55 protein-coding genes are annotated in these 55545 nt (G+C 64.1%); 24 read left to right on the top strand and 31 right to left on the bottom strand.

The window, feature by feature from the left end; genetic code table 11:
* Positions 1 to 11: 11 nt before the first annotated feature.
* Entirely contained in the window at positions 12 to 950 is a 939-nt protein-coding gene (locus ABID26_RS17305; RefSeq protein WP_292373923.1) for a sugar phosphate isomerase/epimerase family protein, read from the top strand.
* Entirely contained in the window at positions 950 to 1216 is a 267-nt protein-coding gene (locus ABID26_RS17300; protein WP_126096763.1) for a hypothetical protein, read from the top strand. Before ABID26_RS17305 ends, ABID26_RS17300 begins: the two co-directional genes overlap by 1 nt.
* Before the next feature lie 58 nt (positions 1217 to 1274).
* Here ABID26_RS17300 and ABID26_RS17295 read toward each other — a convergent pair whose 3' ends face one another.
* The 4 genes from ABID26_RS17295 to ABID26_RS17280 all read right to left on the bottom strand — a co-directional run bounded on the left by ABID26_RS17295 (position 1275) and on the right by ABID26_RS17280 (position 4857).
* A complete protein-coding gene (locus ABID26_RS17295; RefSeq protein ID WP_292373925.1) occupies positions 1275 to 2075 on the bottom strand; it encodes a class I SAM-dependent methyltransferase in 801 nt (266 codons plus the stop codon).
* Between the two features lie 138 nt (positions 2076 to 2213).
* Positions 2214 to 3338: an NAD(P)H-dependent flavin oxidoreductase gene (locus ABID26_RS17290; protein WP_292373926.1), complete on the bottom strand. Its 1125-nt coding sequence runs from the start codon at positions 3336 to 3338 to the stop codon at positions 2214 to 2216.
* 116 nt (positions 3339 to 3454) lie between these two features.
* Positions 3455 to 3742 (bottom strand): type II toxin-antitoxin system TacA family antitoxin, encoded by a 288-nt coding sequence (locus ABID26_RS17285; RefSeq protein ID WP_126096765.1) that lies wholly within the window; start codon positions 3740 to 3742, stop codon positions 3455 to 3457.
* Positions 3739 to 4857, bottom strand: a complete 1119-nt coding sequence (locus ABID26_RS17280; protein ID WP_189521403.1) for a LacI family DNA-binding transcriptional regulator — start codon at positions 4855 to 4857, stop codon at positions 3739 to 3741. Before ABID26_RS17280 ends, ABID26_RS17285 begins: the two co-directional genes overlap by 4 nt.
* A 613-nt stretch (positions 4858 to 5470) precedes the next feature.
* Between ABID26_RS17280 and ABID26_RS17275 the strand changes: the two genes are divergently transcribed.
* From ABID26_RS17275 to ABID26_RS17265, 3 genes are all read left to right on the top strand, one after another.
* Positions 5471 to 6433, top strand: coding sequence for a sugar-binding protein (locus ABID26_RS17275; protein WP_126096766.1), 963 nt, complete (start codon positions 5471 to 5473; stop codon positions 6431 to 6433).
* 138 nt (positions 6434 to 6571) lie between these two features.
* Positions 6572 to 8143, top strand: coding sequence for a sugar ABC transporter ATP-binding protein (locus ABID26_RS17270; protein WP_126102460.1), 1572 nt, complete (start codon positions 6572 to 6574; stop codon positions 8141 to 8143).
* Positions 8140 to 9135, top strand: a complete 996-nt coding sequence (locus ABID26_RS17265; protein ID WP_354416004.1) for an ABC transporter permease — start codon at positions 8140 to 8142, stop codon at positions 9133 to 9135. The genes ABID26_RS17270 and ABID26_RS17265 overlap by 4 nt, the downstream gene beginning before the upstream one ends.
* A gap of 324 nt (positions 9136 to 9459) precedes the next feature.
* Here ABID26_RS17265 and phnN read toward each other — a convergent pair whose 3' ends face one another.
* From phnN to ABID26_RS17220, 9 genes are all read right to left on the bottom strand, one after another.
* Positions 9460 to 10086 (bottom strand): phosphonate metabolism protein/1,5-bisphosphokinase (PRPP-forming) PhnN, encoded by a 627-nt coding sequence (phnN, locus tag ABID26_RS17260; RefSeq protein WP_189521404.1) that lies wholly within the window; start codon positions 10084 to 10086, stop codon positions 9460 to 9462.
* Complete coding sequence (locus tag ABID26_RS17255) at positions 10083 to 11222, bottom strand: alpha-D-ribose 1-methylphosphonate 5-triphosphate diphosphatase (RefSeq protein ID WP_126096768.1); 1140 nt, start codon at positions 11220 to 11222, stop codon at positions 10083 to 10085. The genes phnN and ABID26_RS17255 overlap by 4 nt, the downstream gene beginning before the upstream one ends.
* Positions 11223 to 11278: 56 nt before the next feature.
* A complete protein-coding gene (locus tag ABID26_RS17250) occupies positions 11279 to 11986 on the bottom strand; it encodes a DUF1045 domain-containing protein (RefSeq protein WP_126096769.1) in 708 nt (235 codons plus the stop codon).
* Positions 11987 to 12415: 429 nt separating this feature from the next.
* Positions 12416 to 13228 (bottom strand): 5-deoxy-glucuronate isomerase, encoded by an 813-nt coding sequence (gene iolB, locus ABID26_RS17245; RefSeq protein WP_126096770.1) that lies wholly within the window; start codon positions 13226 to 13228, stop codon positions 12416 to 12418.
* Positions 13229 to 13605: 377 nt separating this feature from the next.
* Positions 13606 to 13818 (bottom strand): DUF3329 domain-containing protein, encoded by a 213-nt coding sequence (locus ABID26_RS17240; protein WP_126096771.1) that lies wholly within the window; start codon positions 13816 to 13818, stop codon positions 13606 to 13608.
* Between the two features lie 64 nt (positions 13819 to 13882).
* On the bottom strand, positions 13883 to 14797 hold the full coding sequence (gene iolE, locus ABID26_RS17235) for a myo-inosose-2 dehydratase (protein ID WP_126096772.1): 915 nt from the start codon (positions 14795 to 14797) through the stop codon (positions 13883 to 13885).
* A gap of 151 nt (positions 14798 to 14948) precedes the next feature.
* Complete coding sequence (gene iolD, locus ABID26_RS17230; protein ID WP_126096773.1) at positions 14949 to 16799, bottom strand: 3D-(3,5/4)-trihydroxycyclohexane-1,2-dione acylhydrolase (decyclizing); 1851 nt, start codon at positions 16797 to 16799, stop codon at positions 14949 to 14951.
* 51 nt (positions 16800 to 16850) lie between these two features.
* On the bottom strand, positions 16851 to 18785 hold the full coding sequence (locus ABID26_RS17225) for a bifunctional 5-dehydro-2-deoxygluconokinase/5-dehydro-2-deoxyphosphogluconate aldolase (RefSeq protein ID WP_126096774.1): 1935 nt from the start codon (positions 18783 to 18785) through the stop codon (positions 16851 to 16853).
* A 154-nt stretch (positions 18786 to 18939) separates the two neighbouring features.
* On the bottom strand, positions 18940 to 19785 hold the full coding sequence (locus ABID26_RS17220) for a MurR/RpiR family transcriptional regulator (protein WP_189521522.1): 846 nt from the start codon (positions 19783 to 19785) through the stop codon (positions 18940 to 18942).
* A 249-nt stretch (positions 19786 to 20034) separates the two neighbouring features.
* Between ABID26_RS17220 and ABID26_RS17215 the strand changes: the two genes are divergently transcribed.
* Positions 20035 to 21144 carry a Gfo/Idh/MocA family protein gene (locus ABID26_RS17215; protein WP_126096776.1) on the top strand — a complete coding sequence of 370 codons (1110 nt, stop codon included), beginning with the start codon at positions 20035 to 20037 and terminating at the stop codon, positions 21142 to 21144.
* Positions 21145 to 21199: 55 nt separating this feature from the next.
* Here the strand turns inward: ABID26_RS17215 and ABID26_RS17210 are convergent, their stop codons facing one another.
* Together ABID26_RS17210 and dapE are read right to left on the bottom strand one after the other, a co-directional pair.
* Positions 21200 to 21805 (bottom strand): transporter, encoded by a 606-nt coding sequence (locus ABID26_RS17210; protein ID WP_126102462.1) that lies wholly within the window; start codon positions 21803 to 21805, stop codon positions 21200 to 21202.
* Positions 21806 to 21807: 2 nt separating this feature from the next.
* Entirely contained in the window at positions 21808 to 23007 is a 1200-nt protein-coding gene (gene dapE / locus ABID26_RS17205) for a succinyl-diaminopimelate desuccinylase (RefSeq protein ID WP_126096777.1), read from the bottom strand.
* A gap of 116 nt (positions 23008 to 23123) precedes the next feature.
* On the opposite strand from dapE, the gene ABID26_RS17200 reads away from it, so the two are divergent.
* On the top strand, positions 23124 to 24158 hold the full coding sequence (locus tag ABID26_RS17200; protein ID WP_126096778.1) for a 2-dehydropantoate 2-reductase: 1035 nt from the start codon (positions 23124 to 23126) through the stop codon (positions 24156 to 24158).
* On the opposite strand, the gene ABID26_RS17195 is transcribed toward ABID26_RS17200, so the two are convergent.
* The 4 genes from ABID26_RS17195 to dapD form a co-directional block, all read right to left on the bottom strand.
* Positions 24133 to 24834: a hypothetical protein gene (locus tag ABID26_RS17195; protein WP_292302998.1), complete on the bottom strand. Its 702-nt coding sequence runs from the start codon at positions 24832 to 24834 to the stop codon at positions 24133 to 24135. The two genes, ABID26_RS17200 and ABID26_RS17195, sit on opposite strands and share 26 nt — an antisense overlap.
* 14 nt (positions 24835 to 24848) lie before the next feature.
* Entirely contained in the window at positions 24849 to 25256 is a 408-nt protein-coding gene (locus ABID26_RS17190; protein WP_435528581.1) for a DUF805 domain-containing protein, read from the bottom strand.
* Positions 25219 to 25581, bottom strand: a complete 363-nt coding sequence (locus tag ABID26_RS17185) for a DUF805 domain-containing protein (protein ID WP_126096781.1) — start codon at positions 25579 to 25581, stop codon at positions 25219 to 25221. Before ABID26_RS17185 ends, ABID26_RS17190 begins: the two co-directional genes overlap by 38 nt.
* 70 nt (positions 25582 to 25651) lie before the next feature.
* A complete protein-coding gene (dapD, locus tag ABID26_RS17180; RefSeq protein ID WP_126096782.1) occupies positions 25652 to 26506 on the bottom strand; it encodes a 2,3,4,5-tetrahydropyridine-2,6-dicarboxylate N-succinyltransferase in 855 nt (284 codons plus the stop codon).
* A 143-nt stretch (positions 26507 to 26649) separates the two neighbouring features.
* Between dapD and ABID26_RS17175 the strand changes: the two genes are divergently transcribed.
* A complete protein-coding gene (locus ABID26_RS17175) occupies positions 26650 to 27489 on the top strand; it encodes an LOG family protein (RefSeq protein WP_126096783.1) in 840 nt (279 codons plus the stop codon).
* Between the two features lie 14 nt (positions 27490 to 27503).
* Here ABID26_RS17175 and ABID26_RS17170 read toward each other — a convergent pair whose 3' ends face one another.
* Together ABID26_RS17170 and ABID26_RS17165 are read right to left on the bottom strand one after the other, a co-directional pair.
* Positions 27504 to 28145 carry a response regulator gene (locus ABID26_RS17170; protein WP_245460159.1) on the bottom strand — a complete coding sequence of 214 codons (642 nt, stop codon included), beginning with the start codon at positions 28143 to 28145 and terminating at the stop codon, positions 27504 to 27506.
* Positions 28146 to 28403: 258 nt separating this feature from the next.
* Positions 28404 to 29084 (bottom strand): sensor histidine kinase, encoded by a 681-nt coding sequence (locus ABID26_RS17165; protein ID WP_292302995.1) that lies wholly within the window; start codon positions 29082 to 29084, stop codon positions 28404 to 28406.
* A gap of 291 nt (positions 29085 to 29375) precedes the next feature.
* On the opposite strand from ABID26_RS17165, the gene ABID26_RS17160 reads away from it, so the two are divergent.
* The 3 genes from ABID26_RS17160 (at position 29376) to ABID26_RS17150 (ending at position 30907) form a co-directional block, all read left to right on the top strand.
* Positions 29376 to 29792: a hypothetical protein gene (locus ABID26_RS17160; protein ID WP_189521406.1), complete on the top strand. Its 417-nt coding sequence runs from the start codon at positions 29376 to 29378 to the stop codon at positions 29790 to 29792.
* Between the two features lie 165 nt (positions 29793 to 29957).
* Complete coding sequence (locus ABID26_RS17155) at positions 29958 to 30410, top strand: hypothetical protein (protein WP_126096785.1); 453 nt, start codon at positions 29958 to 29960, stop codon at positions 30408 to 30410.
* Entirely contained in the window at positions 30410 to 30907 is a 498-nt protein-coding gene (locus tag ABID26_RS17150; RefSeq protein ID WP_292373933.1) for a hypothetical protein, read from the top strand. Before ABID26_RS17155 ends, ABID26_RS17150 begins: the two co-directional genes overlap by 1 nt.
* A gap of 230 nt (positions 30908 to 31137) precedes the next feature.
* Here ABID26_RS17150 and ABID26_RS17145 read toward each other — a convergent pair whose 3' ends face one another.
* Positions 31138 to 31845 carry a pyrimidine 5'-nucleotidase gene (locus tag ABID26_RS17145; RefSeq protein WP_126096787.1) on the bottom strand — a complete coding sequence of 236 codons (708 nt, stop codon included), beginning with the start codon at positions 31843 to 31845 and terminating at the stop codon, positions 31138 to 31140.
* Between the two features lie 150 nt (positions 31846 to 31995).
* Here ABID26_RS17145 and ABID26_RS17140 point away from each other — a divergent pair, with 150 nt between their 5' ends.
* The 3 genes from ABID26_RS17140 (at position 31996) to ABID26_RS17130 (ending at position 34533) form a co-directional block, all read left to right on the top strand.
* Positions 31996 to 32757 (top strand): GGDEF domain-containing protein, encoded by a 762-nt coding sequence (locus tag ABID26_RS17140; RefSeq protein WP_126096788.1) that lies wholly within the window; start codon positions 31996 to 31998, stop codon positions 32755 to 32757.
* Between the two features lie 169 nt (positions 32758 to 32926).
* Entirely contained in the window at positions 32927 to 33097 is a 171-nt protein-coding gene (locus tag ABID26_RS17135) for a hypothetical protein (RefSeq protein ID WP_189521407.1), read from the top strand.
* Positions 33094 to 34533, top strand: coding sequence for a GMC oxidoreductase (locus ABID26_RS17130; protein ID WP_126096789.1), 1440 nt, complete (start codon positions 33094 to 33096; stop codon positions 34531 to 34533). Before ABID26_RS17135 ends, ABID26_RS17130 begins: the two co-directional genes overlap by 4 nt.
* A gap of 243 nt (positions 34534 to 34776) precedes the next feature.
* On the opposite strand, the gene ABID26_RS17125 is transcribed toward ABID26_RS17130, so the two are convergent.
* Positions 34777 to 34944: a hypothetical protein gene (locus tag ABID26_RS17125; protein ID WP_292304224.1), complete on the bottom strand. Its 168-nt coding sequence runs from the start codon at positions 34942 to 34944 to the stop codon at positions 34777 to 34779.
* 97 nt (positions 34945 to 35041) lie between these two features.
* Here ABID26_RS17125 and ABID26_RS17120 point away from each other — a divergent pair, with 97 nt between their 5' ends.
* Positions 35042 to 35524, top strand: coding sequence for a MarR family winged helix-turn-helix transcriptional regulator (locus tag ABID26_RS17120; protein ID WP_126096790.1), 483 nt, complete (start codon positions 35042 to 35044; stop codon positions 35522 to 35524).
* Positions 35525 to 35691: 167 nt separating this feature from the next.
* Here ABID26_RS17120 and phhA read toward each other — a convergent pair whose 3' ends face one another.
* Positions 35692 to 36525, bottom strand: coding sequence for a phenylalanine 4-monooxygenase (gene phhA, locus ABID26_RS17115; RefSeq protein WP_126096791.1), 834 nt, complete (start codon positions 36523 to 36525; stop codon positions 35692 to 35694).
* Positions 36526 to 36663: 138 nt separating this feature from the next.
* Here phhA and ABID26_RS17110 point away from each other — a divergent pair, with 138 nt between their 5' ends.
* Positions 36664 to 37140, top strand: a complete 477-nt coding sequence (locus ABID26_RS17110) for an Lrp/AsnC family transcriptional regulator (protein WP_126096792.1) — start codon at positions 36664 to 36666, stop codon at positions 37138 to 37140.
* 396 nt (positions 37141 to 37536) lie between these two features.
* A complete protein-coding gene (locus ABID26_RS17105; protein ID WP_126096793.1) occupies positions 37537 to 39516 on the top strand; it encodes a putative bifunctional diguanylate cyclase/phosphodiesterase in 1980 nt (659 codons plus the stop codon).
* Between the two features lie 247 nt (positions 39517 to 39763).
* Here the strand turns inward: ABID26_RS17105 and ABID26_RS17100 are convergent, their stop codons facing one another.
* Positions 39764 to 40804 (bottom strand): class I SAM-dependent methyltransferase, encoded by a 1041-nt coding sequence (locus ABID26_RS17100; RefSeq protein WP_126096794.1) that lies wholly within the window; start codon positions 40802 to 40804, stop codon positions 39764 to 39766.
* A 407-nt stretch (positions 40805 to 41211) separates the two neighbouring features.
* Between ABID26_RS17100 and ABID26_RS17095 the strand changes: the two genes are divergently transcribed.
* On the top strand, positions 41212 to 41628 hold the full coding sequence (locus ABID26_RS17095; RefSeq protein WP_126096795.1) for a RidA family protein: 417 nt from the start codon (positions 41212 to 41214) through the stop codon (positions 41626 to 41628).
* A gap of 28 nt (positions 41629 to 41656) precedes the next feature.
* On the opposite strand, the gene argB is transcribed toward ABID26_RS17095, so the two are convergent.
* Both argB and ABID26_RS17085 read right to left on the bottom strand, forming a co-directional pair.
* On the bottom strand, positions 41657 to 42550 hold the full coding sequence (gene argB / locus ABID26_RS17090) for an acetylglutamate kinase (RefSeq protein ID WP_040971090.1): 894 nt from the start codon (positions 42548 to 42550) through the stop codon (positions 41657 to 41659).
* Positions 42551 to 42650: 100 nt separating this feature from the next.
* The gene (locus tag ABID26_RS17085) at positions 42651 to 44147 is read right to left on the bottom strand and encodes an amidase (protein ID WP_126096796.1); all 1497 of its coding nucleotides are present in this window, start codon (positions 44145 to 44147) and stop codon (positions 42651 to 42653) included.
* Positions 44148 to 44291: 144 nt separating this feature from the next.
* Here ABID26_RS17085 and ABID26_RS17080 point away from each other — a divergent pair, with 144 nt between their 5' ends.
* From ABID26_RS17080 to msrB, 4 genes are all read left to right on the top strand, one after another.
* The gene (locus tag ABID26_RS17080; protein ID WP_126096797.1) at positions 44292 to 44831 is read left to right on the top strand and encodes a sigma-70 family RNA polymerase sigma factor; all 540 of its coding nucleotides are present in this window, start codon (positions 44292 to 44294) and stop codon (positions 44829 to 44831) included.
* On the top strand, positions 44828 to 45550 hold the full coding sequence (locus ABID26_RS17075) for an anti-sigma factor (RefSeq protein WP_126096798.1): 723 nt from the start codon (positions 44828 to 44830) through the stop codon (positions 45548 to 45550). The genes ABID26_RS17080 and ABID26_RS17075 overlap by 4 nt, the downstream gene beginning before the upstream one ends.
* Positions 45551 to 45745: 195 nt before the next feature.
* Entirely contained in the window at positions 45746 to 46303 is a 558-nt protein-coding gene (locus ABID26_RS17070; protein ID WP_126096799.1) for a fasciclin domain-containing protein, read from the top strand.
* A 209-nt stretch (positions 46304 to 46512) separates the two neighbouring features.
* Positions 46513 to 47016 (top strand): peptide-methionine (R)-S-oxide reductase MsrB, encoded by a 504-nt coding sequence (gene msrB, locus ABID26_RS17065; protein WP_126096800.1) that lies wholly within the window; start codon positions 46513 to 46515, stop codon positions 47014 to 47016.
* Between the two features lie 99 nt (positions 47017 to 47115).
* Here the strand turns inward: msrB and ABID26_RS17060 are convergent, their stop codons facing one another.
* Positions 47116 to 48690: a DHA2 family efflux MFS transporter permease subunit gene (locus tag ABID26_RS17060; RefSeq protein ID WP_245460300.1), complete on the bottom strand. Its 1575-nt coding sequence runs from the start codon at positions 48688 to 48690 to the stop codon at positions 47116 to 47118.
* A gap of 101 nt (positions 48691 to 48791) precedes the next feature.
* Positions 48792 to 49976, bottom strand: coding sequence for an HlyD family secretion protein (locus tag ABID26_RS17055; protein WP_126096802.1), 1185 nt, complete (start codon positions 49974 to 49976; stop codon positions 48792 to 48794).
* 135 nt (positions 49977 to 50111) lie between these two features.
* Between ABID26_RS17055 and ABID26_RS17050 the strand changes: the two genes are divergently transcribed.
* Together ABID26_RS17050 and ABID26_RS17045 are read left to right on the top strand one after the other, a co-directional pair.
* Complete coding sequence (locus ABID26_RS17050; RefSeq protein WP_126096803.1) at positions 50112 to 50810, top strand: TetR/AcrR family transcriptional regulator; 699 nt, start codon at positions 50112 to 50114, stop codon at positions 50808 to 50810.
* Between the two features lie 349 nt (positions 50811 to 51159).
* Positions 51160 to 53610, top strand: a complete 2451-nt coding sequence (locus ABID26_RS17045) for a DNA translocase FtsK (protein ID WP_354416003.1) — start codon at positions 51160 to 51162, stop codon at positions 53608 to 53610.
* Positions 53611 to 53893: 283 nt separating this feature from the next.
* On the opposite strand, the gene yihA is transcribed toward ABID26_RS17045, so the two are convergent.
* Both yihA and ABID26_RS17035 read right to left on the bottom strand, forming a co-directional pair.
* Complete coding sequence (gene yihA / locus ABID26_RS17040; protein WP_292373937.1) at positions 53894 to 54565, bottom strand: ribosome biogenesis GTP-binding protein YihA/YsxC; 672 nt, start codon at positions 54563 to 54565, stop codon at positions 53894 to 53896.
* Positions 54562 to 55200 (bottom strand): CatB-related O-acetyltransferase, encoded by a 639-nt coding sequence (locus ABID26_RS17035; protein WP_126096806.1) that lies wholly within the window; start codon positions 55198 to 55200, stop codon positions 54562 to 54564. Before ABID26_RS17035 ends, yihA begins: the two co-directional genes overlap by 4 nt.
* Between the last annotated feature and the right edge of the window lie 345 nt (positions 55201 to 55545).

Here is a 55545-nt window from a genome sequence, read left to right as displayed (position 1 = left end):
GGAGTCCCGAGATGAAGATTGGCATGATCACCGACAGCCTGGGCAATCTTTCCTTTGACGAGATGCTTCGCGCCTCGGCCGAACTCGGGCTGGAGACGCTGGAGTTCGCCTGCGGCAACTGGTCGTCCGCGCCGCACATCGATCTTCCAGCCATGCTGGACAGTGCCGCGACGCGCGCCGAATTCGTCGCCAAGGTCCGCGACCACGGGCTGACGATCGCGGCGCTCAACTGCTCGGGCAACCCGCTGCATCCGGGACCGCAGGGCAAGAAGCACCATCAGGTGACCGAGGACACGATCCGGCTGGCAAGCCTGATGGGGATCGATCGCGTGGTGATGATGTCTGGATTGCCCGGCGGTCCTGGCGATGCCAACCCCAACTGGATCATCACCGACTGGCCGCCCGAATGCGCCGACATCCTGCGCTACCAGTGGGACGATTGCATCATTCCCTACTGGCGCGATCTGGTGAAGTTCGCGAACAATCTTGGCATCGGAAAACTCTGCCTGGAACTGCACGGCCATCAGGCCGTCTACAACGTCCAGACGCTGTTGCGGCTGCGTGACGCAGTCGGCGAGACGGTCGGCGCGAACTATGATCCGAGCCACCCGCTCTGGATGGGCGCCGATCCCATCGCTGCCGTGCGCAGGCTGGGCTCTGCGATCTACTATGTACATGCGAAGGATACTCGCATCGAACCGATACCGGCGGCCATCGACGGCGTGCTCGACGCGCGTCCGCCAGACCACTATGCCGATCGGGCCTGGAATTACATCACGCTGGGCTACGGTCACGGTGAGACCTGGTGGCGGCAGTTCTGCGTCGCGCTGAAACAGGTCGGCTACGACGACGTGCTCTCCATCGAGCACGAGGACATGATGCTGTCGCCGATGGAAGGCATGCGCAAATCCGTGGCGTTGCTGCGCAACGTCGCCATCAACCTGGCTTGATGCGGGCGGATCGGCCCGGAAGGCCGGCTCCGCCGCCGGGCCTGGTCGCGGCGCTGGGGTGCGAGCCGAAGCTGGTCGCCAAGCATCCGCCACTCGGCGATTTCCTGCGCGGCCGATGGGCCGACGCCGCTTTCATGACGGCGGCCGGCATGGCCGAGGCGACCGGCCTGCCCACCACGACGCTGATCAGGCTGCTTGCGCTGCTCGGATTCCTCAGCTTCCGCAGCTTTCGCGATGCGGTGCGCGCTCAACTTAGATCGCGGTAAGTGTTTGTTTTCCGCAATTCCGGACGGAAAACCGCTTCACACTTTTCCTGGAATTGCTTTAGGGCACGATGCCCCGACATGCCCAGGCGACATTCGCGAACGACCTCGGACCATCAGGACGTCCGGCTTCATAAGCGTCGCGAACCGCAGCCTCGACGCGCGTGCGCTCGGCCCCATCGAGCGTGGTCATGTATTTGCCGAGCGGGCCTTCGCCGGCACCGATCGGCGCCCAGTAGTCATCGAAATTCTCATAATCCATCCGGATCATCAGCTCGGTCTCGGTGACATCGGCCAAGCCCTGTTCGACGAAGGTCCGCTTCATTTCGCCGGGTTGCATCATCGGCTGGAAACAATAGCGATTGCGCATCTGGCGGCCGCCTTCGCTGAGCGCGGCAACCGTGTCGATCATCATGCGCATGCCGGGCATGCCGCCGAGATGATCCCACACCACGGCCGAGACTACGCCGCCCGGCCGCACGACGCGGCGCATCTCGGCCACCGCCTTGCCGGCCTCAGGCACGAAGTGCAGCACGAGCAGCGCCAGCGCACGGTCGAACGCATCGTCCGCGAAAGGCAGCGCGGTGGCGTCCGCTTGGCTGATGGTGATGCGCGGATCGGTGTTTCTCTCCTTGGCCGCCGCGACGAAGACGGCTGAGAAGTCGATGGCCTGGATCTCGGCGAGAGCGGCGGATTTCGCCAGCTCGAAGGTCAGGCTGCCGGTGCCGCAGCCGACATCGAGGATTTTTTCGCCGCCGCCCACGCCGGCGAAGTCTACGAACTTGGGCGCGAGCCTGCGGCTCCAGCGTCCCATGAGCTGCTCATAGCCGGACGCTGCATGAACGGTGAAACTTGAGGTCATCGGAGGCGCTCCCCACTTTATGAGCCCAAGCTAAACCTCGACGGCGTTGCTGCCAAGGCGCGAAGCAATCGTTACGGCAAGGATAGCGGCGCAGGTGGGGGCGCTTATGTGGGCGACTTCACGATCGCCACCTATTCGCTATCGCGGATCCTCCGGTTTTTTATGGGGTTCGCACGAACGCACTTCATCGCGCCGACGCGCCGAAAGCGTATCGAATATCCCCCTCGCCTCGGCGACAAGCGTGCGCATTAGCTGTCCCGCCGGAAGCTCCCTGTTCAAGGCGGCCGCCTGCCCGTAGAGATGAAAGGCGAAATCTCCTTTCGTGTCGGCGTTGCCGAGCGGGGCGCTGAGCACGAACATTTGCGGGAAGTCCGGGAGACGCGTTCGGTTCTCCTCCATCTCCAGCGCGTAGCGTGTTCGTTTCGCCCGCGCAGCGCGGCCCGAGAAGGCATCGGTGACTATCGTGTCCATGTCCGTGGCGGAGCGGATCAGGGCGCGGCGCGGTCCGTCGGTGCCGGCTTCGTCGCAGGACAGGAAGCCGGTGCCGATCTGCACGCCGCTGGCGCCAAGAGCAAACGCAGCGGCGATGCCTCGGCCGTCGGCAATGCCTCCCGCGGCGATGACCGGGAGCTTGACGGCATCGACGACCTGGGGAACCAGCGCCATCGTGCCCACGCCATCGCCGGAGCTGTTGGGGGCATGCGAACCCCGGTGGCCTCCCGCCTCCCACCCCTGGGCTATGACCGCATCGGCTCCACTGTCGGCAAGCTTGCGCGCCTCAGCGACATTCGTCGCGGTGCTGAGGATTACGATTGCTGCCTGCTTCAGCCTGCCGACGGCAGCCGCATCCGGCATGCCGAAGTGAAAGCTCACGACCGGCGGCTGGATCTCGAGCACCAGATCAAGTCTGGCCTCGTCGAAACCTGGCCCCATCGGCGGAAGCCTCGCCGGCGGTTCCCCGAGCGCCAGTTCCTCGTAATAGGGCCGCAGCCTTTCGATGGCCCGCGCCAGGACGGCATCGCTGGTGCTCGCTTGCGGGCAGACGAAGAAATTGAGGTTGAACGGACGCTCGGTCGAGGCGCGCATCTGGCGCACAACGTAGCGCAGGCCGTCCGGCAGCATCGATGCGCAGCCGAGAGACCCCAATCCGCCGGCATTGCTCACCGCCGCGGCGAGTTCCGGCGTCGCCGAGCCGGCCATCGGAGCCTGGATGATGGGATGCTCGATCTTCAGCAGGTCGCACAGACGGCGGTTCGGCCACATGAGCGTCTTTCCTGTGTCGAGGAAGGAACATACGCCCGCTCAGCATAGGCCTGTGTCAGGCCCAGGTCACCGCAATTGTGCGGGCACGCTCGCCACGGTTGCCCCTACCAGCGGCATCAGCGCCCCCAGACGGGCATGCGGGCCATACGCGCGCGAAGTTCTTCGGCCGGCTTATTCGGGGCATCAAGCAGATCAAGAAATTTTTCATGCGCGTCGGTATCGAGAAAGAAGATGCGCTGATCGAGAATGGTTTCCTCGGCCTGCCTGCGGGCGCTGTCCAGCACGAACTCCGACAGTTTCTGCCCGCGCAAAGTCGCGGCGCGGCTAAGCATAGCCTTCGTCCCCGCCGGTGCCCGAATCTGAATCACATCATCCTTTCGCGCCGCATCCTTACGGGGTCTCATCCTGCTGCCGCTCCCTTCACGCTCGCCACGCTCTCCCTTTCCACCAGCGGGCATTCCAGCTTGGTGATGGGATAGCGCCCGCGCCCTGGCGTCGGCGGCGTCTCCAGCTGCTCGATCGCCCATTGGCCCATGGCCAGATGCGGCAGGATCGATGTCGTCAGCGGCGGGAACAGGTGGCGGGCGATCTCCTCGTCGTCATAGCCGACCACGGAAATGTCCTGCGGAATATGCAGGCCGGCTTCCTTCAGCGCCTCGTAGCAGCCGATCGCCGTGCGGTCGTTCTGGCAGAAGATCGCCGTCGGGCGGTCCTTGAGCGCGAGCAACCTGACGGTTGCCGCGTAGCCGGCGCTGGCCGACCAGTCGCCCTCGACCACCAGCTCCGGGTCGAAAGGGATGTCGGCGGTGGCCAAAGCGCGGCGATAGCCTTTCAGCCGATCCTGCGCGGCCTGCATCCACGGCTCGCCGGTGATGGTGGCGATGCGGCGGTGGCCGTGGCTGATCAGGTGCCGGGTGGAGCTCTGGCCGCCGGCGATCTCGGAGGGCACCACGGCCGGGAAGGCGTAATCGGCGGTGTAGCAGTTGAGCAGGATGACCGGGATGTCGAGGCTGTAGAGGAACTCGGGCGCGGTGATCTCGCGGGTGAAGATGGTCATGTAGATCAGCGCCGAGATGCCGCGCCGCGTCAGCGCTGAAACAGCGCGCGGCTCCATCACCGCATCGCCCATGGTCTGCGCCACCAGGAGCACGTTGCCGGCGTTCCATGATGCCTGGCGCGCGCCCTCGATGGCGACCACCGCTTCGGGGCTGGTGGCGAGCTGGTCGACTGCAAAGCCGATGACGCCGTCCAGCCCCTCGAAGGGCGTGACGGGCGGGCGGAGCGCCGAAAAGACCGGCGGCGAGTAACCCAGCAATCGCGCGGCCTCGATCACCCGGTCGCGCGTCTGCTGCGACAGCCTGATGCCCGGCGAATTGTTGAGCACGAAGGAGACCGTCGCCTGCGAGCAGCCGGCAGCCCTCGCGATGTCGGTCATGGTGACTCGACCTTTTGGCTTGGCCGATGGCTTGCGGCGCCTCGAGGCTTCCGGGGGATCGCGCAGTTCCGTCGGTTCGCTCATGGTCGTTTCCCAAACCCGGCCAGTGGTTTAGCAAAGGCCGGAGCAACGGCAAGATGGTTTTCGTCCGGCGCATTTATCGAAAACGCGCTTTGATTATAACTATTAGCACATACGGCATAGTTCGTACCAGCCGCACCGCATACCGACGAAACGACCGGGGAAGGGTCAGCAAAGCTGACGAATTGCGCGAAATTTCCCGGGATGGCGGATTCTCACCGCCGCTGCTTCCTTCCTCCCGACACTGCCGTAGGCTACGCTCTCCTCCGCCGCAGATGCGTCCATTCAGCTCGATAACTAATACTATTTACTAATAGCCGTAAGCGTCCTACTGTCAACTCGTCGTGACCGGCCAGAGCTCGGAGCGGTGGCGGCAAGACGCATCGTGCGGCGCGCATTCGAGCCGGCCGTCGCCGGAAGGGGCCGCCGCACCAATCACGAAAATGTCAGACAAATCGGACTATTTACGAACGACAAATCAGTGTCTAGAGTTCGGCTCGCGGCTGGATTGGCGCCGTTCTTAAGTTGCCAGATCTTGGGCAAGCCCCGTGAGGAGGAGGGCGTCCGGGCCGCAGCCGAGACATCAGCGATGAGTTTTCAAAAGGGAGGTTGAACCATGAATTCCATGATCCGTAACGCATCCGTCGCCGCGGCGGCCCTGTTGCTCGGCCTGTCGGCCAGCGCAACCGTGCGCGCCGACGACAAGCCGACGCTGGCCTTCGTCGTCAACGGCGCGTCAGACTTCTGGAAGGCGGCGGAAGCCGGCGTGAAGAAGGCGCAGGGCGAACTGCCCGACTACACTCTCGAGCTGAAGTATCCGGAGCAGTCGTCCGTCGCCATCCAGCAGCGCCTGATGGACGATCTGGTGACGGCAGGCGTCAAGGGCATCATGGTCTCCGCCGTCGATCCCAAAACGTCGACCGACGGGCTGAACAAGATCGCCTCCGAGACCGCGCTGTTCACCACCGACTCGGACGCCCCGCAGACCAAGCGCGTCGCCTATATCGGCTCGTCCAACGTCGATGCCGGCAAGCAGGCGGCCGAGATCGCCAAGAAAGCGATGCCCGACGGCGGCAAGTGCCTGGGCTTCGTCGGCCTGCTCGGCGCCGACAACGCCAAGGAACGCATCCAGGGCATGAAGGACGGGCTCGCCGGCAGCAAGATCGAGCTGGTGGACGTGCGCGGCGACGACATCGACCAGGCGCGCGCCAAGAAGAACGTCGAGGACGCGCTGGTCGCCAGCCCCGACATCACCTGCATGGTCGGCTTCTATTCCTACAACACGCCGCGCATCTATGAAGCGTTGCGCGACGCCGGCAAGCTGGGGTCGATCACCGTCGTCGGCTTCGACGACGATCCGATCACGCTGGGCGGCGTCAAGGAAGGCACCGTCGCCGCGACCGTGGTGCAGCAGCCGTTCGAATGGGCCTACCAGGGCATGAAGCTGATGGCTTCCTACCTCAAGGGCGACAAGTCGGGCATTCCGGAGAACGGGCTGATCATCGTGCCGACCAAGATCATCGGCAAGGACGATGTCGACGCCTATGCCGCCAACCTGAAGGCGATGGCTGGCAAGTAATCGATGCACAGTTGCGCCGGCTCAAGGTCCGCGCCTTGAGCCGGCGTCCGTATTGACGGGCCCGAGAAGGCCCGTCAGTCTGTAGCCCACCGGCTGCTGGCGAGCGTCATGAATTGTGGCGCGGTGAATCATGGCGTGATGAATTATTCCGAGACATCCTTCGCTCAATCGACGACCGCTCCGTTCCTGAGCCTCGAAGCCGTGCGCAAGACCTATCCCGGCGTCGTGGCGCTGGACGGGTTCTCCATGGAGGTCGGGCCGGGCGAGGTGATCGGCCTGGTCGGCGAAAACGGCGCCGGAAAATCGACGCTGATGAAGATTCTCGGCGGCGTGACGCGGCCGGACAGCGGCACCGTCATCGTCGACGGCGTCGCGCATGACGGACTGACCGTGGAAGCCAGCATCGGCTCCGGCATCGCCTTCGTGCACCAGGAACTCAACCTGTTCGAAAACCTCGACGTCGCCGCCAACATCTTCTTCGGCCGCGAGCCGCTGAAGGCCGGGCCGCTGAGGCTGGTCGACCGCGCGAAGCTGCGGCAGATGGCGGCGCCGCTGTTGAAGCGTGTCGGCGCCAATTTCTCGGCCGATGCGCCGGTTGCCTCGCTGTCGCTGGCGCAGCAGCAGATGGTCGAGATCGCCAAGGCGCTGTCGATCAAGGCGCGTCTGGTGATCCTCGACGAGCCGACCTCCAGCCTGCCGATCGCCGAGACCGAAAAGCTGCTCGACGTGATCAAGGGGCTGCGGGCGGAAGGCATCAGCGTCATCTTCATCTCGCACCGCCTGCACGAGGTCGAGCGCGTCGCCGACCGCGTCGTCGTGCTGCGCGACGGCATGCTTGCGGGCACGCTGCCCAAGAGCGAGATCAACCACGACCAGATGGTCAAACTGATGATCGGGCGCATGCTGAAGGAGCGCGAGAAGGCCGCCGAAGCGGGACGCGCTCCGGGCGGCGTCGCGCTCTCGGCAAATGCCGTGCGCACGAGCACTTATCCCGACCGGCCGGTCAGCTTGGACCTTCGACGCGGCGAAATCCTCGGCCTTGCCGGCCTGGTCGGCTCCGGCCGCACCGAACTTGCGAGGGTGCTGTTCGGCATCGATGAGCGGCTCGGCGGCAGTGTCAGCTTGGACGGCAAGGCGCTAAATGTTACGTCCGCCGCCGATGCGGTGGCCAACGGCATCTTCCTGGTGCCGGAAGACCGCAAGCTTACCGGCATATTGCTCGACCTGTCGATCGCGCAGAATATTTCGCTGCCCAATTTGCCGGCGCATGCGAAGCGATCGCTGGTCTCAGCCGGCGCCGAGCTCGCCACCGCCGAAAAGCAGAAGAAGAATCTCGGCATCAAGGCGCCGTCGGTCCTCACCCGCACCGGCACGCTTTCGGGCGGCAACCAGCAGAAGGTGGTTTTGGCCAAATGGCTGGCGATGAACCCCAAGGTGATGATCCTCGACGAGCCGACGCGCGGCATCGACATCGGCGCCAAGGCCGAGATCTATGGGCTGATGCGGTCGCTCGCGGACGCCGGCGTCGCGGTGCTTATGATTTCCAGCGACATGGAAGAGGTGATCGGCGTCTCGGACCGCATCGCGGTCATGCATGAGGGGCAGATCTCCGGCATTTTGGACCGGAACGATTTCAGCCAGGAGAACGTGCTTTTGCTGGCGGTGGGCAAGAAGCCCAGGCTGGCGCAAGCGGCGGGAGGAGCGCAATGAGCAAGAAAGATCTCGGCCTGCTGGTCCTGATCCTGGTGGTCGGCGCGGTGGTGACGGCCATCAACCCGCGCTTCCTTTTGCCGATCAACCTTGCCAACACCTCCAACCTGATCGGGCTGTTCGGCATCCTCTCCATCGGCCAGGCATTCGTCATCATCACCGGCGGCATCGAGCTCTCGGTCGGCTCGCTGGTGGCGCTGCTCGGCACGCTGTTCATCGACTTCATCGCCGTGCGCGAGATGGACTGGCCGCTGGCCTTCGTTCTGATCATCGTGCTCGGCGCCATCATCGGCTTCGTGCATGGCTGGCTGATCACGCAGCTCAAGATGCAGCCTTTCGTGGTAACGCTCTGCGGCCTCTTGATCTATCGCGGCGTCGCGCGCTTCTACACCGCCGACGGCACGGCGGGTTTTGCTTTCGGCCAGAATTTCCCGGACCTCGAATTCCTGACCGCGGGCCGTTCCTATGGCGTGCCGAACAGCTTCATCGCGCTGATCGTGATCGCCATCGTCATGTGGGTGGTGCTGCACCGCTCGGTGTTCGGACGCTACCTCTACGCCATCGGCAAGAACGAGGAGGCGGCGAAATATTCGGGCATCCGCACCGGGCGCATCGTGATCGCCGCCTATGTCATCTGCGGCGTGCTGACGGCGCTCTCGGCGATCTATTTCGCCATGTACACGCGCTCGATCTCGCCGGCCAGCCACGGCCAGTTCTACGAGCTTTACGCGATCGCCGCGGCCGTGCTCGGCGGCTTTTCGCTGCGCGGCGGCGAGGGCTCGCTGGTCGGCGTCATCCTGGGCACCGTGCTGCTGCAGGAGCTGCAGAACCTGGTCAACCTGCTCGGCATCCCCTCCTCGCTCAACTTTGCGGTGATGGGCGGGGTGATCCTGATCGGCGTGCTGGTCGACCAGCAATGGGGCGTCTTCCGCGCCCGGCGCCGGATGCTGGAAGCGACGCGCCGAAACGTCGCCGGCGCGCCGGCGGAGTAGTTCTGTCGTTTCGAACCCGCGGCAGGCTGCGGAGCAAGTTTCGATTTTCGCGTGCCGCGCACCTTCTTCTAACGTTGGCGCTGCCCCTCACCTGCCTGCCGGCATTCTCTCCCCGTATAGTGACGGGGAGAGGGGCGCTCTCTTCGATGATTTCGCCAATTTCGAACGTTGCAAGAAAGGCACCGAGGCTGCGGCCAGCCCGTTTCTCCCCGTCACTATACGGGGAGAAATGCCCGGCAGGGCAATGAGGGGCAGCGCCTACGTCAATAAGTCTCTGCTCGACCTCCCCACTTGCAGGCCGGCCTCATCTGAACATCAACCATCCTAGATCTGATCCGACAGATCCGAGAACGCCATCGCCTTGCGCAGCACCTCGGCGAAGCGCTCGCCGGCGATCTCCCTGGCGCCGCTGTTGTCGATGGAGGTGACGTCCGGTCCGGAAAGCGTCACGCTCGTGCTGCGCGCCAGGCGCGCCAATACCTCGCCGCGCGATTCACGGCCGCGCGCCGCCAGCCGCTCGGCGAGGATTTCCGGCGTCGCGGTGATCTCGACCACCGCAAGATTGGCGTAGCGCTCGCGCAACACCGGGATGACGGCGCGTGAGACGTTGGCCACCGCGACATGGCCGTTGGCGACCGCCCAGTCGACATCGGCCGGCAGGCCGTAGCGCAGGCCATGAGCGTCCCAGCAGATGGCGAAGGCGCCGTCGGCCTCCGCCTCGGCGAAGGCGGCGTCGGCCAGCGTGTCGTGATCCTCGCTGGCGGAATCGCTCGGCCGCGTTATGACGCGGCGCACGAATTCCAGCCGCGTCTCGCCGGCAAAGCGCGCTTTGGCGTAGCCGATCACCGTGTCCTTGCCGGCGCCGCTCGGACCGACGACCGCGACGAAGACGCCGTTGCGGATGGGAAGGGTCTCAGTCAGTTCGCGTTCGATCAACGCCGAAACCATCATGCGACACGCCTGCCCTGGCGCCACACGGTGCGCACGACCGGCACGTGATCGTCGACGCGCACGCGCACCAGATCGGCGCGGCGGCCCGGCTCGATGATGCCGCGATCGGTGAGGCCGACCGCTTCGGCCGGGTTCTTCGAGACCATGGCGACCGCTTGCGGCAGCGAGATGCCTTCGACGACGTCGCCGAGGAAGAAGGCCGACTGGATCAGGCTGAAGGGGATGTAGTCGGACGACAGGATGTCGAGCAGGCCGTCGCCGGCGAGCGCCCTGGCCGAGACATTGCCGGAATGCGAGGCGCCGCGCATGACGTTGGGCGCGCCCATCAGCACGCCGAGGCCTGCCGCCTTCGAGGCCCTTGCCGCCTCTTCGGTGGTCGGGAATTCGGCGACGCGCACGCCTTGCGCAATCGCCTCGTCGACATGGCCGGCCGTCGCGTCGTCATGGCTGGCGAGCACGATGCCGCGCTCCTGGCAGGCGGCGGAGATGAAGACGCGGTTCGGGCCGGAATTGCTGGCCGATTCCGCCATCCGCTTCTCGCAGAATTTCTGGAAGTCGCGGTCGGTCAGCTTCAGCTTGCGCTGATAGTAATAGGCATAGGTCTCGAGGTTGACGAACTGGCGCTGGCCCGGCGCATGGTCCATCAGCGAGGCGAGCTTCACCCGGTCGTCGGTCTCGAAATTGGCGAAGGCCTCGAGGCAGTCCGGCGCCGAGACCTCGCAGCGCAGATGGATGAAATGGTCGGCCCTGAGCCGATCCTGTCTGACGCTGTCCTCGATGGCGTCGGCGAGCTTGCGAACGTCGTCGGACTTCAGGTCGGCATCCTCATCCATGCCGACGCGCAAGGCATCGAGCACGGTGGTGATGCCGGCGGTCGCTACCTGCGCGTCATGGGCAAGCACGGCGGCGATCGGGTTCCAGCGCACTTTCGGACGCGGCGCGTAGTGGCCTTCGAGATGGTCGGTGTGCAGTTCGACGAGACCCGGGATGATGTAATCGCCGCCCATGTCTTCGCCGACACGGGTGGCGCCCGGCTCGATCGCGGCAATAAGGCCATCGCGCAGCAGCAGCGAGCCCTCGACGATCTCGTCGGGCAGCAGTATGCGGGCATTGTTCAAAACGGTCTCGGCGGTCATTTCAGGCAGTCCTATCTCAAGCGATCCATATCGGGCGGTCGTAGCGGGTGGTCAAATCAGGCGGTTTTTCTGGCCGGGCGGCGGCCAAGCGCATGGTGGGAGAGCACCATGAAAGGGGCACCCGGTTCGGTCTCGACGAAGAGCGTCAGCGCATCCACCGGAACCGGGTGCGGCAGCACGTCCGCGAACAGGCTGTCGATTGCTGCACGAAGACGTGGGCTTTCCTGTGGCCCGACGCGGCCGGACAGCGTCATGTGGAAGCGGAACGTCTCGAAAACGTAAGGATAGCCCCACTGGCAGAGGTTGCGGAACTCGTCCGGCTTCAACGAATCGGGGCTGCGGCGCTCGATCTCGGCTTCGGTCAGCGGCGCGCGGAAGCGGTCGAAGGCGCGCACGACCTCGCCGGCAAAGCCATTGAGCGGAGGCAACGGCGCCTCCGGCACCAGCGCGAAAAAGCCGTCGATCTGGCCGACGACGAGGCGGGGAATGACGACCGGCGACGTGACTTCGGCGAAATTGTCGAGCGCTTCGCGAAGCGACGCCTCCGTCTCGTTCGGCGCCAGCCCGAACGGCGCCTTCAGCGTCGCATGGAACCCGTAGCGCCGCGCCGAGGCGGTGTGGAACGCAACTTCCGCCGCCGACAGCTCAGCCACAGCCTCGACCGGCCGCGCCGCCGCGCCGAAAGGGTCGCGGCCGAGCCAATTGGCGGCGATGCGCGCCAGCGGCTCGTCCTGCCGTGGGGTGAAATAGATGGCGTAGCGCATGAAAGAACCTCGTCAGACCCCGCCATAGGTGATTTCCATGACGGATTGACGAAGCTTTCATGGGTTTTCGAAGGCAGACAGACCCTGGCGGTCCTTAGCCGACGATTTTCCCGAACTGGACCAATAGCTTTGCATTGCCGGCCGATTTGAATTCGCCCGTCACCCTTTCAGGCGTCGGCGCCGCCCCTCACCTGCCTGCCGGCATCCTCTCCCCGTATAGTGGCGGGGAGAGGGGCGCTCTCATCGTCGGTTTCGCCAATCACCAGCGTTGCAAGAAGGCGCTGCGGTTGCGACCAGCCCCTTCTCCCCGTCACTATACGGGGAGAAGGTCCCGGCAGGGGGATGAGGGGCGGCGCCTACTCTGAAAATTGTCGCTTCCTAACAAGGGACTATCTGTCATCTGCCGTCAAACGATGACATCCAGAACCCTCACGCCTTCATCAGCCACTCGTGTTCGGTAGCGTTGTGGAATTTCCACGTCCGTTTGGGGCCGGCCATGACGTTGAGATAATAGAGATCGTAGCCGTGGCAGGCCGCGCAAGGGTGGTAGCCCTTCGGCACCAGCACGACATCGCCGTCCTCGATCGCTATCGCCTCGTCCAGGTCGCGCACGCCGTTCCTGTCGGCGTCGGTGTAGACACGCTGGAAGGCAAAGCCCTGCGGCGGGTTGAGGCGATGGTAATAGGTCTCCTCGAGATAGGATTCCGCAGGGAGATTGTCCTGGTCGTGCTTGTGCGGCGGATAGCTCGATGTGTGGCCGCCGGGCGTGATCACCTCGACCACCAGCAGCGAATCGGCCGGCTTGCCCTCGGGCAGGATGTTGGTGACGTAGCGGGTGTTGGTGCCCTTGCCGCGCACTTCCTGGCCGAGATCGTCGGGTGAAATGACGCGGGCGGGCAGGCCGCCGCCGAGGCCCGGCGCCGAGCAGACGGCGAGCTCAAGCTCGGTGTCGGCGGTCACCGACCAGTCGGATCCTTGCGGCACATAGACCGACCAGGGCTTGCCCTCGAAGGGCGACATGCGCGCGCCGAGCAGCCCGAGATCCTTGCCGCTGGCTGAGGCCTTGCCCTTGCCGGTGACGAAAACCAGGCAGACCTCGCGATCGCCCGTCTTGCCGGCCGCCGTTTCGCCCGGCCGCAGACGGTGAAGATCGAAACCCACGTAAGTCCAGCCGGCGCTTTGCGGCGTGACGTGAGCGACATGGCCGTGGCCCTTGTCGGCCTTGACGAGCAGTTTCGACATTTTTGTCTCCTATCCATATCGGCTTCGGCCGGTTGCTGCCCCGGAGGTTTCGCCGGCTGAAAGATCGGGCGCAAACCTTCGGGATTGGCCGAAGCCTCCAAACTTCGTCATCCTAGGGCGAAGCAGGAGCGAAGCTCCGTCGCGAAGACCCTAGGATCCATTCCGTAACCTTGGCCGAAGGGTGCAGCGGAGCAGAATTCTGCACCGCGGCGGCTGTTTTGACGTCACGGCATGGATCCTCGGGTCTGCGCGCGTCGCTTCGCTCCTTGCTCCGCCCGTGGATGACGATGCGAAAAGCGTTTCAGCCAATCGCCAATGCATCCGATCCGCCATGCGCGCGCTGTCCGATCCGTGAGACTCCCATCCCATGAACCGCTTCATTCCTTCGGCTCGGCCGGAGGTTTGGTCTCCTCGGCCGGCTTGTAGAGATAGAAGAACTGCCACACCGCGTAACCGGCGAAGCCGAGCGCAATGACGCCCCAGAAGGGCGTGCCGGAGGCGAACTCGATCACCGACCAGACCAGGCAGACCGCGACGACGGCGATGCGCCGCCACAACGGCCGGAAGAAGGGGTGCTCATAGTCTTTCATCGCGCCAATCCAGGATTTGCCCAAAGCGCAACGGATAAACCGCGCGCCAGGCCAAATCCACCGTTTATGCCGGGAAGCCCTGCGTCTCCACCGTGTAGCCGGCGGCCGTCATCACCCGCATCAGCTCCTTGTGGCCGACCTCAGCCATCTTGAGCGGCGGGTTCTTCTTCGGATCCTGCTCCGCCTCGACCACGAACCAGCCTTCATAGCCATAATCGGCGAAGCGCTGCACGATGGCGCCGAAATCGAGCGAGCCGTCGCCCGGCACGGTGAAGGCGCCTAGCGCCACCGCATCGAGGAAGGACTGCTTGGTGCGGTCGAGACCGTCGATCACGCCCATGCGCACGTCCTTCACATGCACGTGGTTGATGCGCTTGTGATGGTTGTCGATGGCGCGCAGCACATCGCCGCCGGCAAAGGCGAGGTGGCCGGCGTCGAGCAAAAGCGGAATGCCCTCACCGGAATGGCGCATGAAGGCGTCGAGCTCCGGCTCGGTCTCGACCACCGCCGCCATGTGATGGTGGTAGGAGAGCGGCATGCCCTGTTCAGCGCACCATTCGCCGAATTCGGTGACGCGCCGGCCATAGGCCTTCATCTCGTCGCCGGTGAGTTTCGGCTTGGTGGCCAAAGGTTTCGAACGGTCGCCCTGGATGGAGCGGCCGACCTCGCCATAGACGATGCAGGGCGCGTTGACCGCCTTGAACAGGTCGATCATCGGCTGGATGCGATCCTTGTTCCTGGCCAGGTCCTCATTGACCAGCGTGCCGGAGAACCAGCCGCCGCAGAGCGTGACGTCGGCCTCCTTCAGGATCGGCAGCATCACCTTGGGATCGTTGGGGAAGCGACGGCCCATCTCCATGCCGGTGAAGCCGGCCGAGCGCGACTGGCGCAGACATTCCTCCAGCGACACGTCATCGCTCAATTCCACGAGATCGTCGTTCCACCACGCGATGGGGGACATGCCCAGTTTGGCTTTCAAGTCGTCACTCCAGGTTCAAGTTCGTGCCTACCCTCACCCTTGTGGGGAGGGTCGCTGCGCAGCAGCGGGTGGGGGTCGGCGCCGCACCCCCACCCGGACCTTCGGTCCGACCTCCCCACAAGGGGGAGGTAGGGGGTAGGCGGCGCCAGTTTCAGTCACCGATGCTTTGCATCTGCTTTTTGTCCTCATAGGCCTTGCGCGCGGCATTCACCTGCGGTCGCGACGAGACTTCCGGCACCGCGACATCCCACCAATGGCCGCCGGCCTCGGTCGAGACCAGCGGATCGGTATCGATGACGAGCACGGTGGTCTTGTCGTTGCCCTTCGCCTTGGCCAGCGCCGTCTCCAGCTCGGCGATCGACGCCACCTTTTCGGCGACGGCGCCGAGACTTGCGGCATGGGCGGCGAAGTCGACGTCGGGCATCACCTCGTGGCGCGCGTCCTTCAAGAGATTGTTGAAGTTGGCGCCGCCGGTCGCCATCTGCAGCCGGTTGATGCAGCCATAGCCGCGGTTGTCGAGGAGCACGATGGTGAGTTTAAGCCCCAGCATCACTGAAGTGGCGATCTCGGAATTCAGCATCAAATAGGAGCCGTCGCCGACCATGACGACGACCTCCTGGTCGGGCTTGGCCATCTTGACGCCGAGACCGCCGGCGATCTCGTAGCCCATGGTCGAGAAGCCGTATTCGGCATGGTAGGAGCCGGGCGCACCCGCCTGCCAGAGCTTGTGCAGTTCGCCCGGCAGGCCGCCTGCCGCATGCAGCAAGGTGACGCCCGAGCCCATCGCGCGCTGCACGGCGCCGATCACCTGCGCGTCGGAGGGATAGGCGGCATTGGTCGAGGCCGTCACCTTGGCGGCGGCGGCCTGCCACTCCTTCTTGCCCTTCAGCGCGTTGTCGGTCCAGGCGCTAGGTGCCTTCCACCCCTTCAGCGCGGCGGAAAGTTCCGCCAAGCCTTCAGAGGCGTCGGCGACCAGCGGCAGCGCCCAGTGCTTGCCTGCGTCGAAACCTTGCGTATTCAGCCCGATGATGGTGCGGCCGGCATTCTTGAACAGCGCCCAGGAGCCGGTGGTGAAATCCTGCAGCCTGGTGCCGACGGCAAGCACGACGTCAGCCTCTTCGGCCAGCCGGTTGGCGGCCGACGTGCCGGTGACCCCGACCGCCGCCATGTTGAGCGGATGGTCGTCCGGCAGCGAGGATTTGCCGCCTTGCGTCTCGCAGACCGGAATGCCCGCGCCCTGCACCAGCTTGGCCAGCTCTCCGGAAGCCTGCGAATAAAGGACGCCGCCGCCGGCGATCACCAGCGGCTTCCTGGCGTCCTTCAGCGCCGCGACGGCGGCCGCCAACTCGTGGCGGTCGGGGCGAACCCTGCGCGGCGTCCAGACGCGCTCGGCAAACAGGCTTTCGGGATAGTCATAGGCCTCGGCCTGCACGTCCTGGCAGAGCGACAGCGTGACCGGGCCGCATTCGGCCGGATCGGTCAGCACCTGCATGGCGCGGTTCAGCGCCGGGATGATCTGCTCGGGCCGCGTGATGCGGTCGAAATAGCGCGACACGGGACGGAAGCAGTCGTTGACGCTCGCCGTGCCGTCGGAGAAATCCTCGGCCTGCTGCAGCACCGGGTCCGGCAGGCGGTTGGCGAAGACATCGCCTGGTAAAAACAGGACGGGCAACCGGTTTACGTGCGCGAGCGCGGCTGCGGTCACCATGTTGAGCGCGCCGGGGCCGATCGAGGTGGTCGCGGCCATGAAGCGGCGGCGGAAATTGGCCTTGCCATAGGCGATCGCGGCATGCGCCATCGCCTGCTCGTTATGGGCGCGGAAGGTCGGCAGCTCGTCGCGCACCTGGTAGAGCGCCTCGCCGATGCCAGCGACATTGCCGTGGCCGAAGATCGCCCAGACGCCGCCGAAGATCGGCTTTTTTTTGCCGTCGATCTCGGTCATTTGCCGGCTGAGAAAGCGGGTCAGCGCCTGCGCCATCGTCAGGCGAACGGTCTTGCTCATTGTCGGTTCCTCCGGCTTTCCTTGTGCCGCCTTGTTATGCTGCCCGTCTTCTTATGCTGCTTTGCGGCCGCGCGCAGCAAGCCATGCCTCGGTCAGCTGCTCGAAGCGCGAGGCCATGTCGGCGATAGCTTCGTCGTCCGACATCCTGCCGGCAAGCCATTGTTCGGCGGCGTTGATGAAGATGGTACGACCGACGGCGAATCCCTTGACGATGGGCGCATTGCTCGTTGCGGCAAATGCTGCGACCAGCTCGTCCTGCGGCGCCTCCAGGCCGAGCAGCACGACGCCGCGGCACCACGGATCGTTCTTGACGATCACCTGTTCGATCTTCGCCCAGGCGTTCGCCGAAGCCTGCGGCTCGAGCTTCCACCAATCGGGCTTGATGCCAAGCGCATAGAGTTCCTCGAGCGCGCGCGGAATGCTGGTGTCGTCGAGCTTGCCGTGCTTGCCGGCGATGATCTCGACGAGAAGCTCCCTGCCGACTTTCCGCGCCGCCTCGAACAGGACCCGCAGCTTCTGCTGCTGCTCGGTCTTCAGCGCCTCGGGGTCGTCCGGGTGATAGAAGCACAGGCATTTGATGCAATGGTCGACCGGCCAGTCGGTGAGCTGCGAGCCGATGTCCTGCGAGAATTCGAAGCGCAGCGGCCGCGATCCGGGCAGCTCGACCGGGCGGCCGAGCCAGGCAAAGGGATGGCGGGCGAATTCGAACATGGCGTCGCGGCCATATTTCTCGTCGATCAGCATGCCGTAGCCGTCGCGGCCGGCGGCGACCCTGGCCGCCGCCTGGACGGTGAGCACCTTGAAGTCCGGAATACGCGAAGTGTCGGCGCCGACCCTGGCGGCGACGTCCTCCAGCTGGACACGATGGTCGCAGGCGAGCGCCATCAGCGAGGGGATGTCGCGCCGGCGCGTGGTTGCCCAATGGATATGGTTGATCGCTTCGTCCTTGCGCAGCGCCAGATGCTTGCTACCGTGCTTCAGGAAGAACTGCAGCTCCTCGAAGGTCGGGTATTCCGGCGCGCAGAGCAGGCGCGACACGGCGAAGGCGCCGCAGGCATTGGCCCAGGTCGCCGCCGTGGCAAAACTTTCGCCGCCGAGCCAGCCGCGCAGGAAGCCGGACATGAAGGCGTCGCCGGCGCCGAGCACATTGTAGATCTCGATCGGAAAGCCCTTGCCGACGATGCCGTCCTCGAGATCGTCGCTGATCGGCCCGTCATAGACGATGCAGCCCTTGGCGCCGCGCTTGAGCACGATGGTGGCCGGAGACAGCGAGCGGATCGTCTTCAGCGCGCTCAGGCAATCGTCGGCGCCGGAGGCGATCATGATCTCCTCCTCGGTGCCGACGATGAGGTCGCAGTCCGGCAGCACCGTCTTCAGCCGCGCCGAGACGCGGTCGGATTTGACGTAGCGCTCGAAACCTTCGGCATGGCCGGCAAGTCCCCAAAGGTTCGGGCGGTAGTCGATGTCGAAGACCACCTTGCCGCCCTTGGCCTTCATGAGGCGGATCGCCTTGCGCTGCGCGGCATCGGAATTGGGGCGCGAGAAATGCGTGCCGGTGACCACGACCGAGCGGGCCGAAGCGATGAAGGCTTCGTCGATGTCCTCTTCAGCCAGCGCCATGTCGGCGCAGTCGGCGCGGTAGAAGATCATCGGCGAGACGCCTTCGTCCTCGACCGAAAGCAGCACCAGCGCCGTCAGCCGTTCCTTGTCGGTCTTCAAGCCGTCGACCGAGACGCCTTCGCGCCTGAGCTGCTCGCGGATGAAGCGGCCCATCTGCTCGTCGCCGACGCGGGTGAGCAGCGCCGAGCTGAGCCCAAGCCTTGCCGTGCCGACGGAAATATTGGCCGGACAGCCGCCGACCGACTTGGCGAAGGACGTGATGTCCTCCAGCCGCGAGCCGATCTGCTGTCCATAGAGATCGACCGAGGCGCGGCCGATCGTGATGACGTCGAGCGGCGGATATTTCGCTTCCACGGCTTCGCCCATTCGAACCTCCCATCGGCCTTGTTGTGCAGAGCAGCGTCGTTTTGGGCAGCGCGCGCGAACGGCCGCGTGGTGCCGTCAATATGAAATAATAATTCCAATCTATAGTCAATATGGAATGAGCATTCCCAGACGGAAAAAGCGAACCTCGGGCCGCTCAGGCCTTGCGCTTGCGGCCGACGTCGCGACGCTTCTCGCCGACGGCGACGGTCAGCGCCATGGCGAGCGCCATCGTCGCCGAGATCGAGCGGAAGCCGCCGAAATCGGCCTCCGCCACTTCGAACCAGACCTTGGCGAACTGGGCGAGCGGCGAAAACGATGAGTCGGTGATGGCGACGATCGGCACGCCCTGCTCCGCGATCGAGCGCGTCTCCTCGATGGTCGCCGGCGCATAAGGCGAGAAGCTGATGGCGATGACGGCGTCGCGCGGCGTGGCGAAGCCGATCATCTCGGCATTCAGGCCCGCGGCCGATTCCACCAATTGATTGCGGATCTTGAGCTTGCCCAGCGCGTAGGCGATGTAGGAGGCGACCGGATAGGACCGGCGCTTGGCCAGCACATAGATGGTCTCGGCCTTCGCCAGGAGCGCGACCGCCTCTTCGAAATGCGTATCGTTCAACGCGCGCGAAATATCGCTGAGCGAGGTGCTGGCGGCGGCGACGAAGCCGTCGAAGATCGCCCGATGGCCGGCGCCTTCCTCGGCCTTGGCGCGCAGTGCCGCCAGCCTCTCGTCATAGGAGGAATTGCGTTCGCGCAGGCGCTCGCGGAACACCTGCTGCAGGCTGGTGAAGCCGTCGAAGCCGAGCTGCTGGGCGAAGCGGATCAGCGTCGAGGGCTGGACGCCGGCCGAGGCGGCGATGCTCGCCGCCGTGCCGAAGGCGATGTCGTCGGGATTGTCGAGCGCATAGGCGGCTATCTGCGCGATCCGCTTTGGCAGGCTCGCGCGCCGCTCCAGGATCGTTGCGCGCAACGTCTCGAAATCGCGCGGCACCCGTTCGTCCATCGTCGCTCCGCCCACGGCCATATTGAAAGTTCCCTCTCCTGCCTCATCATAACGAGTTCGCGCAAGAACACCATAAAAAATGATTTGGACGTTCCATTCTTGAGAGAAATGGATTAACTCATCCATACGAACTTTTTCCCAGACCGGTTCCGCGAAACGCGGAACCGGTCTACTTGTTTGTTGACGCAATTCCGGGCGGAAAACCGCTTCACACTTTTCCTGGAATTGCTCTAGCGCGGAGACATCGACATGGTCGGAGTGGGCCTCATCGGCACGGGCTTCATGGGCAAGTGCCACGCCATCGCCTGGAACGCGGTCGGCACCGTCTTTCCCGATGTCGAGAAGCCGAGACTGGTGCATCTGGGCGAGGTCAATGACGAGCTTGCCAGGCGCAAGGCGGGCGAGTTCGGCTTCGCCAAGGGCTCCGGCGACTGGCGCGCCGTGGTCAACGACCCGGAGGTCGACGTCGTCTCGCTGACCACGCCCAACCAGTTCCATCCCGAAATGGCGATCGCGATCCTCGAAGCCGGCAAGCACCTGTGGTGCGAGAAGCCGATGGCGCCGAGTTTTGCGGAAGCCGAGGCGATGGCCGAGGCGGCAAAGAAATCCGGCAAGGCCGCCGTGCTTGGGTATAACTACATCCAGAACCCTGCCATCCGCCACATCGGCGCGCTGCTAGAGGAAAAGATCATCGGCGACGTCAATCTCGTCCGCATCGAGATGGACGAGGATTTCATGGCCGACCCCGACGCGCTGTTCTTCTGGAAGCATGAGGCTGCCTCCGGCTATGGCGCGCTCGACGATTTCGCCGTGCATCCGCTGTCGCTGATCGAGGTTTTGTTCGGCCGCGTCAGTCGCGTCATGTGCGACATGGCAAAACCCTATGCCGACCGCAAGGTCGCCTCCGGCGGCCGCCGCGCGGTCGAGACTTATGATATCGCAAGCGTCTTGATGCATCTCGAAAACGGCGTCGCCGGCACGCTCTTGGTCAACCGTTCGGCCTGGGGCCGTAAGGGCCGCATCGCCATCCAGATTTTCGGCTCGAAAGGCTCGATCCTCTACGACCAGGAGCGGATGAACGAGTTCCAGCTCTACCTCACCGCCGACCGGCCGACCGAGCAGGGCTATCGCACCATCCTGGTGGCGCCGCACCACAAGCCTTACGATTCCTTCCTGCCTGCGCCCGGCCATGGACTGGGCTTCAACGACCTCAAGATGATCGAATGCCGCGAGCTGTTGATGCGGATCGCCGGCAAGCCGGCGCGGATCATCGACTTCGACGAGGGGCTGGAGATCGAGCGCACGGTGCATGCGATGGCGCGGTCGTTCCAGGAGCAGCGCTGGATGGATGTGCGATAGTCCAACGGCCGGCGCCTGACGATGGATTGAAAGACCGCTTTCGGCTCGGAAGGGATCAGCCTCTCGCGCCGTCCGGCATGTCGATGCCGAGCAGCGCCTGCAGCCCGAACAGGACAAGCAGCGAGGCCACGAACATGCCGGCAAACACCGCGGTGCCGACAGCGGCACCCTTGCCGATCGTCGCATTGGTCATGCGCCAGGTCAGCACCATCGACAGCGCGAACAGAAGCAGCGAGACCAATCCGCTGATCTCGTCGGCCGAAGACACGAACAACCTCAGCAGCGCCGACGGCAGCATCAGCCAGGCGATGATGGCGGAGGCCCAGTTGGAGGCGACGACATAGTGGACGAAGCGGCCGCCGATGCCGGCGCGCGGCGCGACCAGCGCAAGCGCCACCAGCGGCAGCACCCAGGAGCCGATATCGACCGTCGCCAGCTTGAGCAGCATGCCGAGGCGGCCGGCGAAGGCGTTCGGATCGCCGATCTCGTTGGCGATGCCGACCCAGCCGACGATCAATGCCGGCAATGCCACGACGATGGCGAAGAAGGAATTCCAGAAACCGTCCGCCGAGAGGTCGAGCATGCGCAGGCCGTCTGCCTTGCCGAACATCAGCCGCCAGGCGCCGGCCAGCGAAGCATAGGTTTCGTCCGCCGAAAGCATGGTCACGCGAGGTCCTGTCCGAACCAGTCTTCGATGAAACGTTCGTAGATTTGGGTCAGCGTCTCGAGATCGGCAAGCGCCACGCGCTCGTCGACCATGTGCATGGACTTGCCGACCAGCCCGAACTCGACCACCGGGCAGTAATCCTTGATGAAACGCGCATCCGACGTGCCGCCGGAGGTGGAGAGCGCCGGCGTCTTGCCGACCACCGCCGCAACCGATGCGCTCAGCGTGCCGATCAGCTTGTCGTCGCGGGTGAGGAAGACATGGCTCGGCCGGTCGCGCCAGACGAGCTCGTAATCGACCGGCGTCTTCTTGCCCGGCCGGTATTTCTTGCGGCCCGCCGCTTGGTCGAGCCGGTTGTGGATCTCGGCCTGGATGGTCTCGGCATCCCAAGTGTCGTTGAAGCGGATGTTGAAGGTGGCGGTGGCCTTGGCCGGGATGACGTTGGTCGCCGGATTGCCGACATCGATCGACGTCACTTCCAGATTGGTCGGCTGGAAATCCTTCGTTCCCTTGTCGAATACCGGATGGAGCAGCGCATCGACCAGGCTCATCAGCCCGCGCACCGGATTGTCGGCAAGCTGCGGATAGGCGGCGTGGCCCTGGCGGCCGTTGACGATGACGCTGCCGGAGAGCGAGCCGCGCCGGCCGATCTTGATCATGTCGCCGAGCGTATCCGGATTGGTCGGCTCGCCGACGATCGAGGCATCCCACTTCTCGCCCTTGGCGGCCGCCCAGTCGAGCAGCTTCGTCGTGCCGTTGATGGCCGGCCCCTCCTCGTCGCCGGTGATCAGCAGCGAGACCGAACCTTTCGGGCCGCCGTTCTTGTCGATATGGCGCGCCACGGCGGCGATGAAGCAGGCGATGCCGCCCTTCATGTCGACGGCGCCGCGCCCGTACATCTCGCCATTGGCGACGTCGGCGGCAAAGGGCGGATGGGTCCAGGCCGCCTCGTCGCCGACCGGCACGACGTCGGTATGGCCGGCAAACATCAGATGCGGGCCGTTGCCGGAGCGGCGCGCATAGAGGTTTTCGATATCCGGCGTGCCGCTTTCGGCGAATACCGGCCGCTCGACCGAGAAGCCGAGCGGCTTCAGCATGACTTCCAGCGCCTGCAGCGCGCCGCCCTCGGCGGGCGTCACGGAGGGACAGCGGATCAGGGCGGCGAGGTTCCGGGCGGGGTCGGTCGGCAATTTCATGGGCAAAGCGATAGTCGAAAGCAACGGACCTGTCACGGTCGGACATGGTGGGCGATCACGCCGCCGACAATATGGTTGTCATGTCGTATAGTTGCGAGCCAAGTCGGGACGATTGCATGGCCAGGCAAGAAAAAACCATTGCCGTCGCCGGCGCCGGCAGCATTGGCTGCTATGTCGGCGGCTGCCTGGCGCTCGCCGGGCGAAAGGTGAATTTCCTCGGGCGCGGCCGCATCGTCGAGGCCATGCGCAAGGACGGGCTTCGGGTCAGCGATCTCGACGGCCGCGACCGCCGCATCGATCCGGAGGCGCTTACGGTCACCGACGATCCGGCGATGGCGCTGCGCAACGCGGATATCGTTCTCGTCACTGTGAAAAGCGGCGCGACCGTGGAGATGGCTGCGCTTCTTGCGGGCCGTGCCCGCCCCGACGCCATCGTGGTCAGCCTGCAGAACGGTGTCGGCAATGCGGACAAGCTGCGCGCCAAGCTTCCTGCGCAGCGCGTGCTCGCCGGCATGGTGCCGTTTAATGTCGTACAGTCGCCGGAGGGCGAGGCGCCGTTCCGGGTTCATCGAGCGAGCGAGGGCAAAATTGTGGTCGAGGAGGGGGTGGACGGCCTCGCTGGACTGCTCGGTGTCGAAGGGCTTGGGGTCGAAGCGCGTTCCGACATGAAGGCCGTGCAGTGGAGCAAGCTCTTGATGAACCTCAACAACGCGCTTGTGGCGCTCTCCGGCCTGCCGCTGGCGCGTGAGCTGGCCGACCGGCGCTGGCGCCGGATCCTGGCCGGCCAGATCGACGAGGCGCTCGCGGCGATGAAGGCCGCCGGCATGGAACCGGCGCGAATCACCGGCCTGCCGCCGTCGCTGCTGCCGAAAGTGCTGAGGCTTCCCGACTGGCTGTTCGGAGTGCTGGCCCGGCGCTTGCTGGCAATCGACCCGGAGGCTCGCTCCTCCATGTGGGACGATCTCGAGCGCCGCCGCCCGACCGAGATCGACGACTTGCAGGGCGCGGTGCTCAGCCTGGCGAAGCAGACGGGCACGCCGGCGCCGAAGATCGAGCGCGTCGCGGCGCTGGTGCGTCAGGCCGAGGCGGAAAAGCGCGGCCCGCCTGGATTGACGCCGGAGAATGTCATCGGCGGCCCTCGATCAGCGTGATCTTCTGCCAGATCTTGCGCGACAGGTTGGAGGCCAGGTTCTCGATGTCGTTGACGCCGTCGACGACCACGTCGTCATTGACCGATTGGGCAAACAGCGCCGCGATCTTGCCGGTGATCGACAGCATCTCCGAGCAATAGTCGAGATAGCGCGCGAGGTCGGCAGCGCTGGCGATGCGCGCCGGCGAATGGGCGGTCGGCTTGAAATTGGCCGACAGTCTCGCCGGATCCTTGGTCAGCTGGTGCATGTCGATGACATGGATCAACGAGCGAAGGCCATGCAGCTCGCGGAATACCTTCTTGCGCTTGATGCGCTCCTCGGCCCGCATCAGCGCCAGGAAGCCGACGACGGCAAGGATGAGGACATTGAGGGAGGATTCGATGCCTTGCACCGACTGGACGGCATCGCCGGGTCCGGAAAAGCGGCCGAGCGGCAGGATGGTGCCGACGAACAGGAAGATAAGCGCGCCGGCGACGACAGCGGCGATGATGACGCCGCGCAGCCACCAGATCGGCGCCTCCAGGGCCTTGGCGGCTTTTGCCAGGTCGCGCGACAGCGACACCAGTTCTCCGGCGACGCCACGCAGGCCTGCGTCCGGAAAGCGCTCAGCGACACGCTCTTCCAGCCTTTCGGCGGTCTCGATGATCAGCTTCGGATCAAGCGTGCGGTAGCGCATGGCGGCTGCTGCATCTAGCGGTCGGCCGGCGCATTCGTGCGGCTGCCGTAGCGATTGGGCCCGGCTTGCCCCGGAAACAGGCAAAGCACCAGGAAAGCGACGATCGATACGACTGGGACGAACAGCACCAGCGCCGCGATGCCCGGCTTGTCGAAATCGTGCAGCCGCTTCACCGCCAGCACGATGTTCGACCATAGCGAGGCGAGGAAGGTGAGGAAGAAGACGAACGACCACATGTTGCTCTCGGCCGAGCCCTCCGGCACCAGCGTGAAGCGATAGAGCGGGAAAGCCTGGACGAGCGCAACCAGCAATCCGCCGAGAAAATAGGCCGCGCGGCTGACGCGGCCCGAGGTTTTGAAGAAGAGCCAGATAAAGTCTGCTTTTTCAGGCAAGCGGGTCCGGTCCGTATTGATTGGCGCCATTGGTGCCTTCGAGGATGCCGAGCTCGATCAGCATCCAGATGCCGCCGATGATGGGGATAAGGCCGATCAGCGTCCACCAGCCCGACTTGTTACGGTCGTGCCAGCGTTTGGCATAGAGAGCAATCGCGAAATAGATCGATGCCAGCATGACGAGGATGCCGATGACGCCGATCTGATCGCCGCTGTCGGTGGTGAAACGCGTGCCGAGGATCGTATCGAGAATGAAGGCAACAATGGCGATGACGATGAATATACCGATGCCGGCCCAGAACTTGGCGCGGTTGATGCGGCCGTCGAAACTCGTCAGCAGGTACTTCCAGTCCATGACGCCCCTCCGTTGAACCGGCGCGACGGAATGTCGCGCCGGCGGAAGGTGCGTCCGTTTCCGGAAAAGATCAATCGCGCAGCAATTCGTTGATCGAGGTCTTGGAGCGGGTCTTGGCGTCGACGCGCTTGACGATGACGGCACAGTAGAGGCTTGGCCCCGGCTCGCCATTGGGCAGAGGCTTGCCAGGCAGCGAGCCGGCAACAACAACCGAATTCGGCGGCACTTCGCCGTAAAAGACCTCGCCGGTGGCGCGGTCGACGATCTTGGTCGACTGGCCGATGAACACGCCCATGCCGAGCACCGAGCCTTCGCGCACGATGCAGCCCTCGACCACTTCGGAGCGCGCGCCGATGAAGCAATTGTCCTCGATGATGGTCGGGCCGGCCTGCATCGGCTCCAGCACGCCGCCGATGCCGACGCCGCCGGAAAGATGCACGTTCTTGCCGATCTGGGCGCAGGAGCCGACCGAGGCCCAGGTGTCGACCATCGTGCCTGTATCGACATAGGCGCCGACATTGACGAAGGACGGCATCAGCACCGCGCCCGGGGCGACATAGGCCGAGCGGCGCACGACCGAGGACGGCACGGCGCGGAAGCCGGCCTTCTCGAAATCGACGGCGCTCCAGCCGTCGAACTTCGATGGCACCTTGTCCCACCAGACCGCCTGGCCCGGGCCACCCTTGATGATCTCCATCGGGTTCAGCCGGAAGGAGAGCAGCACCGCCTTCTTCAGCCACTGGTTGACGTGCCACTTGCCGTCCTCCTGACGCTCGGCGACGCGGGCCACGCCACGGTCGAGCAGGTCGAGCGCCGACTGGATGGCGTCGCGCGTTTCGCCGCGGGTGGCGGTCGAAATCGTATCGCGCTCCTCGAAGGCCTTTTCGATGGTCTTTTCGAGGCTCGCCAGATCAGGCGTGGACATGAATTTGCTCCATTACAAAGCTGTTAAGGGCTGCGGCTTAACCTGTTTTGAAATCGCGCGGACCCTATGTGAAGCCTGGATGAGGGTCAATCGCGGCTGCGTCACGGGACGGCGCAAGTGAAGGAATTAGGACGGTGGACTCAATGACACCCATGGAAAAGGCGGGATGGACGCCGCTGCCGCATTCGGACGAGGATCTGCAGCGGGCCAAAAGCGTGCCGGACACGCCGCAGACCCGAGCCGAAACCTATCGCCTGGCCTGGAACGATCCCGACTTCATGACGCGGCGCGAACTGCGCCCGGTACGCCTGCAGCTCGAGCTGCTGAAGCCGGAGATGATCCTCGCCGAGCGCGGCATCCGCTCGACCGTCATCCTGTTCGGCGGCGCAAGGCTGCCGGAGCCGGGCGGCGAGGCCTGGGCAGCGAAGAACGAGACGCAGAAGAAGAACCTCGAGCTGAACAGCAAATACTACGAAGAGGCGCGCAAGTTCGCCCGGTTGTGCTCGCAGCAGTCGGCCACGTCATACTACCGCGAATTCGTCGTCGTCACCGGCGGCGGACCCGGTGTCATGGAGGCTGGAAACCGCGGCGCCGACGATGTCGGCGCGCCGTCGATCGGCCTCAACATCGTACTGCCGCACGAGCAGGCGCCGAACGCCTATGTGACGCCCGAGCTCTGCTTCAATTTTCACTATTTCGCGATCCGCAAGATGCATTTCGTCATGCGCGCCAAGGCGGTGGCCGTGTTTCCGGGCGGCTTCGGCACGATGGACGAGTTCTTCGAGACGCTGACCTTGATCCAGACCGGGCGCATGGAGCGCGTGCCGGTGATCCTGTTCGGCAAGGCATTCTGGCAAAGGGCGATCGACCTCGATTTCCTCGCCGAGCAAGGCACGATCTCGCCCGGCGACCAGGATATCATCGATTTCGTCGACACCGCCGACGAAGCCTGGGAGATCGTCCGCCGCTTCTACAGTCTCTGAGGGAAGGCCGCCCGTTACTGCAACTCGGCCAGCCAGCCATTCGAATGCGCGAAGCGCACGATCGCCGCGCGGGAGTGGAGCTCGAGCTTGTCCGTTGCCCTGGTCCGGTAGGTCTCGATGGTCTTTATGCTGAGGTTGAGGCGCGAGGATATCTCCTTGTTGCTGTAGCCAAGCGCTACCAGCTGGATCACCGACCGCTCGCGCTCGCTGAGATTGCCGGCATCGCCCTGCGCGCCGTGGCGTGGGCTTAAGATTCGCGCCGCAAGCGCCGGGTCGACATAATTGTCGCCGGCCAGCACGCAGCGGATGGCCTGCAGCAGGTCCGTCGCGGTCGAGCGTTTGACCACGAAACCGCGTGCTCCGGCAGCCAGCACCTGGCGCAGGCAGCCGGGGTCCTCATGCGCGGTCAGCGCGATGCAACCGAGTTCGGGAAAGCGTTCGACGAGCCGTTCGATGAGCGTGACCCCGTTGACGCCGGGGAGCGAGATATCCACCACGGCGACGTCCGGAAGGGCCTTGCCGATCCCCTCGAAGGCCTCATCGGCATTCGCCGCCAGTCCGACGATCGTCAGATCGTCCTGGCTGTTGATCATCGCACCGACGCCGGACAGGATGATCGGATGGTCGTCGACCACGAATATGCGCCTGCAGCACACCTTTAACCTCCATCAGTCTGTCAAAGGGCCCGTCACTCAAAGCGGGTCCCTTTGTGCTTGATGGTCTAGGCAACTGCCCCGCCTGGCGCGGGACGCCCGTCTGTTTCTCAGCAAAGCCGCAAAACGGCCGCAACGGGTAAGCCATCCCCCGCCTGACCCATGATCCAGGATTGTAAGCCGCGGCCGACGATTTCGGATGTGGAACGCTTCACGTAGGCGCTCGCAGCGCTGCCGTGCGCCCAATTGTTCCCCCAGCGCTCAACCGGGCAAAGGCACATCGGCGTAGATGGCGGTCCCCTTGCCCTTGGCGGTTTCGACCGTGAACTCGCCTCCGATCAAGGCGAGGCGCTCCTTCATGCCCGCAAGTCCCAGATGGCGAGAGCCAGGCGCGATATTGGCATCGAACCCATGGCCATTGTCCTCGACGGTCAGCCGCAGCCTGTTGTCCCAGATGTGGGCCGTCACGCTGACCCGGCTCGGCTGAGCATGCTTGCCGATGTTGGTGAGGGCCTCCTGCACGATGCGATAGAGCGTCAGCGCGACTTCGGGCTCGAGCGGCCTCGACAGGGCTTCGAGATCGACGTCGCAGGGTATGCAGAGCTGAGCGCACAGCATGCTGGCCAGATCCTCGACCGAGGCGCGGAGGCCCAGGCGATCGAGATCCGCGGGGCGCAGGCTCCAGGCGGCATCGTGCACCCTGGTGCTCAGCTGGTCGACGAGCTGAGCCGCGCGCGCGAGGCGGGCATCGAGTTCCGCGGAGTCCGCGCGGATAGAGTGCAGCTCCAGCGCCACGCTTGCCAGCATCTGGCCGAGATCGTCGTGCAGCTCGCGTGACAGGCGCAGGCGCTGTTCTTCCTGCACGGCAATCAACCGCCGCGTCAATCTCCGGCGCTGGGCCTTCGCAGTTTCGTCCTCGCCTGGCTGGATGGTCGCCCGCATCAGCGTTCTCTTCTCCATGCCGTTCCCGAGGCGCGCAAGCTGTTCACGGATCGGCCAGAAAAGGCATGAAAGTCTGTTCCTCCACACAGTATACACCCGCCATAAGCCTTTATGCCTGTCAGTTTTTTCCCGATGCCTTCAACTTTTCCTGACAAGCACATCAGCTGAAAAACCGACAAGCCATGCCGATCGGCCCGGATGTCTCGGCATCTTTTCTGCAGGCATCCTTGTTGCGTGGTTCCGGTCATCTTGTGCTGGCCGGGATGTTCAACGCAAACCAAGGAGAACGTCATGAGGAAGATCATTCTGGCCGCGGCTGTCCTGTCGGCTCTGACCGGTACGGCATCCGCCGTTTCGATCGGCAGCGGGAATGGCAATGGCAATGGCAATGTCGGGGCCGGCAACGGCAACGGAAACGGCAACGCCAATACCGGCGCCTTCAACGGCAACTTCAACGGCAACGGCAATTTCGGTTTCGGCAACGGCAATGGCAACGGCAATGCCAACATGGGCGCCTTCAACGGCAACTACAACGGCAACCTCAATGCCGGCGCCGCCAACGGCAACGGCAACGGTAACGGCAACTTCGGCCTCGGCAACGGCAACGTGAACGGCAACGGCAACTGGGGCTTCGGCAACGGCAACGCCAACGGCAACGCCAATGCGGGCATTGGCAACGGCAATGGCAACGGTAACGCCAACCATTAGCGTCGAAAGACGCTGACGCCTCTGGGATCGCCGAGCCTCGCGCCCGTCCCCCACGCCAGGCTATCGCGACATGTCGCCGGCGATCCCAGTCCTTTTCCAAGCAGAGAGTCCCTTTTCCAAGCAGAGAGTCCCTTTTTCCAACCAAGCCATGGAAGGAGTTCGCAGATGAAACGGTGTGTCATCCCGGCGCTTTGCCTGGGGCTGTTGAGCGCAACCGCGGCGAAGGCCGACACCACGACGGGCAGCCAGGCCTTCAGCATGTCACGCGTCCAGCAAAACGCCGGCCAATACGGCCAATATATCGGTTCGAACGTCAGGGGCATGGACCCACTCGGCAACCTGGGCGGCAATGTCGGCTACAAGAACACCGGCAGCGGCAATATCGGCGCCTTCAACAGCGGGACCGGCAATGTCGGGGCCTTCAACGGCAACGACAACACGTCCGCGACGAGCGGGAACCGCAATATCGGGGCCTTCAACGGCAACGGCAACACCGGCGAACATGACGGCAACACCAATGTCGGCGCCTTCAACGGCAACTACAATGGCGGCTCGTTCAACGGCAACGGCAACGCCGGCGCGTTCAACGGCAATTTCAACGGCCGGGGAAACCGCTGATGGCCTGGCTCAGACCATCCGCTTCCGTCCGGCGCGGCGCGAAGCCGGCGCTGGCAAGGCCGTTGGACGGAAGCGGCATCGCGGTTTGCACGCTGCTTGCCGCGATCGTGGTTGCCGACGCCTCGACGGTGGTCAGGATAGCCGATCTTCCCATCGGCCGCGGCCCCATCGACCGCGGCGAAGTCGCGATTGCCGGTCTCGGCCTCGGTCTGGACAAGGCCGACGGGTCAAACGGCAATTGGAATTCGGGCAATTTCAACGGCAACGGCAATCGCGGCAGTTTCAACGGCAATGGAAATGCCGGCAGCTTCAACGGCAATGGCAACGCAGGCAGCTTCAACGGCAACGCCAATTGCGGCGGCGGCTTCGGCAATGGGTTTTCGTCCGACGGCAACGGCAACGGAAAGCGCCAAAATACGCCTGAATGGTGCCGGTTGCTGAAAAACCTGAACGGCCAGTTGGGGCTGCCGCCCGGCACGATCCCGGACTTCGATTAGGTCCTCGACGCAAGGATTTTGAAACGTGCAGAGCTTGTCGGCAGGTAAGGTTTCATGGCTCGCTTCGCCGAGCCATCGCAGACGTTTGGAATTGGCTGAAGCCACCCAACGTCGTCACCCCAGGGCGAAGCAGGAGCGAAGCGACGCGGCGCAGACCTCAGGATGACGAAGCGATCGGCGTTTCGGGCAATCTCCAAGGCATGCGATACGCCGACAATCTGGAGTTGGGTTCAGGCCGGGACTTCGACGATCGCCGACAGGAAGCCGGCGAGGTCGTCGGTGACGAAATCCACGTCGTCCTCATTCGCCGGATCGCGCTCCCATATCTCCGAGAAGGTCGGCTCGAAATTGCGCGGCACAACCAGCACAGTCGTCATGCCGAGCGATTTCGGCACCGAGAGGTTGCGCGCCAGATCCTCGAACATCACCGCATTATGGCCGGTGACGGAATGCAGCTCGGCGAACCTTTCATAGGTCTGGCGCGCCGGCTTGGGGTTAAGCCCGGCCGCGACGATGTCGAAGATGTCGTCGAAATGGTCCAACACGCCGAGCTGGCGCGCGGCGCGCTCGGCATGCCTGCGGTCGCCATTGGTGAAAATGAACTTACGGCCCGGCAACTGCCGGATCGCCGCGCCCAGCACCGGATCGGGCACCAGCCAGGAATAGTCGATGTCGTGCACCTTCTCGAGGAAGTCGTCGGGGTCGATGCCGTGGCGCGCCATCAGCCCGTTCAGCGTCGTGCCATATTGCTGGTAGAGCTCTTTCTGCAGCTTGCGCGCCTCTTCCCGCGACAGGGTCAGCAGCTCGCTGACATAGGCGGTCATCTTCACGTCGATCTGCGCGAACAGATTCGAATGATGCGGATAGAGCGTGTTGTCGAGGTCGAACACCCAATCCGTGACATGGGCAAATCGCGAGGGGTCGGGTGTCGTTGTCATGGCTTCCTTATGGCATGCGGACGCGGACTTTATCCACAACTTCTGCGCGTCGCGCATAGTGAAAATAGCCTCTCGCTTCAAATTTTAACCGTCCCGGAAAGGTCGCCTTCAGCGCTTGCTGGCACATAGGCATTCCGTCGGGAGTGAGCGATGAGCCGCATAATTTTGAAGTCCGCAGCCGTCGCGTTCGCTTCGGTCGCCGTCTCGCTTTTGTTAACGCTGGTTGTGGTCCCGGCAATGGGCTTTCCGGTCAGCCGCACCGTCTGGCTGACGGTCACGGTTTGCCCCTTGATGCTCGCCTGGATCGCCAGCGCGGGCACCTTCTGGCAAAGCGACCGGCTGAAGAACGCGCATCGCGAGCTTGCCCGCGCGCATGCGCAGCTCGCCGCCGCCCACAGGCGCCTGTCGGAGAAGGCTAGCCGCGACGACATGACCGGCATGCTCAACCGCGAGACCTTCTTCGCCGCGCTCGACGGCTCCCGCCGCAAGGCCGATCGCGGCGCGCTGCTGATCATCGACGCCGATCACTTCAAGACCATCAACGACAATTACGGTCACCTGACCGGCGACGATGCGCTGCTTCTGATCGCCGGCGCCATCGAGCGGGGGGTGCGCAGCGGCGACGTGCTCGGCCGCATCGGCGGCGAGGAGTTCGCCGCCTTCCTGGTCGGCGCCACCGAGCCGGAGGCGAGGCATGTGGCCGAGCGCATCCGCCGCGAGGTCGAGCTGATCCGGTTCCGCCCCGTCGATCAGCGGACCGTGCCATTGACCGTCTCGATCGGCGGCATCACCTGCGGCGAGAGCGCCACCGTGTCGGAGCTGATGCGCGCCGCCGACCGCAGGCTTTACGAGGCCAAGCATCGCGGCCGCAACCTTTCCATTCTCGATCGCGACATTTCGGAAGCCGCCTGAGGCTTGGGTGGGCGTTAGCAAATTCCTAACCCTTTCCAAATTCAACCGCGGCGATTGCGCGGTTGTAACTGCGTCTTCATCTAGACTTGGCACGGAATTGGCCTCTCCGGCGGCGTGTGTGCCGTCCGGGAACGGCATGCGTGTATCGAGCCTCATCGAAAGACGTGTCATGACCCATTTCATCAAGATGTCGCGCCGCACGATCCTGCAGGCGCTGATCACGCTGCCCGCGCTGTCGCTGTTCCGCCACCAGGTTGCCGTCCCCAGCCCTGACGAGATCGCCCGCGATGAGATCATCGAGGTCAACGGCTGGATCCTGAAGCGGAGCGATCTCGCATGATCTTCGACAGCTACGAGGCCTATAGGCAGGCGAGCTTCAAACCCAAGGTCTGCATCCTCGGCTCCGGCCCGGCCGGCACCACGATTGCCAGGAAACTGGGCGCCGCCGGCATTCCGGTGGTCGTTCTGGAGGCCGGCTCGCGCGAATTCAGCGACGAGTCGCAGGATTTCTACCGCGGCGCCACGGTCGGCGATTTCTATTTCGATCTCGACATCACCAGGCTGCGCTTCATGGGCGGCTCTTCGAACCACTGGGCCGGCTGGTGCCGCGTGCTCGACAGCCAGGATTTCCAGCCCAAGGCATGGGCGCCGGATACCGGCTGGCCGATCAGCCGCGCCGATATCGAACCTTATCTGCCCGAAGTCCGCGATATTCTCGAGCTTCCCGACTTCCGGCCCGATGTCCCAATCTCGGACGACATCCGCTGGGTGCAGTTGATCAAGAGCGGCGCCGTGCGCTTTGCCGAGAAATTCGCCGACGAGCTCGACCGGAGCAAGAACGTCGCCGTCGTGCTCAACACCTACGCAACGGAGCTCGCCGGCGACGGCAAGCGCGTGACCGGCGCCAAATTGTGGTCGAACGGCCAGGACGCCGGCACCTTCACGGCGGATTACTTCATCACCTGCACCGGCGGGTTGGAGAACTCCAAGCTGCTGCTCTGGTCGAACCGGCGCTCGAATGGCGGTGTCGTGCCGAACGCCGCAGCACTCGGCCGCTATTGGATGGAGCACCCGACTTTCGAGGGCGGCAATGCCATCCTCGCCAGCTACGGCGAGTTCGAGGTCGACGCCTCGAACGAAGCCTTCTTCTCGCCGACGCCTGCCGCGATGGAGCGGCTGCAGATCCTGAATTTCGGCATCAGGCTGATCGAGATGCCCTACCCGAATGTCAAACGGCTGATCGCCGACCTCGCCTGCACCGCGCCCAATATGGCGGAATGGATGTCGGACCAGCTCAGCCAGCGCCTGCGTTGCGCCGCCCAGCTCTACGTCGCCTGGGAACAGGCGCCGCTCGCCTCGAACCAGATCGAGCTGTCGAAGACCGATGTCGACCACGCCGGCGTGCCGCGCATCGAGCTGCACTGGAAGAAGTCGCCGCTCGAGCGCCGCACCTTGCTGGAGGGCTTGCGGCTCTTCGGCACCACCATGGCGCAGAAGAATCTCGGCCGCGTGCGCATCGCCGACTGGATCAGCAATGGCAGCGACTACCCGACGAACCAGGAAACGGCGGGCCACCACCATATGGGCGGCACCCGCATGGGCACCGATGTCTTGAAGAGCGTCGTCGACGCCAACTGCAAGGTGCACGGCATGGACAACCTCTATGTCGGCGGCTCCTCGGTGTTCTGCACGTCCGGGCAGTGCAACCCGACGACCACCATCACCGCGCTCGCCTGCCGGCTGGGCGATCACCTGAGCAAGGTGATCACAGTCTGAGCTCCCCGAAAGGCAGGCAGCGCCGGCGCCTGGAATAGCAGCCGGCGCCGCCCTGGCGCGCCTTTTTGGGAGAGTTCGATCGGGCCTAGAGTCGTTCCGCTTTTCGCTAAACGCTGAACCGCCCTAAATTTGTCTTACGCAATTCCGGACGGAAAACCGCTGCGCACTTTTCCTGGAATTGCTCAAAGTATTGTCTTACGCAATTCCGGACGGAAAACCGCTGCGCACTTTTCCTGGAATTGCTCAAAGCCCGTAAACGGCGACGCGCACCAGCACGGCCGCGGCGGCAAGCGCCACCAGAAGAATGCCGAGGCCGATGGGCGAGCCCCAGCCATACCATTCCATCGCCAGCTTGGCGTATCTGTACTCCTCCTCATTCGAGAGATGGTTGCGCTGTTGAATCAAGCTCATCGTTCACTCCTTTGTCGGCGACTTTGCCCTTGCCTTGCAAAGGGCGGCGTCGCATATTTGATACGATAGTCTGAATGTTCGACAGATTGATAGTTAGATGATTGAAGTAAATTCGTCAAGCGCCGATCGGGCTGAAATGACAGCGGCCGTCAGCCTCGCCGTCATGCGCTGGCAGGACGCGACGCAGGCCTATGACGAGGCGGTGGGGGCGCGGCTCGGGCTGATCGCTGCCGAGCGGCATTGCCTGGGCCTGCTCTATGGCGGGCCGCAGTCGGCAGGCGCCGTGGCAGCGGCAACGGGGCTGACGCCGGCAGCGGTGACGGCCCTGATCGACCGGCTGGAGGCGCGCGGGCTCGTCACCCGAACCCGCAGCCTGGAGGACAGGCGCAAGGTGGTGATCGAGGCGACAGGGCTGACGAGGGAATTGTCGGAGCGCTACTACGGCGCCATCGCGCGGGAAGGCGAAAAAGTGGTCGCGAGCTTCAGCGACGCCGAACTGGCGACCGTGCTGCGCTTTATCAACGCCGCGCTCGATCTGCAGAACAAGCAGCTTGCAAAGTTGAAGGCCGAGCCGGCTTGAACGGTCCAGTCGCCGTCTCGGCAACTGGACCGCTCTGAGGCCGGCTGGGCGAAAGCCGGCTTTGGCTAGAGCGTTTCACCGTTTCACGGAAACGGCGAACCGCTCTATCTCTTTGTTTTGAAGCAATTCCGGACGGAAAACCGTTACACACTTTTCCTGGAATTGCTCTAAACCGTGGCCGGATCGAGCGCCGGCTGGCCCTTGAACCGCGCGATGATGCCGGCAAGGTCGTCGCCGGCGAATGCATCGCGCAACGCGTCGAAGGACGGCAGCACGAAATAGGCGCGCTGGAACTTGTCGATCTCGTAGCCGGTGCGCATCACCGTCTCGAGGTCGAACGGCACATGGTGCGCATCCTTGCTTTCGACCGCGAACTGCAGCTCGGTGAAGGACGACATCAGCCCGGCGCCGAAGGCCTTCAGCGGCTGGCCGGCTTCCTGGATGAGGCCGTATTCGGCGCTGTACCAGTAGAGCCGGGTGATCATCTCGTCGCCGCCGAGCGCGATCATGTCCTCGGCCTTCTCGCCGTACATCTGCATGAAGTCGGCAAATACCGGCTGCGTCAGGATCGGCACGTGGCCGAAGAAGTCGTGGAACATGTCCGGCTCGACGATATAGTCGAGCTCCTGCCTCGTCCGCAGCCAGTTGGTGACCGGGAAGCGCCGGTTGGCCAGATGATCGAAGAAGGGGCCGGCGGGGATCAGGCCGGGCACCGCCACGATCTCCCAGCCGGTCAGCTTGCGCAGTTTTTCGCTGATGGCGTCGAAATCCGGAATTTTGTCGAGCAGGCCGAGCGTTGCGACGCCGTCGAGATAGGAACGGTGCGCGAGCCTCTGTGTCAGCTTCGTCTGGCGGTCGCAGAGCGTGCGCCACACCGCCTGCTCTTCGGCCGAATAGTCGTACCCTTGAGCCACCGTGAAATCGGCGCGGCAAACCGAATAATCGCCGCGAAGGCCCTGCGCGGCGCATTCGCGGGCATAGTCGGCAACGCTGATCGTCATTTTTTCCTCCTCAAGATCGTGATCCGCGGATCATGAATACATGGTAGCCGCGGCTGGCGAGGCAAATCAGCCTTGTTTGTAGCCAAATGACCAGTTTTGAGGTAAGCTTCGCTCGAAACCGCAGATCGAGGAGTGGAAATGCCTCAATTGGATGAGTTCGAGATAAAAATGCTCGACGTCTTGCAGCGCGATGGACGAATGCCCGTGTCGGAGCTGGCGCAGGAGATCGGCCTGTCGACCACGCCCTGCGCTCGCCGCTTCGAGGCGCTGCAGGGCGCCGGCATCATCAAGGGCTTTGCCGCCATGCTCAGTCGCCGGGCGCTCGGCCTGATGGTCGAGGTATTCATCCAGGTCCGCCTGGTGAGCCACAGCGACGGCTCGCCGGAAAGTTTCATCGCCGCCGTGCAGCGCATGGACGAGGTCTCGTCCTGCTGGACGATGACAGGCGACCACGATTTTCTGCTGCATGTGATGGTGCCGTCGGTGGACGATCTCAACGGCTTCGTCATGCACCGGCTTATGCGGCTGCCCGGTGTGCGTGACGTCCACACCCAGCTCGTGCTGCAGAATATCAAGGGGCCTGGTCATGTGCCGCTCACCCATCTGCGGCGTTAGATTATGTCTGCAACCGGGTTCCCCTTCGGAAAGGAACCCGACAAGACACAGGATCAAAAGTTGAATCCGCGGGAACTGTCCAGCGTCAAATGAAAATAAGACTGCTCAATATTAAGAAACGACATGCCTGGAGATTTCCGATAACATTAACGTTACGCGTGTCTTCTCTCGCGCGCCGGAGGAAATAAAAATCCTGCATTGTCCCGGCAACTCCAGACTGTTGCATGATTCCTTGACCGGTCGCGGTGCCGAGGCGGTCGCGCAATCCGTTTACCGCCGGTTAGCAACATTAGTGTCTTATAATGGATCAGGCTTGCCTTCGTCCTTCCGTGAGGACTTGACGGACTTCGTTTGCTCGAGCCGTTGATGCGGAGGATGATCGCCAAGGAGCGTTGCATGCAATTGACGGAGGATGTGGCTCAGAGGGTCACCGAAGCGATTTCACGCCCGTCGTGGAAATCGGCCGATCCGACGCTTTTCGCGATGCTTCTGCAGAAGAATGCGGACCAGAACCGCAAGGTCGTCCGTTGGGGCATAGCGGCGGCCGTGTTGAGCTACATATGCTACGGCGCCTTCGACTGGTTTCTTTTCCCGGACCTTGCGGACCGTCTGATCCTGACGCGCCTGACGTTGGGACTGACCTTCCTGGTGCTTGTCGAACTCGTCGCTCGACGCGGTTTTGCCGTCACCACTCTGCACTATGTTGCCGCCCTGGCGATCGTGGCGGGCGCAATCGGGTGGCTGCTGTCGGCGCTCGGCACGACGCATCAGGAAGCGCTGTCCCATTTCATCATCTTCGGCACGGTGTTCATTCTCGGCGCCAATCTTTTCTTCAATTTCCGGCTATGGCTCTCGGCGCTGTCATCGGCGACCGTGACGGTCGCCTTCGCGAGCGCCACGCTGTTCGTCCTTCAAGCCGACTTTGCCACCCGCCTGGTGCTTGCAACCTATTTCGCGAATTGCCTTGTTTTGTCGCTATATCTCTCATGGCGCCTCAGCATGGAGCGCTACCACACCTTCCTGCATGCGCTTCAGGCGCAGATCCAGGAGCAGGTCGCCATCGAGAACGGCCAAAAGCTCATCGAGATCGCGGATACGGATCCGCTTACCGGGCTCAAGAACCGCAGGGCGATCACACGGGAATTCGCGGAGTTGTGCAAGGAATGGGCCAAGGACAATGACGAAATAGGCGTCATTCTCATGGATGTCGACTACTTCAAGCGGTTCAACGACCGGCTTGGACATCAGGCCGGCGACGACTGCCTGATCGAGCTCGCCCGTGCCTTCGACGAAACGGCGGCTTCCAACCACGCCATCGCGGGACGCTACGGCGGCGAGGAATTCGTCGTGCTGTGCAAGGTCGCCGGACATGATCATCTGCGCGAGGTGACGCATCAATTCTGCCGGGCCGTCGAGGATCTGAAAATCTCCCATCCCGACCGGGATGACAAGCTCGACATCGTCACCATCAGCGCCGGCGCGTCGTTGACGCGCGCCGAGCAAAGCATAGAGCTTCGCATCCTGCTGCAGGAGGCCGACCGCGCGCTCTATGCGTCGAAATTCTCGGGGCGCGCGACCTTCACGATCTATGACGCGCAGGCCATCGACCAGAAGCGCGCCAGCCAGAATCTCTCGGAACTGCTCAAGCATGCCGTTTCGGAGGGACTTGTCTCCGTTGTTTATCAACCGATCTGCGATGCGACATCCGGCCAGGTGCTTGGTCATGAGTCGCTGATGCGGCTGCGCGACTTCGACGGCAGCGTGATCAGCCCGTCGGTGTTCATACCCGTCGCCGAGCAGACAGGCGGGATCGAGGAACTTGGGCTGTGGCTGATCGATCGGGCCTGCGGCGACATGGTCGAGCACGGATTGGGTGCGGTCGTGTCGGCGAACGTATCGGTCGTTCAGCTCAAGGCGCCGAATTTCCCGCTGCACATCGCCGAGATTCTTGGCCGGCATGGCATGGCGCCTCATAAACTGGCGCTCGAGGTCACCGAGGGCAGCGACATTTCCCTGGAGGCGCAGGCCGCCAGAAGCATCGAGCAGCTTCGAGCCCTGGGCGTTCAAATTTGGCTGGATGATTTCGGAACCGGATTTGCGGGTCTGGCATGGCTGCGTCGTTTCAAGTTCGACGTCGTCAAGATCGACCGAAGTTTCCTGCACGATTGCCAGACGGTTCGCGGCCTGAGCCTGTTGCAGGACATGGTCAGGCTTCTGCGTAATCTTGGCCACACGGTCCTTGTCGAGGGCGTCGAGACGAAAGAGCAGCAGAACCTGCTGCAGCACATGGGCATTCAGTCGATCCAGGGCTTCCTCACCGGGCGCCCGGTTCCGATCGAAGAGATCAAGCAGGCCAGGCGGGAACTCGTCGCTTAAAGCGCGTCGCATTGAAACGGATTCAGGCGACGCGCTTTAAGTCTTTGTTTTGATGCATGTCGTTGCCCCGAACCGCTGCACACTTCTGGGCGACATGCATTAGAGCAATTCCAGGAAAAGTGTGAAACGGTTTTCCTGGAACTGCGTCATGCGCAGGAGCCGGAGGGCTCCATGAAAAAGGTCGGGCCGCTTCACGGCCCGACCTGGAAAGCAGCTCCGCTGTCGCCTATGCCGGCGCTGCGAAATCTCAGCGCTTGCGGATCTTGCCGTAAACGATGTTCCTGTTCGTTCCGTAATAGACCTCGGCGTCGACGCGGTTCTTGTCGACCGCGGCATTGATGATGTCCCACATGTCGCCGGCCGAGCGCAGGATGAGCGGCCAGTCCATGAAGGTCTCCATGTAGCCGTCGGTGGTGATCTCGTCGCTGAAGTTGGCGAAGAGGAATTCGCCGTCCGGCTTGACCAGTTCCATGGCTCGCTGCAGCAGGCGTGCGCCGACAGGGAGCGGCAGGTAGTCGTACAAGCCGGATGCATAGACGAGATCGAACGTGCCAAGCGGGTAGGCGCGCCGCAAGAGGCCGCGCACGGAGCCGTCTATGGCTTCCACTGCGGTGCCGGCGAGGTCGCGGTTGACGGTGCCGACGCTCACCGGGTCCTGGTCGAGACCCACCCAGCGCTTCAATCTTTTTTCGGCGAGCGCCTTTGAGAGCTCGGCTTCCCGCAAATGGCCGCAGGCGATTGCCAGCACCTCGGCATTCTCCACTCGCGCAGCCGTTTCGTCGACCGTCCTGGCCAGTATCTCGCGGCGCTCGCGCCCCGCCACCGAACTTGCCGCCTCGCTCGTATAGGCAAAGATCGCGCGGCCGAGTTCGCTCGATGATGCCACGATCTCGTCGGCGCTCGGATGCTTGTAGTAGATGTCCAGCAGCGTCGCGTCGCCCGAATAGCCGCGCGGCTTTTCGAAGGACCAGCGCGTGAACGGATCCTGTTTCAGGTATGCCGCCACGCGATGCTGCTGAGCCAGCGGGATCAGCTCCTGCCAGACGGCCGGGGCGGCATCGTGGCGCAATTCGTGCAATCGACCGGCCAGTCTTTCGACGATTTGCCCCGCGGGCTCCTGGCGCGCGAAAGCCTGGTGGGCGAGGTCCAGCACAAGCGAGAGCTGGGCCGCCCGCGCCTTGAGCTCGACGGCGTCGACCGTCTCCGCGGACGCCGCCTTGTGCTTTTTGATCAACGTCGATGTGATGAGGCTTGCTTCATCAATTTTCAAATCAGGATTCAACGCCATATGGGCATTCCTTGTGGTCCCCCACCGGCGATTATAGATGCTTAGAGTTTTAATAAAAGTTTAGGACAGGCTGCATTAGCAAAGCTTAAAATAATGATTCTCCAAGGTTTGACCGCGGAAAGCCTGCGGCCGCCGCGTGAACCAGCGCGTGCTGAATTGTGGGAGCATGCTGCGAAAGGCCGAAGAGGAACCGATGGGCGGCAGGCGCACGGCGCGCAGGTCTTGTGCCTCTGCCGGTTAGCCACGCCTGCCGCGCATTCGAGCGCCATGAAGGGCTGCCATGCTGGAACGGCGCTGGCCGTCGACAAGCGCTGCGCTAGCTCCTTGGAGTTGGCGGTGTGGCAGGAGAAGCAAGATGGAGCTTGTTACACCTTGTTACACACAGAAAGATCAAAGGCGACCGCCAGATGCCGTGGGGAAAAGGCACTGTGGTCAAAGGCGCCAGGGGCTATGTCTTTCTTGCCGGCAATACCGGCACAGCCGGAAATTATGATCCGTCGACCGGCAAGGGCGGCGCCGTCGGCGATGCCGCGGCACAATGGCGCTCGATCCTGATGAACATCAAATCGGATCTGGAGGAACTCGGCAGTTCGCTCGATCACCTCATCAAGATCACCCAGTACGTCAACGGACCGTTTCCGGACGGCGGAGCTCTAAGCTCGCCCAATTTTCGACTGGACGTGATGGATGAATTCTTCGCCGAACACTGTCCGAAGCACTACAGCTACAACAATCCGCCGCCATCGGAAGTAATCGGCGTTGCCGCACTCGCGCATCCCGACTTGGTTATCGAGATCGTGGCGGTCGCAGCCTTGCCGGATTAGCGGATGGCGCGGCTTCCGGCAGAAAATATCAAGGCACGATCAGCGTGCCGGCGCCGTGCTCGGTGAAGAGCTCGAGCAGCACCGAATGCGGCGTCTTGCCGTTGAGGATGACGACGCCCTCGACGCCGCGCTCGATCGCCTCGATGCAGGTCTCGACCTTCGGGATCATGCCGCCCGACACCGTGCCGTCCTTGATCAGCGCCTTGGCCTCGGCGACGGTCAATTCGTCGATCAGCTTCTTGTTCTTGTCGAGCACGCCGGGCACGTCGGTGAGGAAGAGCAGGCGCGAGGCGCGGCAGGCGCCGGCTATGGCGCCGGCAAACGTGTCGGCATTGATGTTGTAGGTGTGGCCGTCGCGGCCGGGCGCCACCGGCGCCAGCACCGGGATCATCTCCGAGCGCGCAAGCAGGTCGAGCAGCGTGCGGTCGACCTCGACCGGCTCGCCGACGAAGCCGAGATCCAGCACCCGCTCGATGTTGGAGTCCGGGTCGATCATCGTCTTGCGCGCCTTTTCGGCGAACACCATGTTGCCGTCCTTGCCGCAGAGCCCGATCGCCCATTCGCCCTCGGCGTTGATCAGCGCCACGATCTCCTTGTTGATCGAGCCGGCCAGCACCATCTCGACGATCTCGACCGTCTTCTGGTCGGTGACGCGCAGGCCGCCCTCGAACTTGGATTCGATGCCCATCTTGTTCAGCATCGCGCCGATCTGCGGCCCGCCGCCATGCACGACGATCGGATTGACGCCGGACTGTTTCAGGAGCGCGATGTCGCGGGCAAAAGCCTTGCCGAGCTCGTTGTCGCCCATGGCATGGCCGCCATACTTCACCACCACGGTCTTATTCTCGTAGCGCTGCATGTAGGGCAGCGCCCTGGAAAGCAGCGCGGCCTGCATTTCGGCGGTGGCGGCGATATCCGTCATCGATATGATCCCGGCTTGGCGTGAATGGCGGCGTCTTAGCGGGAATTGCCCCAGGCCGCAAACGGCTTTGCGGTCACAATGATGAAATCATGCGTGGGCGCTAGCCCGGCACCTTGAGCGGCGCGCGGCGCTGGAGCCATCCGGAGAGCTTCTCCATCTGCGCGGCGAGCGACAGCAGCGTCTCTTCGTCGCCGGGCCGCCCCGCGGCCTGGATGCCGAGCGGCAGGCCGCCCGCCGTGACATGCACAGGCAGCGCGATCGAAGGCTGGCCGCTGACATTGTGGATCGCCGGCCAATGGGTGAACCACAGGCTCTTGTCCATCAGCTGGCCGAACAGCGACTTGATCCTGAGCAGCCCGGTAAGGTGCAGCTTGTCGAGCGCGTTTTCGATGAGCTCGTCGGCGCCCTTCGCGTCCATCGCGCCGCAGGCGAGCGGCGGATGGGCGATGATCGGCATCAGCACGGCGTCGAAGCGCCCGGTCTCCTCGATCATCCGTCGCGCGGTGGCGTTGAGCCGCTGCACCGCGTCATAGACTTCGCCGGCGGAAAGCATTTCGCCGAGGCGGCCGAGCACGCGCGTCGCGCGCTCGACCTCGCCGGCGACGGGACGGCCGACACGCAGCGCCTCGGCCCGCATCATGCCAGCAACCGCGGAGGCGACGCTCCTGCAGAAATCGGCCATGAACTCGCGGCCGATATAGGGCAGGTCGATCTCTTCCACCGTGTGCCCGCCCTCGCGCGCCAGCGCCACCGCCGTGTCCAAAGCTTCAAGCGTCTCGGCCGAGATCGGCAGGCCGAGCGGCGACTTGCGGTAGACGGCGAGGCCGAGCTTGCCGGGATCGCGCGCCGCGGCGGCCGCAAAGGAGCCCTTCGGTGCCGGCGCCGCGTAGGGCGACAGCGCGTCGGCGCCATGGGTCAGGTCGAGCAGGAGCGCTGTGTCGCGCACCGAGCGGCTGACGGCGTGATCGACGACCATGCCGTACCAGCTCTCGCTCACCAGCGGCGTCAGCGGCACCCGGCCGCGCGAGGTCTTCAAGCCGACGAGGCCGCTGCAGGCCGAAGGCACGCGGATCGAGCCGCCGCCGTCGGAAGCATGCGCGGCCGGCACCACGCCCGCGGCCACGAGCGCGGCTGAACCGCCCGACGAGCCGCCGGTCGTGTGGCCGGTATTCCAGGGATTGCGGGTGATGCCGAAGCGCGCCGATTCCGTCATTAGCCTGAGCCCATGCTCGGGCGAGGTGCTGGTGGCGATCGGGATCAGGCCGGCGGCCAGATAGCGCTCGACCATCACCGAGTTGAAATCCGCGGTGAAGGCCGGAATGCGGCTGCCGCCATGGATCGGCACGCCCTTGATGCCGATGCCGAGATCCTTCAGTGCGAAAGGCACGCCGGCGAGCGGCAGCTTGCGGTCGATCGCTTTCGCCCGCGCCCTGGCGGCATCGTAGAGCGGCGTGGCTATGGCGTTGATGTCGGGCCTTGTCGCCTCGGCGCGCGCGATCGCGGCGTCGACGAGCTCCTGCGGCGAGACGTCTTTCTTGTGCACGAGCTCGGCAAGTCCTGTCGCATCCTGTTCCCAAAGCACGCGTTCAATCGACATCGCCGCCCCCTCTTTTGCGCAAGGCTATCGCATGAAGCTGCAAATCGGAATCAGGATTCGACAGACTAGCGGCACGACAATCTTTGCCGGACCACGCGCCCGGCGCCCCGTTGCAAATAAATCGCAATCTTCTAATTTGCCTGCATGGGGCCTCAGGACATCAGCAAGCTGATCGTCCGGACTTCGATGAAGGACCGGGCTGCGTTCGATCTGCTCTACAAGCAGACCAGCGGGAAACTTTTCGGCGTCTGTCTTCGTGTCTTGAGGGACAGGGGCGACGCGGAAGAAGCGCTTCAGGAGATCTTCGTCAAGATCTGGACGAAGGCGGACCGCTTCGCGGTTTCCGATCTGAGCCCGATTTCCTGGCTGGTGGCGATTGCGCGCAACCATGCGATCGATCGCATCCGGGCGCGGCGCAGTCCTTCCGCCAACATCGACGCAGCCCTCGACGTCGCCGATCCGACGCCGGGACCTGAGGCCATGGCTGTCGCGGGCGGCGAGACCGAACGCATCCACCATTGTCTCGACGAATTGGAGAAAGACCGGGCCGCGGCGGTCCGGGGCGCCTATCTCAACGGCGAAAGCTATGCCGAGCTGGCGGAGCGCCACAAGGTTCCGCTGAACACGATGCGGACTTGGCTGCGGCGAAGCCTGCTCAAACTTAGAGAATGCCTGGAAAGATGACGCTGGCGGAAAACAACGGACCGGAACGCGGAGGCGACGACCTGCTCGCCGCCGAATACATTCTCGGCGTTCTGACGGCCGACGAACGCCAGATCGTTTCCCGCCGCATCGACACCGAGACGGCGTTCGCCCGCCTGGTCGATGCCTGGGAGGTCCACTTCGCGCCGATGGCAGCCGCCTATGCGGCGGTCGAGCCTCCGGCATCGGTCAAGGCGGCGATCGACCGGCGGCTCTTTGCCTCTTCGGCCGCCACATCCGCCGCTCCCAGCGCCGCCGTCTGGTCGAGCCTCGCCTTCTGGCGCGGGCTTGCCGCCGCCGCGCTTGCCGCCTTGGCCGTCTTTGTCGCCCTGCCTTTCGTCAATCCGTCATTGCCGCCCCCCGAGACCAGGCTGGTTGCATCGCTCGCCGCCGACAACAGCAACGTCAAATACCTCGCCGTCTATGATGCCGCCCGTCACGAGGTCGGCCTCTCGCTCGTTTCCGGTGAGCGCGGCTCCGGCAAGGACTTCGAGCTGTGGATGATCGAGGGCAAGAACGTGCCGGTCTCGATGGGCGTCATCCCGGCCGGTCAGACCGCGCGCATGGCGGTCACGCCGGCCGTCCAGCAGAAGCTGGCGCAGGGCGCTGTGCTCGCCGTCAGCCTCGAGCCGACAGGCGGTTCGCCGACCGGCCAGCCGACGGGTCCCGTCGTCGCCGCAGGTGACCTGAAAGGCATCTGATAATTTCAAAGGTTATCCGCAGTCTATCTGCCGGTCATGTGCCGGCATGAGCGATTTATATGCGCTTATGTGCAGCGCGTTCGAACTCAGATCGGAGAAGAAAAAATCTTCCAGGTTCGCGAAACTAAGTTTTTGATGCCTCGTATCTCCTCGCGTTCCCAACGACGGGAAAAACAACCCGAGGAGACTGATATCATGCGTAAACTCGCCACCCTTTTGCTTGCCTCGACGATCGGCCTTTCCGCGCTCGGCGCCGTTGCCTATGCCGCCAATCCGATGGTCGGCGGCGCGCCGATGTATGCCAAGAAGAACATCATCGAGAATGCCGTCAATTCGAAGGACCACACCACGCTGGTCGCCGCCGTCAAGGCCGCGGGCCTTGTCGACACGCTGCAGGGCGCCGGCCCGTTCACCGTCTTCGCCCCGACCAACGAGGCTTTTGCCGCGCTGCCTGCCGGCACGGTCGAGACGCTGCTCAAGCCCGAGAACAAGGACAAGCTGACCAAGATCCTCACCTGCCACGTCATCGCCGCCAAGGCGCTGGCCGCCGACGTCGCCAAGATGGCCAAGGCCGACGGCGGCGCGCATGAGGTCAAGACGGTCGGCGGCTGCGCGCTGACGCTGAAGTCGGAGAAGGGCAAGGTCAGCGTGACCGACGAGAACGGCAACGTCGCCCATGTCACGATCGCCGACGTGCGCCAGTCGAACGGCGTCATCCACGTCATCGACAAGGTTCTCTTGCCGAAGATGTAACGAAAGGCTTGCTGTCGACGAACAGGCAGTAGTTCCTTCTGACCGGTCGCGTGGTTTTGTTTGTGTGTTCCGCGATCGGTAAGCGTCCGCTCCGCGCCGTGGCTTCGTCATCGGAGCCCTGTGCGGAGCGCCCGTCAAAGGGGCGTCAACGGCCTTTTGATTTCCCGTGGGCCGCTGAATCTGGCAAATAGACAGCAGGAGAAATGGTGATGAACCGTCGCGACTTTCTTTGGAGCGGCGCGGCCGCGACCGCCCTGATGATCGGCACTGGAGTGGCGTTGCGCACCGGCGGACCGAAGCCCGCTCTCGCCGCCGAGACCTTCGAGGTCGTCAAGACCGATGCCGAATGGCACGCCATCCTTTCCGATGCCGCCTTCGACGTGCTGCGCAAGGAGGGCACCGAATATCCGGGCACCAGCCCGTTGCTCAACGAGCACCGCAAGGGCATCTTCGCCTGCGCCGGCTGCGACCTGCCGGTCTATCCGTCGGAGACGAAATTCGATTCCGGCACCGGCTGGCCGAGCTTCTGGCAGGAGATTCCCAACGCCATCGGCAAGACCGAGGACCGTTCGCTCGGCATGACCCGCACCGAGGTGCATTGCCGCCGCTGCGGCGGCCATCTCGGCCATGTTTTCGACGACGGTCCGCCGCCAACCGGCCTGCGCCACTGCATCAACGGCGTGGCGCTGAGCTTCAAGCCGGCCGCGGCCTGAGGCAGCACGTCGATCTCTTTTGGAAAAGACATGACCCCGGAAATCGTCGCCGACTTCCGGGGTCACTCGTTGAGGACGCCAGGCGGGGGTTCCGGCTCCTCAATGGCCTCCGCCGCCACCGCCGCCCTGCTGGGCCGGCTTGTTGATGAACAGCACGAAAAATCCGAGCGAGGCGAACAGCACGGTCAGCATCATGAACACGTCCATGAAGGACAGCAGCGCCGCCTGCTGATGGACCATGCCCGACAGCTTCGAGATCGCGGCACTGGTAGCATCGAGGCCGGCGGTCTGCTCGAAATTCAGCGTCATGTTCTGCAGCTTGGTCTGCGCGGCCTGGCTGCCCCACTCGACATGCTCGGAGAGCCTTGCGTAGTGGAAGGCGTTGCGGTCGATCAGCACCGTGTTGATGACGGCCAGGCCGACGGCGCCGCCGAGATTGCGGGTCAGGTTGAACAGGCCCGACGCATTCTTCAGCCGCTCCGGCGGCAACGTGCCGAGCGCGATGTTGTTGATCGGCACCATGCACAGCATCATCGAGCAGCCGCGCAGGATCTGCGGGATCAGCAGTTCATAAAAATCCCAGTCGGCGGTGAGATGCGTCATCCACCATGTGCCGGTGGCGAAGCCGATGAAGCCGATCATCATCATCAGCCTGAGATCGATCTTGTTCGACAGGATGCCGGCAACGGGTGCCGTGAAGAACATCGCCAGGCCGCTGACGAACAGCGCCTCGCCGATCATCATCGAATCGTAACCGCGGATACGGCCGAGGAACACCGGATAGAGGTAGGTCAACCCGTAAAGGCCGATGCCGACGACGAAGGAGAACAGCGAGCCGAAGGCAAAGTTGACATTGGTGAAGGCCCGGAGGTCGACGATCGGCTCCTCGGCGGTGAAGACGCGCCAGAAGAAGATGATGCCGCCGATGGTCATGATGATGGCGCAGGCAAAGACGGCCGGCTCCTGCAGCCAGTCATGGTTCGGGCCTTCCTCCAATACATATTCCATGCATCCGAGGAAAGCGGCCATGCCGACGAGGCCCCACCAGTCGAACTTGGAGAACAGCTTGAGGTTCGGCTTGTCGAAATCGATCAGCGACCAGGCGGCCGTCGCCACCAGGATGCCGGGCACGACATTGATCAGGAACAGCCAGTGCCAGGACATGGCATGGCTGATATAGCCGCCGACCGTCGGACCGATGGTCGGCGCCAGCGTCGCCACCAGGCCGATCATCGGCGAGACGACGGCGCGCCGCGACGGCGGGAAGATGGTGAAGGCGGCCGCAAAGACGCTCGGGATCATGCCGCCGCCGATGAAACCCTGGATGGCGCGGTAGACGATCATCTGGTCGATGTTGGTCGCGGTCGCGGCGAGCGCGCTGGCCGCGGTGAAGCCGGCGGCGGCGATCGTGAACAGGACGCGCGTCGACAGCATCCGGCTGAGGAAGCCTGACAGCGGGATCATCACCACTTCGGCGATCAGATAGGCGGTCTGCACCCACGGGATCTCGTCGGAGCTGGCGCTCAGGCCTGCCTGGATCTCGGCGAGCGATGCCGAGACGATCTGGATGTCGAGGATCGCCATGAACATGCCGAACACCATCGCCAGGAAGGCGATGACGCGGCGCACCGGCATATGGTCGGCGGGCGCGGCGGCGGCCGGCCGTGCAGGCATTGATCCTGCGGTGATGGTTGCGGTTGCCATTTGATGGGCTCCCTGAAACAGGCTGGGCGGCTCAGCACTCAATCAGCCACTGAACCGCCCCCCAAAAGTGCCTAGTTCGTCGTCGAGGCCGGCGCGGTGCGGCTGTCGGCGGCGACGACGACGCTCAAGCCGGCGCGCAGCTTGCCGGTCTTCAGCACATCGGCCGGCACGTCGATGCGGACCGGAACACGCTGCACGACCTTGGTGAAGTTGCCGGTGGCGTTTTCCGGCGGCAGCAGCGAGAACACCGCGCCAGAGGCCGGCGCCAGCGACGAAACCGTGCCTTCGAAGGTCTGGCCGTCGATGGCGTCGACGGTGATGCTGACCTTCTCGCCGGGCACCAGCCGGCCGAGCTGCGTCTCCTTGAAGTTGCCGACGATGTAGAGCTTGTCCATCGGCACGACGACGGCGAGCTTCTGGCCGGGGCTGACGAGGTCGCCCTGCTCGACCGAGCGGTTGCCGACGACGCCGTCATAGGGCGCCTTGAGCACGGTGAAGGAAAGGTCGCGCTGGGCCTTGTCGCGGGTGAGCTGCAGCGAGGCGAGTGTGCTCGCCTGCTCCGCGCGCTGGGCTTCGAGCACGCCGATATTGGCCTGCGCCGCGGTGATCTGCGCGTCGGCGCCGGCAAGAGCGGCCTTGGCCTGGTCGAGCGCCGTCTGGGCATCGTCGAGCTGCGCCTGCGTGCCGACATGGGTCTTGAGCAGCTGCGCCGCGCGGTCCTGGGCGCGCGCCGCATTGTCGGCGGCGGCCTGGTCGGCGATCTTCTGCGCCTCGGCCTGCGCCAGCGAGGCCTGGGCCGCCTTGGTCTGGGCGTCGATGCGGTCGAGCGTCTTCGCCAAGGTCGCGATCTGCGCCTCGGCCTGGGCAACGGCGATTTTATAGTCGCCGTCGTCGATGACGAACAGCGGATCGCCGGCCTTGACCTGCTGATTCTCGCTCACCAGGACCTTATCCACATAACCGGAGATCTTCGGCGACACGAACGACATATCGGCCTGGACATAGGCGTCGTCGGTGGAGATCATGAACCGGCCGTCGCTCCAGTAGTTGTAGCCGTACCAGGAGCCGGCGCCGAGGAGGGCAAGCCCGATGATCGGCAGGAGGAACGAACGGACAGAGCGCTTCTTCTTGACCGGCGCTTCGACAGGCGCGACGGGAACGGGCTGCAGAGGCACTTCCGGAGCTTCGGTCGACGGCTGGACCTTGGCGTTGGGAAACGTACGGACTTCGGCGGTGGCGGGCGCGTTCGAGGACATGGTAATCTCTCTGGAGTAGGTCAGTCAGACTGAACCGTTCGGTTCGAATTGCTGATTGACATAGCGTGTAAAGAGGCCCATATCAAGTGCAAATCGAACCGCTTGGTTCGAAATATTTCGTGAGGTGTGACTTTAATGGTCGAAACGACAGCGGACAGCGATCTGCTCGACCTGCGCAAAGGCCGTCCGGCGGCCGGGCAGGATCCGGTCAAGCGGGCCCAGATCATCGAAGGCGCGCGCCGCGTCTTCATCGACAAAGGCTTCGAGGCCGCCTCGATGAACGACATCACGCGCGAGGCCGGCGTCTCCAAGGGCACGATCTACGTCTATTTCGCCAACAAGGAAGAGCTGTTCGAGGCCCTCATCGAGGAAGAGCGCGGCACCATCTTCAGGAACATGTATGAGGTGCTCGACCATTTCGAGGACCTGCGCAAGACGCTGGTGAAGTTCGGCACGGTGCTCTCGGCCAAGATCACCTCGGCCAAGGTCATCCAGGCGCAGCGCACGGTGGTCGGCGCCTCCGACAGGATTCCCGAGCTTGGCGCCCGCTTTTACGAGCGCGGGCCGAAGCGCGGCCACGACAAGGTGATGGTCTTCCTCAATGAAGCCGTCGAACGCGGCCTGCTTGCGATCGACGATGTCGACCTCGCCGCCTACCAGTTCACCGAGCTGTGCCTGGCCGGCCTCTTCCGCCAGTGCATCTTCTCTTATCGTACCAAGGCGCCGAGCCCGGCCGAGATCGAGCATGTCGTCCGCTCCGGCGTCAACGTCTTCCTGAAGGCCTACGGCACCGAAAAGCTCGCCGCCGAGGAGAAGGTATCGGAATCGGTCTGAGCTAGGCGCTTGTCGGTTCGTCGTCCTTCGGCGGAGAACGCCGCTGCAGTGTAGAAATCCGAAGCGTCGCGGGACAGCACCCCCCTCTGGCCTGCCGGCCATCTCCCCCTCAAGGGGGGAGATCGGATGTCGCTTCGGCTTTCGCAAAAATTGTCGACGTCGAAAGAAGAGCGCGGCGCCTAAGCCGCCAATCTCCCCCCTTGAGGGGGAGATGTCCGGCAGCACAGAGGGGGGTGCTGTCCCGCCAGCGTTTCGATCTCCCGATCGCCTCCTTCGCGAGCCTGCCGGAAGGGCTTGTTAACCATCGGTTCCTATGTCTCGGGACACCTCCGTTCGATGAGTCTCGAGAATGACATCCATGCGTTTCTCCCGTGCCAATCCTTCCGGTGCTTCCACCTACGACAACGACGATTACGATCGTCCGGAGAGGGCGCGGGATCGCGGCGCGGATTCGCCGCAGCGAGGGAAAGCGGGGCAGGTCGTCACGCTGCGAACCCCTGTTGAGAGCGAAGCGAACTCCGGCTCCTTTGATTCGGCCGGCGCCGGCGAATTCAGCCAACCGGCCTGGCAGCAGTATTTCTTTCTCGCGCCCAATGTGCGGTTCACCCGCACGCCGGATTCCGATAAGCGGCCTGCACCGCAACCGGATGATGAAGCGCCGGCCAAGGCGATGGTGTCCCGAGACGATACCATCCGCCCCGTGCCGCCGGCGCCTGCGGCGGCTAATCCGGTCCGGCCGATTCCCGCCGCAGCCCCCATCGCTCCCACGGTGCAACGGCAAGCCAGCGCCACGCCATCGCAGGCCGTCACCGCGCAGGCGCCGAAGCTACAACCGCAACCGCCGAAATTTCGCTGGTCCTATCTTTCCGATGATGCGTTCTTCGAGTTCAGCATGCCCTTGCTTGCCGAGCGCCTGGCGCGGGCACGACTGAACGATCCTGTGCGGCCGCCGACCGCCCCCGCGCCGGCGCATCCGGCGGCGCAGCCGAGCCAGGTCCGCCCCGCCGCCTTGGGCGAGGCGACGTCGTTCTACCGCGTCATCGAATGGCGCTCGAATGGGCCGGCTGCAAGTCCTGCTTCCGGGACAGTGCCGTCCGCCCCGCCTGTCGCCCGGTCCGCTCCGGCGGAGACCGAACCGCGCGCGCCCGAAGCGACCGCTGCCGCGCCGGTTCCCGTAGGAAGGAGCGCGCGGACCGCAAGGTCAGCACCCTCCCTGCCTGTCGCCGGCAAGGTCGCGCCGTCGGCTGCCCCGGCCGGCTACGCGCTTCCTTCCGAGGACCTGCTGCAGATGCCGCCGGAAGGCCAGGGCTTCTACATGTCGCAGGAGCGGATGGAACAGAACGCCGACCTGCTCGAAAGCGTGCTGGAGGATTTCGGCGTCAAGGGCGAGATCATTCATGTCCGCCCGGGTCCGGTCGTAACACTCTACGAGTTCGAGCCGGCGCCGGGCGTGAAATCCAGCCGCGTCATTGGGCTCGCCGACGACATCGCCCGCTCCATGTCGGCCGTCTCGGCACGCGTCGCCGTGGTGCCGGGCCGCAATGTCATCGGCATCGAATTGCCCAACGAAACACGCGAGACGGTCTATTTCCGCGAGCTGATCGAATCGGCCGGCTTCCGCAACACGGCCTGCAAACTGGCGCTCGGCCTCGGCAAGACGATCGGCGGCGAGCCGGTCATCGCCGACCTAGCCAAGATGCCCCATCTGCTGGTCGCGGGCACCACCGGCTCGGGCAAGTCGGTCGCCATCAACACCATGATCCTGTCGCTGCTCTACCGGATGAAGCCGGAGGAATGCCGCCTCATCATGGTCGACCCCAAGATGCTGGAATTGTCCGTCTATGACGGCATCCCGCATCTGCTCACGCCCGTAGTCACCGATTCCAAGAAGGCGGTCACGGCGCTCAAATGGGCGGTGCGCGAGATGGAGGAGCGCTACCGCAAGATGGCGCGCCTTAGCGTGCGCAACATCGACGGCTACAACCAGCGCGCCGCCGCTGCCCGCGACAGCGGCGAGGTCGTGGTCATGCAGGTTCAGGTCGGTTTCGAGAAGGGTACGGGCGAGCCGCTGTTCGAGGAACGGGAGATCGACCTCGCGCCGATGCCCTACATCGTCATCATCGTCGACGAGATGGCCGACCTGATGATGGTCGCCGGCAAGGAGATCGAAGGCGCCATCCAGCGGCTGGCGCAGATGGCCCGCGCCGCTGGCATCCACTTGATCATGGCCACGCAGCGCCCGTCGGTCGACGTCATCACCGGCACCATCAAGGCCAATTTCCCCACCCGCATCTCCTTCCAGGTGACGTCCAAGATCGACAGCCGCACCATCCTGGGCGAGCAAGGCGCCGAGCAGCTGCTCGGCCAGGGCGACATGCTGCACATGGCTGGCGGCGGGCGCATCGTGCGCGTGCATGGGCCCTTCGTCTCCGATCTGGAGGTCGAGCACGTCGTGGCGCATCTGAAGGCGCAAGGCCGCCCGGAATATCTCGACACGGTCACTGCCGGCGAGGAAGAGGAAGAAGAGGCGGCCGACACCGGTCCGGTCTTCGACAAGGGCTCGATCGCCGAGGAGGATGGCGACGCCCTCTACGAGGAAGCGGTCAAGGTGGTCAAGCGCGACAAGAAATGCTCGACCTCCTACATCCAGCGCCGCCTCGGCATCGGCTACAACCGCGCCGCCTCGCTGGTCGAACGCATGGAAAAGGAAGGCCTGGTCGGCACCCCCAACCATGTCGGCAAGCGTGAAATCCTCGCCGGCCGGCGGGATCATGCGGCTGAGCGCGACGAGACGGATTGAGTAGCGATTGATGGGGCGGGTCTGACGCGCTTACGGACCGAAGCGATCGTATATGGCGGCGCCAGCCCCCACTCCGGCCGCTGCGCGGCCACCTCTCCCCCATGTTCATGGGGGAGAGGAACCCAGGCTTTTCAAGGCTGCGACCTTCGCGGTTGGCTTTTCCTCTCCCCCACGAATGTGGGGGAGAGGTGGCTCGGCGAAGCCGAGACGGAGTGGGGGAACGCCATATGCGATTACCGCCCTGCCACAAGGGTCCTTGCGGTAGCGCCGGTCGAGCGTCGCCTCACCCGCCGTTCGCCACCAGCGCGATCGCCGCGCGCAGCTCGTCGAGTCCCTCGGCCTTTTCCGAGGATGTCGCCAGGACCGCCGGAAAGGCCGCCGGGCGCTTCTTGATCTTGCCCAGCGTTTCCTCGACCAGCTTCGGCACGCCGGCCGCCTTGATCTTGTCGGTCTTGGTCAGCACGACCTGGTAGGAGACCGCCGCCTTGTCGAGCAACGACAGCACCTCCTCGTCCTTAGCCTTGATGCCGTGGCGGGCGTCGATCAGCACATAGACGCGCTTCAGCGTGACGCGTCCCTGCAGGTATTCGAAGATCAGCTTCGTCCAGGCGTCGACCTTGTCCTTGGGCGCGCTGGCATAGCCGTAGCCGGGCATGTCGACCAGCGCCAGCGGCGGCAGGTCGGCACCCTCGCCGGAGAACCCGTCCGGCACGAAATAGTTTAGCTCCTGTGTGCGCCCCGGCGTGTTCGAGGTGCGCGCCAGGCCCTTGTGGCCGACCAGCGCATTGATCAGCGAGGATTTGCCGACATTGGAGCGTCCGGCAAAGGCGATCTCCGGCGGCCCTTCCGGCGGCAGGAACTTCATCGACGGCACACCACGGATGAAGATCCAGGCGCGGGTGAACAGGTCGGTGTTGATCGTCGTTTTATCGGATGTCGTGTTTGGCGCGTTCAAACCGCAGCCTCCAGTTTGGAAATGTCGGCGCCACGGATGGCGTTGAGGTTGCGGCTGATCTTGTCGACCGGCCAGTCCCACCAGGCCGCCTTCAACAGCCGCCGCACCGTGAATTCGTCGAAGCGCATCTTCACCACCTTGGCCGCGTTGCCGGCGACGATCGAATAGGGCGGCACGTCATGCGTGACAACCGATTTCGCGGCAACGATCGCGCCATGGCCGATCTTCACGCCGGGCATGATCACCGCATCCATGCCGATCCAGACATCATTGCCGACGATCGTGTCGCCGCGGATCTCCTTGGACCAGGTCTCTTGGTCGAACCCTTCCTCCCAACCATGGCCGAAAATGTTGAACGGATAGGTCGAGAAGCCGGACATGGCATGGTTGGCGCCGTTCATGATGAAGCGCGCGCCCTCGGCGATGGCGCAGAACTTGCCGATGATCAGCCTGTCGCCGATGAAGGGGTAGTGGTGCAGCACGCATTTCTCGGCGAATTTGTCCGGGCCGTCGGGGTCGTCGTAGTAGGTGAAGTCGCCGATCTCGATATTCGGCGCGGTGACCAGCCCCTTCAGGAAGCCGACGCGCGGATGCATCGCGATGGGGTGCTTGATGTTGGGATTAGGTCCGGTCATGGGCTGTTCCACACCCTCGAAACAAGAGGGAGTTTATAGGGATGCTTGATGTGCCGGTCTACCGGGCCGACCTTAGAGCAGTTCCAATACTGAAAAGACCGGGGTCCCGCCGCGGGTACCCCGGTCTGCCGGACGGCCTCCCAAACACCGGCGTCGCTGCGCCGGAAGCCGTCCGGCTCGTTGGGGAGGACTGGATAGCTACGAGGAATGCCGGGCCTGAGTTTCCAGCCGCAACAAAAAACCCCGGACGTGAACTGACCCCGTAAAGTTGGACGGTTCATTGAGCTGGTAGATTTAAGGGCTGGGTCCTGTATTGCACAGGGGCCAGCCCTTTCAGTTTCAGTT

This window comes from Mesorhizobium shonense, from assembly GCF_040545255.1.
GTDB classification, from domain to species: Bacteria; Pseudomonadota; Alphaproteobacteria; order Rhizobiales; family Rhizobiaceae; genus Mesorhizobium; species Mesorhizobium shonense.
This window is presented reverse-complemented; position numbering and strand designations above follow the sequence as displayed.

Coding starts and splice junctions, on each gene's coding strand:
- ABID26_RS17045 (WP_354416003.1), top strand. CDS start 51,160: ATGACATCCATGCGTTTCTCCCGTGCCAATCCTTCCGGTGCTTCCACC.
- iolB (WP_126096770.1), bottom strand. CDS start 13,228: ATGTCGAAACTGCTCGTCAAGGCCGACAAGGGCCACGGCCATGTCGCT.
- ABID26_RS17050 (WP_126096803.1), top strand. CDS start 50,112: ATGGTCGAAACGACAGCGGACAGCGATCTGCTCGACCTGCGCAAAGGC.
- ABID26_RS17185 (WP_126096781.1), bottom strand. CDS start 25,581: ATGGACTGGAAGTACCTGCTGACGAGTTTCGACGGCCGCATCAACCGC.
- ABID26_RS17275 (WP_126096766.1), top strand. CDS start 5,471: ATGAATTCCATGATCCGTAACGCATCCGTCGCCGCGGCGGCCCTGTTG.
- ABID26_RS17130 (WP_126096789.1), top strand. CDS start 33,094: ATGATCTTCGACAGCTACGAGGCCTATAGGCAGGCGAGCTTCAAACCC.
- ABID26_RS17215 (WP_126096776.1), top strand. CDS start 20,035: ATGGTCGGAGTGGGCCTCATCGGCACGGGCTTCATGGGCAAGTGCCAC.
- ABID26_RS17295 (WP_292373925.1), bottom strand. CDS start 2,075: ATGACCTCAAGTTTCACCGTTCATGCAGCGTCCGGCTATGAGCAGCTC.
- ABID26_RS17055 (WP_126096802.1), bottom strand. CDS start 49,976: ATGTCCTCGAACGCGCCCGCCACCGCCGAAGTCCGTACGTTTCCCAAC.
- msrB (WP_126096800.1), top strand. CDS start 46,513: ATGAACCGTCGCGACTTTCTTTGGAGCGGCGCGGCCGCGACCGCCCTG.
- ABID26_RS17305 (WP_292373923.1), top strand. CDS start 12: ATGAAGATTGGCATGATCACCGACAGCCTGGGCAATCTTTCCTTTGAC.
- ABID26_RS17285 (WP_126096765.1), bottom strand. CDS start 3,742: ATGAGACCCCGTAAGGATGCGGCGCGAAAGGATGATGTGATTCAGATT.
- ABID26_RS17135 (WP_189521407.1), top strand. CDS start 32,927: ATGACCCATTTCATCAAGATGTCGCGCCGCACGATCCTGCAGGCGCTG.
- ABID26_RS17035 (WP_126096806.1), bottom strand. CDS start 55,200: ATGACCGGACCTAATCCCAACATCAAGCACCCCATCGCGATGCATCCG.
- ABID26_RS17290 (WP_292373926.1), bottom strand. CDS start 3,338: ATGTGGCCGAACCGCCGTCTGTGCGACCTGCTGAAGATCGAGCATCCC.
- dapE (WP_126096777.1), bottom strand. CDS start 23,007: ATGAAATTGCCGACCGACCCCGCCCGGAACCTCGCCGCCCTGATCCGC.
- ABID26_RS17200 (WP_126096778.1), top strand. CDS start 23,124: ATGGCCAGGCAAGAAAAAACCATTGCCGTCGCCGGCGCCGGCAGCATT.
- ABID26_RS17165 (WP_292302995.1), bottom strand. CDS start 29,084: ATGCGGGCGACCATCCAGCCAGGCGAGGACGAAACTGCGAAGGCCCAG.
- ABID26_RS17140 (WP_126096788.1), top strand. CDS start 31,996: ATGAGCCGCATAATTTTGAAGTCCGCAGCCGTCGCGTTCGCTTCGGTC.
- ABID26_RS17265 (WP_354416004.1), top strand. CDS start 8,140: ATGAGCAAGAAAGATCTCGGCCTGCTGGTCCTGATCCTGGTGGTCGGC.
- ABID26_RS17255 (WP_126096768.1), bottom strand. CDS start 11,222: ATGACCGCCGAGACCGTTTTGAACAATGCCCGCATACTGCTGCCCGAC.
- ABID26_RS17155 (WP_126096785.1), top strand. CDS start 29,958: ATGAAACGGTGTGTCATCCCGGCGCTTTGCCTGGGGCTGTTGAGCGCA.
- ABID26_RS17300 (WP_126096763.1), top strand. CDS start 950: ATGCGGGCGGATCGGCCCGGAAGGCCGGCTCCGCCGCCGGGCCTGGTC.
- ABID26_RS17060 (WP_245460300.1), bottom strand. CDS start 48,690: ATGCCTGCACGGCCGGCCGCCGCCGCGCCCGCCGACCATATGCCGGTG.
- ABID26_RS17070 (WP_126096799.1), top strand. CDS start 45,746: ATGCGTAAACTCGCCACCCTTTTGCTTGCCTCGACGATCGGCCTTTCC.
- ABID26_RS17220 (WP_189521522.1), bottom strand. CDS start 19,785: ATGGACGAACGGGTGCCGCGCGATTTCGAGACGTTGCGCGCAACGATC.
- ABID26_RS17145 (WP_126096787.1), bottom strand. CDS start 31,845: ATGACAACGACACCCGACCCCTCGCGATTTGCCCATGTCACGGATTGG.
- iolD (WP_126096773.1), bottom strand. CDS start 16,799: ATGAGCAAGACCGTTCGCCTGACGATGGCGCAGGCGCTGACCCGCTTT.
- ABID26_RS17100 (WP_126096794.1), bottom strand. CDS start 40,804: ATGGCGTTGAATCCTGATTTGAAAATTGATGAAGCAAGCCTCATCACA.
- ABID26_RS17105 (WP_126096793.1), top strand. CDS start 37,537: ATGCAATTGACGGAGGATGTGGCTCAGAGGGTCACCGAAGCGATTTCA.
- argB (WP_040971090.1), bottom strand. CDS start 42,550: ATGACGGATATCGCCGCCACCGCCGAAATGCAGGCCGCGCTGCTTTCC.
- ABID26_RS17210 (WP_126102462.1), bottom strand. CDS start 21,805: ATGCTTTCGGCGGACGAAACCTATGCTTCGCTGGCCGGCGCCTGGCGG.
- ABID26_RS17160 (WP_189521406.1), top strand. CDS start 29,376: ATGAGGAAGATCATTCTGGCCGCGGCTGTCCTGTCGGCTCTGACCGGT.
- ABID26_RS17225 (WP_126096774.1), bottom strand. CDS start 18,785: ATGGGCGAAGCCGTGGAAGCGAAATATCCGCCGCTCGACGTCATCACG.
- ABID26_RS17190 (WP_435528581.1), bottom strand. CDS start 25,256: ATGGCGCCAATCAATACGGACCGGACCCGCTTGCCTGAAAAAGCAGAC.
- ABID26_RS17175 (WP_126096783.1), top strand. CDS start 26,650: ATGACACCCATGGAAAAGGCGGGATGGACGCCGCTGCCGCATTCGGAC.
- ABID26_RS17195 (WP_292302998.1), bottom strand. CDS start 24,834: ATGCGCTACCGCACGCTTGATCCGAAGCTGATCATCGAGACCGCCGAA.
- phnN (WP_189521404.1), bottom strand. CDS start 10,086: ATGATGGTTTCGGCGTTGATCGAACGCGAACTGACTGAGACCCTTCCC.
- dapD (WP_126096782.1), bottom strand. CDS start 26,506: ATGTCCACGCCTGATCTGGCGAGCCTCGAAAAGACCATCGAAAAGGCC.
- ABID26_RS17080 (WP_126096797.1), top strand. CDS start 44,292: ATGGGGCCTCAGGACATCAGCAAGCTGATCGTCCGGACTTCGATGAAG.
- ABID26_RS17110 (WP_126096792.1), top strand. CDS start 36,664: ATGCCTCAATTGGATGAGTTCGAGATAAAAATGCTCGACGTCTTGCAG.
- ABID26_RS17280 (WP_189521403.1), bottom strand. CDS start 4,857: ATGAGCGAACCGACGGAACTGCGCGATCCCCCGGAAGCCTCGAGGCGC.
- ABID26_RS17270 (WP_126102460.1), top strand. CDS start 6,572: ATGAATTATTCCGAGACATCCTTCGCTCAATCGACGACCGCTCCGTTC.
- ABID26_RS17085 (WP_126096796.1), bottom strand. CDS start 44,147: ATGTCGATTGAACGCGTGCTTTGGGAACAGGATGCGACAGGACTTGCC.
- ABID26_RS17095 (WP_126096795.1), top strand. CDS start 41,212: ATGCCGTGGGGAAAAGGCACTGTGGTCAAAGGCGCCAGGGGCTATGTC.
- ABID26_RS17120 (WP_126096790.1), top strand. CDS start 35,042: ATGATTGAAGTAAATTCGTCAAGCGCCGATCGGGCTGAAATGACAGCG.
- ABID26_RS17150 (WP_292373933.1), top strand. CDS start 30,410: ATGGCCTGGCTCAGACCATCCGCTTCCGTCCGGCGCGGCGCGAAGCCG.
- ABID26_RS17075 (WP_126096798.1), top strand. CDS start 44,828: ATGACGCTGGCGGAAAACAACGGACCGGAACGCGGAGGCGACGACCTG.
- ABID26_RS17240 (WP_126096771.1), bottom strand. CDS start 13,818: ATGAAAGACTATGAGCACCCCTTCTTCCGGCCGTTGTGGCGGCGCATC.
- phhA (WP_126096791.1), bottom strand. CDS start 36,525: ATGACGATCAGCGTTGCCGACTATGCCCGCGAATGCGCCGCGCAGGGC.
- ABID26_RS17250 (WP_126096769.1), bottom strand. CDS start 11,986: ATGCGCTACGCCATCTATTTCACCCCACGGCAGGACGAGCCGCTGGCG.
- ABID26_RS17125 (WP_292304224.1), bottom strand. CDS start 34,944: ATGAGCTTGATTCAACAGCGCAACCATCTCTCGAATGAGGAGGAGTAC.